The organism is Alteromonas macleodii (genome assembly GCF_903772925.1).
Taxonomy (GTDB): Bacteria; Pseudomonadota; Gammaproteobacteria; order Enterobacterales; family Alteromonadaceae; genus Alteromonas; species Alteromonas macleodii_A.
Genome location: NZ_LR812090.1, coordinates 3,468,627 through 3,526,297, shown reverse-complemented (window position 1 = coordinate 3,526,297; position 57,671 = coordinate 3,468,627). Strand labels below are relative to the sequence as shown.

Here is a 57,671-nt window from a genome sequence, read left to right as displayed (position 1 = left end):
ATATTAAACGGTAGTTTTGAAAATAACGATATTAGAAGTAATAGCTGGAAGGCCTTCAACGCTGGATCTGTAGACGGCTGGAGCGGCACAAACATGGAGTTATGGGATAACTTTCAACGTTTAAACGCTTTTGATGGTAGCCAATACGCTGAACTAAATGCTAATGGAAACGGTGGTCGATATTCGATTTTTCAGACTTTTTCTACTGAAGCCGGAAACACTTACGATGTGTCATTTGCCTATGCTGCACGACGCAGTGGAGAGAGTTTTCAATTAGATATACTTAGTGATGCTAGTAGCGTTTTATTCAGTCAGGTGTTTGACGATCATGCGATTAAAAGCTGGTCTGAATTCTACGGTGACTTTGTTGCACAGACTGCCCTGACTACTATTCGTTTCTCTACGATTAATACAGGAACCTATGGCAACTTTGTTGACGATATCGTGGTAACTGCAGCGCCTAGCTTTGCCGCAAGCGTTTCCAGTGTTTCTGTTTCTGAACCGGCAAGCTTAGCAATATTGCTACCTCTATCGGCTTTGGCGCTGATAAGACGCAAGAGGGTCAAGTAGATTTACATATATAGTAATTACGAAAAGGCCCGCAATTTTGCGGGCCTTTGTTTTGTATGCGAAAATATCTGCGCTTTGGTTTTAATGCTTATTTATCCATATGCACAACAGAGCGGATGCTTTCGCCTTTATGCATTAAATCAAACGCGTTGTTGATGTCATTAAGACCCATGGTGTGAGTGATAAACTCTTGAAGGCCAAAATCACCGTTTAGGTATTGTTCAACAATTCCTGGTAGCTCTGAGCGACCTTTAACACCACCAAAAGCAGAACCGCGCCATACACGACCTGTTACCAACTGGAATGGACGCGTTGAAATCTCTTGCCCTGCACCAGCTACACCAATGATCACAGATTCTCCCCAACCCTTGTGACAACATTCAAGTGCAGAGCGCATAACGTTTACGTTACCGATACATTCAAACGAGTAGTCAACGCCGCCATCGGTCATTTCAACAATCACTTCCTGAATAGGCTTATCGAAATTCTGTGGGTTTACCACGTCAGTTGCGCCAAGCTGTTTTGCTAGGTCAAACTTACTTTCATTAATATCGATACCAATGATGCGACCTGCGCCTGCCATACGTGCACCAATGATGGCAGATAGACCGATTCCGCCTAGGCCAAAAATAGCAACCGTGTCGCCTTCCTGTACTTTTGCAGTTTTAAGTACAGCACCCATACCCGTAGTTACACCACAACCAAGCAGGCAAACTTCGTCTAGCGGCGCATTTTTGTTTACTTTCGCTAGCGATATTTCAGGTAGAACTGTGTACTCAGAAAACGTTGAGCAGCCCATATAGTGATAAATTGGCTCGCCATCTTTAGAAAAACGACTTGTACCATCTGGCATTAAGCCTTTACCTTGTGTTTCGCGCACCGCTTGGCAAAGGTTAGTTTTACCTGATTTACAGAACTTACATTCTCCGCACTCTGCTGTATAAAGAGGGATCACGTGATCACCCACTTCTACACTAGTAACACCTTCGCCCACCATTTCAACAATACCACCACCCTCGTGGCCTAGAATTGAAGGGAATACGCCTTCAGGATCATCACCGGACAGCGTAAATGCATCAGTGTGGCATACGCCAGTTGCAACGATGCGTACAAGTACCTCACCTTTCTTAGGAAGCTCTACGTCAACTTCTTCCATTTTTAACGGCTCACCCGGGCCCCAAGCCACCGCAGCTTTTGACTTGATGTGCGTTTGACCTTCTTGCAACGAATCTTTAAACGATGTCATGTGATGACTCCTTTATCATGAATATACGATGATGCTTTATAGGCCAAAGTATAGGAGACGGATTACTAATGATAAATACGTTTTTAGTAAATCACTATTTCATATTTGTAATAATGAATTTTGCCAAATAGAATGTAATAAGAAATAAGTACTGCGTTGAAGAACGTATCGATAGCGAGTGGCATTAATGAAATATCTTGAGGGAATAGCAGAATTTTGTGCTGTGGCCGACGTTGGCAATTTTACCGGAGCTGCGAACAAGCTCGATACGTCCGTGGCACAGATAAGTCGTAAAGTGGCATCGCTCGAAAAGCAGCTTGGCGTTAAATTATTACAGCGCACAACGCGAAGCGTGTCACTTACTGAGGCGGGTACCCAGTATTTTCAGCAAGTATTACCGGCATTAAAAGTGCTTGAAGATGCTCAGTTAGCAGTAAGCGCATTACAAGCATCGCCGCAAGGGCTCATTAAACTTACCGCTCCCGTAGCGTTTGGCGAAGCCTTCATCGCGCCTTTGCTCAATACCTTTATGCAAAAGTATTCCGGCATTAGCGTGCAGTGCACCTTTTCAAACGAAAAGCTTGATATTGTAGAGCAGGGGCTCGACCTGGCCATCCGCATTGGCAAATTAGAAGACTCGACGTTGGTTGCTAAAAAGCTCGCTACCCGACATTTATTTGTGTGCGGAAGTAGGGATTATTTTAAAGAGCAAGGTCAGCCTAAAAGCATCGAAGAGTTAAAAGAGCACTCGCTGCTGGTGGGGTCACAGCCATATTGGCGTTTACTTATCGATAATAAAATTCAATCAATTTCTGTACAGGGGAGAGTACGGTATAACAGCGGGAATGCCCTATGCAGCGCTGCGATTGCTGGTTTAGGTATTGCACAACTACCTGGGTTTTACGTGCGTAAAGCACTAGCCTCTGGTCAGCTAATTGAGCTATTCCCCGAGTACAAAGATAAGCAAGAAGCTATTTGGGCGGTATTTCCTTCAAACCGAAATGTTGCACCTAAAATTAGATTACTGGTGGATTTTTTAGCTCAACATCTCATATCAGACAGCTGACATGCTTGTTTAAAAATAGTGATCGAAATACAGCGCCTGTATCTAAATATTCTTTAATAAAGGTGATATGCAGGTGATGAAGTGCACAATGATGAGGGGAAAATTCACGTACGCGGCGCCCGTGTACACAACTTAAAAAATATCAGTATCGATATACCTCGAAATGAAGTGGTAGTGTTTACCGGTGTATCTGGCTCAGGAAAATCTTCTTTGGCTTTCGGTACGCTTTACGCAGAAGCTCAGCACCGTTATTTAGATTCAATATCACCTTATGCCAGACGGTTAATCGAGCAGGTGGAAAAACCTGATGTAGACGCAATAGAAGGCTTACCGCCCGCTGTGGGTCTGCATCAGCGCCGGGGCGCCCCTTCAGTACGTTCTTCCGTTGGCAGTATCACCACGCTTTCTAATAGTCTGCGAATGCTTTATTCCCGGGCAGGCGATTACCCCGAGGGCCACAGCATTGTATATGCAGACGGTTTTTCCCCTAACACGCCTGAAGGTGCATGTGAACACTGTGACGGTATTGGAAAAGTTTTTGACACACAAGCGCATCGCCTTGTTCCCGACGACAGCCTCACTATACGTGAGGGCGCTGTGGCAGCTTGGCCTGGCGCGTGGCAGGGCAAAAATCTTGTAAGGGTACTGTTATCGTTAGGTATTGATGTTGATATTCCATGGCGTGATCTACCTCAAAAAACCCGTGACTGGATTTTATTCACTGATGAAATGCCTCAGTTACCCGTCTATCGAAACTATAATTTAGCGCAAACCCGAAAAGCACAACAAGAAGGTGAACCTGCCAGCTACAATGGCAAGTTTATCAGCGCGCGGCGTCATGTGCTCGATACTTTCAAAACGTCTCAAAAAGAGAAAATGAAGCAGCGAATTACTCCCTTCATATCTGTTGAAGCATGTCCGGTTTGCAGTGGAAAAAAGCTCAAGCAAAATGCGCTAGCAGTGAAAGTTGACGGTTTAGATATTATTGATTTTTCAAGGCTGCCACTACAGCAAGTTCACGAAAAGCTTCAGGCGTTAAGAAATTCAGTTGACGGCGATACGTCAGAGCGTGGTCAGGTAATACGCAATATTACGGGCGACATTATTGAAAGGGTGAAACCCATAATAGCGCTTGGGCTTCATTACCTTTCATTAGATAGAAGCACAACAAGTATCTCAGTGGGAGAACTACAGCGATTACGTTTGGCAACTCAGCTTAAGTCTAACTTATTTGGCGTTGTTTTTGTGATGGATGAACCTTCATCAGGTCTTCACCCTCGCGACGTAGAAGGGCTTATTCGTGCGCTTCACACTATTACCGAAACGGGAAATTCACTGCTTGTTGTTGAGCACAATCCTTACGTTATCAAAGGTGCTAACTGGCTTGTAGACGTAGGGCCGAGAGCTGGAGTGAACGGCGGTGAGCTTGTTTACAGTGGGCCGGTTAAGAAGCTGGCAAGCATAAAAAACTCCCCAACGGCAGACTATGTTTTTAACAACAAAGCCCTAAGCCAGCGTATCAAACGTAATTCGTCAGGGGTATTACGGTTAAAAGACGTGTCTAGAAATAATGTCAGCCATGTTGATATTGATATTCCTCTTGGTGTGATGACCTGCGTCACAGGCGTTTCGGGCTCTGGAAAGTCGAGTTTGATTAGCCAAGCATTGGTTGAGTTGGTCAAAGATGGTTTAAGTACAGCCGAGAAAGAAGGGAAGCGAGCGAAAGAAACGAGAGAACTGCTTACTGACGCTAATTCGCTTCTTGCTCAAGACGCTTTTTCGCATGAAAGTGAGCTGCAGCAAGGGCGAATTGAAAGCGGGCTTGAAGAGTTAAGCCGTATAGTTGTGGTAGATCAGTCTCCCATAGGCAGGACACCTCGTTCAACATTGGCAACCTATACCGGTATATTTGATCAAATCAGAAGTTTATTTGCTTCAACCGAAGCAGCAAAATCCCGTGGGTACGATGCGGGTCATTTTTCGTTTAACGTCGCAAAAGGGCGATGCCCACATTGTGAAGGTTTGGGTGTGGTATCGGTAGAACTACTGTTTATGCCGAGTGTTTATTCCCCCTGTACCGTTTGTAACGGTAAGCGTTTTAACGAAAACGTACTGGAAGTCGGTTACAACGAACACTCTATTGCTGATGTACTATCGCTTACGGTTGAAGAAGCGCTATCTGTATTTAATAGTAATCAAGTCATTACGCGGGGGCTCCAAACACTAATGAATGTAGGGCTTGGCTATTTAACCCTGGGGCAAAGCGCTACTGAATTATCAGGCGGCGAGGCGCAGCGCATTAAATTAGCGTCAGAACTTAAACGTGCTCAAAATGCTAATACCCTTTATGTGCTCGATGAACCTACAACAGGTTTACACCTTTCAGACACCTCGCTACTTATGCAGCATTTAACCACACTAGTTGAAGCGGGGAATACGGTGGTGATGATTGAGCACAATATGCAGGTAGCTGGGGCTTGCGATCACATTATAGATATGGGGCCAGGCGCAGGTGATGAGGGAGGAGAAATCGTTGCAGAAGGTAGCCCAGAGGAGGTTGCTGAGGTCCAACAAAGTGCAACAGCCCCATTTTTGAAGGCGAGTTTGTCCTAAAGAAAGGTTTTCACTGGATGAGTTTTGTTTGAATGATCTTAGAAATAAGCAGGTTTTAAAGCTATCAGAGTACTAGTAAGACGACTAATAACAGCTTGAACTCGTATTTGTACCTTAAAAAGAAATATTAATTGAAGAGTGTTTCATATTTTGCAATACAGTGTAGTGAAAACTGCGGTTGACTTATAGACGTCTATACGGCAAATTGCTTGTATGAAAAAGATTCTACTTACTCGCAGCACCATTATGTTAATTACCACCTTAAAAAGGGCGGTCGCTGACTAGTGCAAGTAAGCAAAAGACAACGAAAGCCCGCCTAACACAGAGCGGGCTTTTTTTTACACACGTTTTAGCATGCGTAACCTTAAGGAGCAGCATATGAAAGTCTTAAAGTTTGGGGGTTCTTCTCTAGCCGATGCACCGCGATACATGCGCGTTATGGAAATTAGCACGGCAACCCACCAAACCGACGGTGCTGCGGTTGTACTTTCTGCCCCCAAAGGGGTAACGAACGCGCTTTCACTACTTTGTGAACAAGCAGCCGCGGGTGAAGATTTCCAGCCATTATTCGATAAGTTGAACGACACGGTTACAGGCATTGCCAATGACCTAAACGATGAGTTCGACGGGTTTGAGCACGCAAGCGTGGTGGAATTTATCAATAGTCACTTATCAGTATTAAAACAGCATCTTGAAGGCATCAAGCTGCTCGGCGTCGCGCCAGATAATGTTGCTGCTGGTATTCTTAGCATTGGCGAATACATCTCGGTGACGCTTTTTAGCGCTATGCTATCGGCTAAAGGCATCGCAAATCGCGTTATCGACCCAGTTAAATATGTACTTGCCGAGGGCGATTACCTAGACAGTATTGCCGACGTATCGCTAAGTAAAGCACGTTTTACAGATGTACCTACCGATGGTAGCGAGTTTTTGATTATGCCAGGTTTCGTTGCCGTTAACGAAGCAGGCGAAAAAGTAACCCTAGGACGTAACGGCTCTGACTATTCAGCAGCTATCTTGGCGGCCTGTATCGACGCAAGCTGCTGTGAAATTTGGACTGACGTAGACGGTGTCTACAACGCTGATCCAAATCAAGTTGAAGGCGCGGTACTGCTTGATAAGCTTACTTATCAAGAAGCGATGGAGTTGTCTTACTTCGGCGCAAAAGTGCTTCACCCCAAAACTATCGGTCCTATTGCTCAGCACCACATTCCTTGCTTAATCAGAAATACGTTAAACCCGGCAGCGCCTGGTACGCTAATCAGTAATGAAAAAAGCGAAGTGTGGACGTCGGTCAAAGGTATTTCACAGCTTGATAATGTCACTATGTTCAACGTGGCCGGCCCAGGCCTTAAAGGCATGGTGGGTATGGCGAGTCGTGTGTTTGAGGTGATGTCTAACGCTAATATTTCAATTAGCCTTATTACTCAGTCATCTTCGGAATATTCAATTAGTTTCTGCATTCAAAGCAAAGATGCCAGCCGTGCATTAACGTTACTTGAAGATGCTTTTGCGCTAGAACTACAAAACCAGCTGCTGGACCCTATTGAAGTGCGTCACGACTTGGCCATTGTTACTTTGGTTGGTGACGGTATGCGTCAAACTAAAGGCTTGGCAGCGCGCTTCTTTAACTCGCTTGCTCAAGCGCGAGTAAACAATGTTGCTATTGCACAGGGCTCTTCAGAGCGTTCTATTTCCACAGTAATCGAAAGCAAGCGTGCTAAGAAAGCAGTAAAGGTTATTCACCAGAATTTTTTCTCTGATCGCCATACCATAGACGTATTTCTAGTAGGGTGTGGCAATGTAGGAACCGAACTGCTTGGACAAATTCAAAAGCAGCAGCCGGCACTTTTAAAACGCAATATTCAGCTGCGCGTTTATGGTATAGCCAATAGCCGTAAATTGCTGTTGAACAGCCAAGGTATTGATTTAAGCAGCGATTGGAATGCGGCACTTGACTCTGCAAGTGAAGGCTTGAGTGTAGAGCGCCTGCATCAGTTTGCGAACGATAACAGTTTGGTCAACCCAGTCATTGTTGACTGTACTAGCCATGAAGCCATCGCTAATCAGTACGTCGATATGATGGAAAACGGCTTTCACGTAGTAACGCCTAACAAAAAGGCGAACACTTCCGCTATGGCTTATTACCGTAAGCTGCGTAAAACGGCACTTACTACAAATCGTCAGTACCTTTATGAGACGACAGTGGGCGCGGGTCTTCCTGTTATCGACAACCTACAAAAACTGTTCAGCGCAGGTGATGTGCTGCATCGTTTTGAAGGTATTCTTTCAGGCAGTCTATCTTACGTATTCGGTAAGCTTGAAGAAGGCATGAGTTTGTCTCAAGCTACACAAACTGCCAAAGATAACGGTTTTACCGAGCCAGATCCTCGCGACGATTTAAGCGGTATGGACGTAGCGCGTAAGTTACTTATTATGGCCCGTGAAGCCGATTTAGAGCTTGAGCTTTCTGATATAGAAATTGAGTCGGTACTGCCTGCGGGATTTGCAGAAGACTGTTCTATCGACGAATTTATGCAGCAGCTACCTGAGTTAGATGCTGCAATGAATGAAAAAGTTGAGGCGGCTAAAGCGGAAGGGAAAGTGCTTCGCTATATTGGCAGCATTGAAGATGGAAAGTGCAAAGTTAGTGTACAGGCCGTACCTGCTAGCAATCCGCTTTCTCAGGTTAAAGACGGCGAGAATGCGCTGGCGATTAATAGTGACTACTACAGCCCAATTCCTTACGTAATCAGAGGATACGGTGCAGGTGGTACGGTTACCGCGGCAGGGGTATTTGCTGACATTTTACGTACTATGCCTTGGAAACAGATGGCTCATTAATGGCTAATTTAATTAGCTATGTCGCAAGCGAAGTAAGAGAAATTATATGAAAGCATTCAAGGCCTTTGCGCCGGCATCAATTGGAAATGTAAGCTTAGGCTTCGACGTACTTGGCGCGGCGCTTGCGCCGGTTGACGGCACCAAGCTAGGTGACGAGGTAGAAATAAAAGCGGCTGAATCATTTTCATTGGAAACAGTGGGCCGCTTTGCCCACAAACTTCCGGGTGATGCAGATAGCAATATTGTCACTAAGTGCTATCACTATTTTTGTGAGCAGATGGAAAAAGCGGGAAAGCTAACGTCTCCTGTTGCACTAACGCTACATAAAAACCTACCTATTGGTAGTGGTCTAGGTTCAAGCGCAAGTTCTATTGTGGCAGCGTTTGCGGCACTCAATGCTTACTTCGATACGCCATTTGATGAAGATACGCTACTTATTATGATGGGTGAGCTAGAAGGTCAAATAAGCGGTAGTATTCACTACGATAACGTTGCGCCATGTTACTTAGGTGGCATGACTTTGATGACAGGTAGCGACGCGCCGGTCACACTGTCTTTACCTCTTAACGATGACTGGTACTATGCAGTGTGCTATTCGGGCATTAGCGTATCGACGGCGGCAGCGCGTGACATCTTGCCTAAGCAGGTGGATATGGCGACGGCGCTTACCTTTGGCCGACAACTTGGTGTATTTGTTCATGCCTTACACGCGGGTAACTTTGACTTGGCGGCGTCGGTAATGAAAGATGTTATTGCCGAGCCTTACAGAAAATCGCTATTGCCAGGTTTTGATGAAGCTCGCGCGTTTAGCGAGCAAGCCGGAGCTCTAGCTTTTGGTATTTCGGGCTCGGGGCCTACGGTGTTTGCTGTATGTCCAAGCAAGGCGCAAGCGGAAGAAGTCGCAGCATATTTAACCGCGAACTACATTCAAAACGAAGATGGCTTTAGCCATGTGTGCCAAATACCAAGCCAAGGTACTATTATTTCTTAAAAGTCATGATTTCTTAAAGGCATATGATTTCGCAAAGATACATGACTTCTCAAAAGCACATGATTTCTTAAAGTCATAGTAATTTATAAAAGTACTGTGATTTTTCAAAAGATTAAAAGGGCAGCCTATCTGCCCAACTATAAAGGTAACAGCAAGTGGAATTGGTAAATTTAAAAGATTCATCGGACACAGCAAATTTTGCCGAAGCCGTTAAGCGGGGCTTAGGTAAAAACCAAGGGCTTTATTTTCCAGAGCATATTCCCACTCTAGATAATATTGACGAACTGCTAGAAAAACCATTCGTTGAGCGTAGCATTGAAGTACTTCGCGCGCTTATTGGCGATGAGCTGAATAACGGCGAGCTAGAAGAGATTGTTCAAACCGCGTTTGCGTTTGGTGCGCCGGTTGAGCAGGTTAATGATAATGTCTACAGCCTAGAGCTGTTCCACGGTCCAACGCTGGCATTTAAAGATTTCGGCGGCCGTTTCATGGCGCAAACCCTTTCACGCATCAGCGAAGGCAAGCCAGTAACTATTTTAACCGCAACATCAGGTGATACAGGTGCCGCGGTTGCTCACGCGTTTCATGGTATCGATAACATCAACGTGGTTATCTTGTTCCCGAAAGGAAAGATTAGCGCGCTGCAAGAAAAGTTATTCACCACGCTAGGCGGCAATATTCACACTGTTGCAGTAGAGTCTGACTTTGATGCATGCCAATCATTGGTTAAAACTGCATTTGACGATCCTGATGTACGCGAGGGTCTTCACTTAAACTCAGCAAACTCCATTAATATCAGCCGTTTGTTGGCGCAAGTGTGTTACTACTTTGAAGCGGTAAGTCAGCTGCCTAAAGAGAAGCGCGATCAGCTTGTTATTTCAGTACCTAGCGGTAACTTTGGTAACCTGACGGCTGGCATGATTGCTAAATCCTTAGGTCTTCCTATCAAGCGTTTTATCGCGGCAACTAACCTAAACGACACTGTGCCTCGCTACCTTAAAACAGGCGAGTGGGACCCTAAAGCGACCGTTGCAACCATGTCTAACGCGATGGATGTTAGTCAGCCAAATAACTGGCCTCGTATTGAGGCGCTTATAGAGCGTGGTTACATCGACAAGTCGTGTCTTAAAGGTGAGATGGTAGACGAAGAGTATACCCAGCTTGCAATGCGTCAATTAGCCCAACAAGGCTATACCAGCGAGCCTCATGCCGCTATTGCCTATCGCGCGGTAAGCCATGACTTAGAAGACGGTGAAATAGGTTTGTTTTTAGGAACGGCACACCCAGCTAAGTTCAGAGAGACAGTAGAAAACGTATTAGGTAATCCTATTAGTTTACCTAAAGCGTTGGCCGACGTAGCGGGAGAAGACAGCTTAGCGGTTGACTTACCAGCGTCCTACGATGCACTTAAACAGCACATGATGGACTTACTTAAGTAATGTCATCATCGGAGTTGACTTGGCAAAGCACGCTAGGTGATGAAAAGCAAAAAGACTATTTTGTTGAATTGATTGAGCGGGTGAAAAACGCTCGTGGAGCGGGTAGTGTTATTTACCCGCCTCAGTCTGACGTATTTAATGCACTTAAATACACCCCGCTTGATAAGGTTAAAGTCGTGATCTTAGGGCAAGATCCCTATCACGGACCTAATCAGGCACACGGGCTATGTTTTTCAGTAAAAGCGGGCGTTAAGACACCTCCATCTCTGAAAAACATGTACAAAGAATTGTCAGCCGATATAGACGGTTTTAGCGAGCCTAATCACGGTACGCTTACGTCTTGGGCAGAACAAGGCGTACTCTTACTTAACACCGTGTTAACGGTGGAGCAAGGGAAAGCGCATAGTCATGCTAAATGGGGATGGGAAACCTTCACCGATAAGGTTATCGATGTGGTCAATACGCACTGCCACAACGTTGTATTTCTTTTGTGGGGAAGTCACGCGCAAAAGAAAGGTAAGCACATAGACCGTGAAAAACACCACGTCTTACATGCACCTCATCCATCTCCGCTTTCAGCGCACAGAGGCTTTTTAGGTTGTAAACACTTCAGCCAAACCAACCAATATCTAGTCGACAAAGGTAAAACGCCGATCATTTGGCAGGTATAGCGTTAGCTTTTACGCTAAGCATTTACACCATGCTAGAAAGTAAAAAGGCCGCCTGTGTCACAGGCGGCCTTTAATTTATCTTTCCAGTGTTTCTAGCTCGTACTCGAAACCACAGTCGAGTTCGGCCAGTTCTTTTTCTAAAGCGTACCTATCGCGTAGCGCTTCGATTTCTCTCCACTTACGTTTTTTACTTTTGGTTTTTGCTGGGCTTGCTTCGATGTCTAACATGGCAAATAGATCTGATTTATCCACTGGGATCTCCTTTTTATACCACTACAACTAATACAGAGTTTTTTATTTATAATTCCCTCTGTACAATTTTGTATCACAGCCGCCACTAAAATAAAATAGTTTAATTTACCTTTTATTAACAAATTGTGACGATATGATGACAAGGGCAAGGAAAGTTCAGTGTGTTCAAAGCGTAAACAAAAACTGTATCTAATTGAATCTATTTGTTTTATTAGTAAACAATAATACAGCGCTACGGATATCAAAAATGTCTGTCGTATGCTTGATAAACACCGCAACAAAAAACGGCTAGCTTCCAAGAAAGCTAGCCGATCAGTTTGTTATTTGCACCAGGTGGGTGATTTTAAATCACCTCGAGTTCCTTATTTTGGTGCATTCGCTGCTCTGAATTTAGCAATCAATTGTTGTGTTGAAGCGTCGAAATTATCTTTGTCTGCTTCGCCTTGAATGCCAGCAAGTACTTGGTTTCCTAGTACTTTACCTAACTCTACGCCCCATTGGTCGAATGAATTAAGGTTCCAGATAACACCCTGAACGAATACCTTATGCTCATACATTGCAACCAGCGCGCCAAGTGTTTTAGGTGTAAGGCTATCGAATAAGAAAGTGTTGCTAGGCTTATTACCAGGCATGGTCTTATGGGCAGCTAAACGCTTGCGTTCTGCGTCGTCTAGGCCTTTACCGTCAAGATCTGCATAACATTCTTCAAAAGTTTTACCCTGCATTAGTGCTTGTGTTTGACCAAAGCAGTTAGACGCGAGCATAGCGTGATGCGTGTCGTCTTGGTTAGGAACGTTAAGTGGCAGCATGAAGTCTGCTGGTATCACGCCAGAGCCTTGGTGAATAAGCTGGTGGAAGCTGTGCTGACCGTTTGTTCCTTCGCTACCCCAAATAATAGGGCCAGTAGGATAGTCTACATTTTCACCTTCTTGCGTGACTTCCTTACCATTACTTTCCATATCTAACTGCTGTACATAAGCAGGTAAACCGCGAAGATAGTGGTAATAAGGCAGTAGTACATGGGATTGTGCATCGAAGAAGTTTCTGTACCATACGCCTAACAACGCAAGCAATACTGGCATGTTTTCTTCAAGCGGTGCCGTTGTGAAATGTGTATCCATTTCAAATGCACCTTCAAGCAAGCCTTTAAAGTTTTCAAAGCCAAGAGCAAGTGAAATAGGCAGGCCGATAGCTGACCATAGCGAGTAACGACCGCCAACCCAATCCCACATAGGGAAAATGTTGTCGGCGCTGATACCAAATTCGGTCGCTGCCTTAACGTTTGAAGATACTGCTACAAAGTGCTTAGCGATATCTTCTTGTGTACCGCCAGACTTTAAGAACCAGTCTTTAGCCGTTAGCGTGTTCTGCAACGTCTCTTGGGTAGAGAAAGACTTTGATGACATTACCACCAAGGTCTCTTCAAAATCTACGCTAGATAGCACATCGTGAATGTGGCAACCATCAACGTTTGCAACGAAGTGAACCTTAACCGCTTCAACCGTGTGCGGTTTTAACGCCTCGGTCATGATTTTAGGGCCAAGGAACGAACCACCAATACCAATCGCTACAATGTGCTTGATAGGTTTGCCTGTATAGCCTTTGTGTTCACCATTGTGGATTGAGGCAGTAAAGGCCTCAATTTTTTCAAGAGTGGCGTGTACTTCAGGCATGACGTCTTCGCCGTCTACCATTACTTTGCGGTCAGAGAAGTTACGAAGTGCGGTGTGAAGCACAGCACGACCTTCTGTTGAGTTAATCTGCTCACCAGAAAACATTGCGTCGCGCAGGGGCTCTAATTTACAAGCACGAGCTAGGTCAAAAAGCCCTTTAAGCGCATCGTCATTTACACGGTTTTTTGAGTAATCAAGAAAAATACCGCAGGCTTCAAGCTGCATCTTTTCTGCGCGATTTGCATCTTGTGTAAACCAGTCGCGCATATGGGCATCTTTCACCGCTGATGCAAGTTCAGACAGCTTTTTCCATTCGGGAAGAGAAGTTAAAACACTCATTGTCTCGTCGGTTCCTTATGCACTTAGTTTTTCGCGAAGCATGGTTTCAAGCTTCTCTTGGTCAGCTGCGAAGTTGCGAATGCCTTCTGATAGCTTTTCCGTTGCCATCGCATCTTCGTTCATTGCCCAGCGGAACTCACTTTCTGTTAGACGGTCGCCTGGCGTTTTTGTCGCGCCATTGTCTTTAAGCTTAACTTCTAGTTCACCTGGCTCGTTGGCTAGTTCTTCAAGTAGTGCAGGGCTGATAGTTAGACGGTCACAGCCAGCTAGTGCCTGAATTTCACCAATGTTGCGGAAGCTTGCGCCCATTACAACCGTGTTGTAGCCGTGCTCTTTGTAGTAGTTATAAATTTTGGTCACTGACACTACGCCTGGATCTTCATCTGCAGCGTAAGACTCAGTGCCAGTCGCTTTTTTGTACCAGTCTAGAATACGGCCTACAAATGGAGAGATAAGGTAAACGCCTGCTTCTGCACATGCTTGCGCTTGGGCGAAGCTGAACAGCAGGGTTAGGTTGCACTGAATACCTTTTTTCTCTAGTGCTTCAGCAGCTTGAATACCTTCCCACGTAGACGCAATTTTAATAAGAATGCGGGACTTATCGATACCTGCATCTTCGTATAACTGTACCAAACGCTCTGCTTTTTCAATCGTTGCGGCAGTATCAAACGATAGGCGGGCGTCAACTTCTGTTGAAATACGGCCTGGGATTGTTGCAGAAATTTCTTTACCAATGGCTACTGCTAACTTGTCAGAGGCATCAGTTAACTGCTGGTCAGCATCGTTTGACTGAAGTTTTGCCCACGCTACAGCGTCATCGATTAGGCTTGCATACTGAGGAAGACCTGCTGCTTTTAGCAGTAGCGACGGGTTGGTAGTAGCGTCAACCGGCTGATATTTTTTGATGGCATCGATGTCGCCGGTATCGGCAACTACGGTAGTGATATCACGTAATGAAGCTAACTGATTGCTCATAATTCTCTCTGTACTTTATCAATAATAAACTTGGACAACTCGCTAGAATAGCCAGTTGAATAAAACGATACGCTTGCGCGTTTTTGTAGGATATTGCGCTTGCGTTTTCTCTTTGTTTACTTAGCTTGTAAAAAACAAACTAAGCTAAGTCGAAAATAGCGCTTTGGTTTACAAGAAGCACTAATAAGCAGTGCATCAAGGTTATTGTTTGAATATTTTTTGTAATGCTATTTATATCAAACCCGTGTGACAATTCATACATTGAATAATGACAAATTCGCTAATCGGATTTCTCTGTTAAGCCAATTTGTGTCTTTCTTATGCCATTTTGCTTTTTAATAGGTATCAGGTGGTACAATAGTGACGTAAAAATTTAAGGAGTCGAAATGTTAGTTGTAGTATCCCCAGCAAAAAACCTAGATTTTGAAAGTGAAGTCCCAGTAAGTCAGTTTACTCAGCCCGAGATGCTTGAAGATACTGAACGTTTGATGGAAGTGTGCCGCACTTTATCTCCGGCAGACTTATCATCGCTAATGAAAATAAGCGATAAACTGGCAACCTTAAATGCTAACCGTTTTGCTGAGTTTTCTACACCGTTCACACCAGAGAATGCGCGTCAGGCAATGTATGCATTTAACGGTGATGTCTATACTGGGCTTGATGCTTATTCGCTAGACAGCGACACCGTAGAATACGCACAAAAACATCTTCGTATTTTGTCTGGTCTATATGGATTGCTAAGACCACTAGATTTAATGCAGGCCTATCGTCTAGAAATGGGGACTAAACTGGCTAACCCTGAGGGTAAAGACTTGTACGCGTTTTGGGATGATCGCATTACCTACGTCTTAAATAAGGCGTTGGAAGCGCAGGGGGATAACGTATTAATTAACCTTGCGTCTAATGAATACTTTAAAGCAGTAAAGAAAAGGTCGTTAGACGGCATGATCATTACCCCAACTTTCAAAGATTGCAAAAATGGTCAGTATAAAATTATCAGCTTTTTCGCAAAGAAAGCCCGCGGCTTAATGGCGCGTTACATTCTTGAAAATCGTGTTGAAGATGTAGAAGGCTTGAAAAACTTCGATGTAGACGGCTATCAATTTAGTGAAGAGCAAAGCTCATCAACAGAATTGGTATTTCTGCGTAACCAAGAAAATTAACAGCTTTTTTCGGTAATAATTACTGATAGTTGAAAGGGGCTCAGCAGCTTCACTCTGGATCAGCTAAAGAATCTTCGCCTTCGATACATGGCCATCGTATTTGCGCGATGGCTATTCTATATCTGGGTTTAATCACACGCTTACAATAGCTGAAGTCAAATTTTTCACTTCTTTGTAAGAAAAACGAATCGCTGTAACACGGCAAGATTAGCTATCATACTACCTACTGCATGCTACACTATAAACAGTACTTTTAAGCCACAAAGTAAGGCAAAAACTTGAGCATATTAGTTCGTAATTTACCCAAATCATTCACCCAAGAAAATCTTGAAGATTTGTTTTTTGAGTTTGGCACTATAGCGTCATGCGACTTAGTGATGGATGATAACTCGGGTTTATCTAAAGGCTTCGGCTTCGTTGAAATGAGTTCCCAAGATGAAACCGATAAAGCGATTGAAACGCTTAACGCCAAAGTTATCGAAGGTAAAAAGATACGTGTTAAATGGTCAAATCAAGAGAAGAAGCAAGCAGCAATAGATGATGCTCCCGCGCCTAAAAGATACATCCCCGAAGATGTATGGGGAATTGGTTCTCGTAATAATTCTGAACTCGAAAACGATACCGAGCAATAGCTAGGGAAACGTAATTGACTAGCGCCGACCATGAAGGTTGTCAGCGCTAGACATTCATTTAACCAGATACGGTTGCCGTCTTTACTTGGGTATTGCGTGTAGTCATAACAATAGCTAGCCATACCAACACACCACCTCCGGCTAACGCCAAACCTACCCAGCCCGTGGATGTATAACCAAATCCTGCTGAAAGAGCCATACCTGCTAACCACGGGCCTAGCGCATTAGCGGTATTGAATGCTGCATGATTCATAGCTCCCGCTAAGGTTTGTGCTTCGCCAGCTACATCCATTAAACGTGTTTGAAGTGGTACTACCATACCGCCGCCTATACCAATGAAAAACAGTGAGGCCGCCATCAGGTACGGATGGCCCATAGACGCGGCGTAAGCCGCTGCAGATAAACCTAGTAGAACTTGAAAGACGATAGCTGAGGTTAGAAGCCTGCCTTCAGAATAGCGCCCAGCAATAATGTTGCCCAGGGTTACGCCGATGCCGTAAATAAGCAGGGTTGCTGAGATTCCCCATTCAGGTGCTGAAGTCGTGTTTAAGTATGAGGCGCTGAAATAAGAGTACACAGAGAACATTCCACCAAAGCCTATAGCGCCCATAAGTAGAACTAGCAGCACATCTTTGTTTTTTAGCGCTTTAAGCTCAGTTAACGGTTTGGCATCCGGGTTTGGCCCGCGATACGGTGCTGTTTTCCACACCATTAATGCGGTGACTAAGGCAAAGGCTGAAATGATAAAGAAGCCTGTTCTCCATCCGAACATTTGACCTATACCACTAATGGAAGGCACACCAATAATATTGGCAATAGCTAAGCCTAAAATAACATTACTGACAGCTTGCGCCCGTTTATTCTTACCGGCAATGTCAGCTGCAAAAAGCATGGCAATACCGAAGTAAGCACCATGTGGAAGCCCTGCAATAAAACGGGCTATATTCATTGTCCATTCTGACCATGCTAGTGCTGTTAGCAAATTCCCCCCAGCATAAAATACCATCATTGAGATAAGCATGGTGCGCCTGGCAAGGCGAGAAAAGAAAATAGTGATGAGCGGCGCGCCTACTACAACGCCAATGGCATAGGCACTAATAGCATGGCCCGCAACGTTTTCAGTTATACCAAAATCTTCAGCGAAGTAGGGTAGTAAGCCCATAGCAGCAAATTCGCTGCAACCTATTACAAAAGTACCGAAAGCTAGCCAGAATGTAATAGTCGCTAGTGAATATTCTCCCGCCGCTGATTGTTTTTGCGAACGGGCTCCCTTATACACTGCCTGAGTAGAAGTGATATCGTCAGTTTGATTCGCCATAAACTATCTTTTTTCCTTCATATCGTACCATTCAGTCGCTTGCTGCTTGAGCACGGCGCACTTGCACAAGGTTAAAATACAAAAACCGGCAACTGGTATGTTTGCCGGCTTTCTATTTTTAAAAGCTATTACTTTGGCTATTCAAAAAAGGCCAAAAGCCTCAAGCTTGTGCTACGTTCATTCATTAATAAGCTAAGATCTTAGCAGCGAATGACCCTTTAGTAACGGTAGCTGATAAGATTTCTTAATCTTTTCAGCGCTTTAAATGTAGTGTGTTTGTTAATGATTTGGTTCACGTCATTTTCTCAGTAATGCACATGAGTGCTAACTCAATACTAAAGTGTTTGTTTTCTGAGCGTAAAAGCTCGCAACATCTGTCGTTTTTACTCAGGCAACTATTAACATTTTATGCAGGGCTAGCAGGCATAGTCGGTTTTATCTTTTAACGATTATTCGTGTCAAAAAACAAATTTCTTGACTTTACTTCGTTCTATATATAGAACGTTCTTTAAATGGAACAAAGTGGTTTGGCGGCGAGTGAATCAATCTACCCTCAATATTTTAGGTAGGCATCTGCAGAAACTTAGGCAGGATAAAGGTGTTTCTCTATCTCAATTAGCCGCAGGTGCAGGGATTGCAAAATCTAACCTCTCTAGGCTAGAGCAGGGCAATGGCAACCCGACGTTAGATACTATTTGGCGATTGGCCAAACAACTAGACGTGCCCTTTGGTCAGCTTGTTCAGCCCCTTAGCACAAGTGTAGGAGAGAATGGGGTGGAAGTGCGACTCATTGAACAAGGACAGGGTATACCTAATGTTGATGCTTATTGGATGTCGGTCGCACCTAATACATTGCGAGAAGCCGAGTCACACGCGGCTGGAACAAAGGAAACCATTACAGTAATAAGCGGTTCGTTAGAAGCTGGAAATATTGGCAGTACTCAACTATTGCTGCCCGGCCAAACTACCGACTTTAAGGCTGATTTACCTCATGTCTACAAAACTCAAGATGACTGGGCAACCTGCCTTATCACTATCGTTTATCACAAAGAGGCAATGGAATGAGCCAAATTTCTTCAAAAAGTGGGCTTAAGCAGGGGATCATAGATGGATTACCTTTGTTAGGCGGGTATATTCCAGTTGCTATTTCATTCGGCGTTATCGCTATTCAAGCTGGCTTTTCTACGTTGGAAGCAACACTCATTTCTGTGTTCATTTACGCTGGAGCGTCACAATTTCTTTTAGTTGCCATGGTGGCTTCAGGTGCTCCCCTATGGTTAGCGGTGTGTATGACATTATTAGTCAACATACGCCATGTGGTTTACGCGCCTAACTTAGTCCCTTATTTACCACAAAGTAGGGCGTGGCCCTACTTAATGCATGGTCTTACCGATCAAATTTTTGCGCTAGCCCATACACGTTTACCCTCTATGGAAGACGCAAAGAAAGTTGATTGGTTTAAAGGGGTTTCCATGGTGGCGTGGTTTAGTTGGATTCTGGGGACTGCACTGGGCGGGTTAGCTGGAGGTTCGCTTACACAGAAATGGCCTGTCTTAGATAGTGTAATGCCGTTTGCCTTACCAGCTTTGTTTCTCGTTCTTTTAGCGCCAAAGTTCACCAGTAAACAATGGGTGGTTACCTTATTGGTCACTATCTCTATCGCCCTTTTCATTGCACTTAGTAGCTTTAAAAATGCGGCTATTCCTTTAGCTGCACTGTTTGGGGCGCTTACATTTTATGTTCTTACTTCCCATGTCGGAAGGAAACCGTCTCATGCAAACTGATATATGGGTGGCAATTATTGTAGCTGCTATAGGCACCTATGCATTACGGGTTGCACCATTGTTATGGACACAGCGTCATTTCAATAAACACAAAGCCAACAATTCCGAAGCGCGCTTGCCTACCTGGTTGAGTGTGTTGGGACCATTAATGATAGCGGCGATGTTGGGAGCTTCTCTTGTTCCTAAAGTGCCATCACCGTCTAGTTGGATAGCCACTGGTGTTGCAACAGCCATAACAATACTCGTTTGGCGTAAAACCAGAACATTGGGCCTACCCGTCTTTTTGGGCGTCGCCGTTTTTGGCGTAATATATTGGTGCGCTTTACATCTTCTATAGATATAACTCAGGTTAAGTGAAAAAGTTAAATGATAGTTAGCCTTTTACGCTTTTCGTACCCTCTAACAAGGCTTCTGAGCAGTGCTCGCCATGTAGCACCGAGATGTCGCCTGTCGTTTCCAGGACTACAGCCCTAACTTCATGCAGATTCAATACGTTAGCTTCCCGTAGCTTGGCTAACAGATCACTGCGTGCCACTCGGGTTTCTTCAAGGGCACCATCAATAATTTCGCCATTTCTCATTAGAACAACCGGCGTGTTTTGCATTATCGCTTCAATTTTATCGGATTTTCTACGAAGCTTGGCGGTGATCGACTGCACGATAAACAAGGCTGCCATAGCTATCATGGCTTGAATGAAAGCAATCCAGTTAGTTGTTTGTGATGCACTGGCGAGCAATGAACCCACTGCTACCGTCATAACAAAGTCGAAGTTTGTCATCTTCGAAAAAGAACGTAAGCCGTTAATACGAACCAGTAATACTACCCATACCATTGCCATCGAGGTAAGAAAAAGGCCTCTACATATCAAGTCAAGCGTTGGGCTAGCGCTAAACATACACACCTCCTCATATTGCTATGGCATCAATATCCATTTGTTTACATAGAATATTAACAATACGCAGAGCTGAAGCGTTGAGATTTGTGCTTAGCCAAACTCGCTATATACTATTTTATTTTCCCATGGCTTTGTCGCCCCAAATTTCTTTTAAGCGCTGGTCGCGACCACAGTTCCAACGGTAGAATTTGTAGCGAACAGGACTCTTCTTATAGAAATCTTGGTGACCTATTTCGTCACCTTTAATTGGATAAAAAGTAGAGGCGTCAAGTATTGGCGTCACCACGTCTTTATTCGGAAACTGGGAGATTACGTCAGCTTTTGTTTTTTCGGCGATAGCGCGTTCTTTATCGTTCGCAACAAAAATAGCGCTAAGGTAGCTGGGGCCTTTATCGCAAAACTGCCCTCTGTCGTCAAAAGGATCAATGTTTACCCAAAAATGATCGAGGATATCTTCATAAGAAAGCACCTCGCCGTCATAAGTAATTTTGACCGCTTCATAATGCCCTTTGTGATTGCCGTTGTAGGTAGGGTTTGGTGCGCTTCCACCAGTAAACCCAGAAACTACGTCGGTTACACCTTCTAACTTTTCAAAGTCAGATTCCATACACCAAAAGCAGCCTCCCGCTAAAATAGCTTCATCGGCTTTTGTAGATGGTATAAATACCGCGGCACTCAAAGTTGCGCCGAACAATACTGCGGTGATTGTAGATTTCATTTTGTACCTTTTACGTTTTGACAGAGCCATATAGCTATGCGCTATGGCCCAGTTTTCCTTCTAAGCTTTTCGACTTATAAAGTAAGGCTATGTTAGTGAACATATACGAGTATTAGATAAAGAACGGTTTAGGCTGCAATTTATTTCACCGTAGTTTGAAGCATCACTTTTTCCTCGCTTATAAAAGAAAGAGCTTAGCTAGCGATTAATAGCATCGCACTAGAATCAAGAACAATTAATACCAAAAGAGGGTAAGTAAAATTTTCATCAGACTCTGTAGCCTGCGTTCATCGGTAGCAAAGTGAACGTCATATTATTTCGCGCCACTGCTCTGTAGCCCTTCCATGACAGGGGGTGAAGTAAGAGACTTTTGATCGGCAGAGCACTTGCATCTCAACCATTATGTGTGAGTCAAAATACGCGACAACTTGTGATTTCACTTAGTGAGGTAGTTCAGCTTTGCTTAACGCTAATCAAACACTGCTTCACTTCGTACAGCCGGTTGTCGTTTGTTTACAACTCTAAAAAGAGCTTGGCTCAGGTTTTATTAAGTAGAAGGTAAGGAAGATAATATGTCTATAGTCAAATCAGGTAGTGCAGCATACAAGCCGTTAGGTAAAAAAGGGAAAGGCAGCATTTCTACGGAAACAGGCGCTTTGTCTAATCAGCCTTATGGGTTTAACACGCGGTTTGAAGATGAAAAAGGGACAAACCCTGAAGAGTTAATTGGAGCAGCTCATGCGAGCTGCTTCACTATGGCACTTTCTTTTGCATTATCCGATGCAGGGTATGAAGACGGCGAATTAAATACAACGGCCAAAATTAGCCTAGACAAAAGCGATGACGGGTTTGAAATTACTCAGTCGGCATTGACGTTAGATGCTGAAGTTGACGGTATCACTGAAGACGAATTTGAAAAAATAGCCCAAGAAGCGAAGGAGAATTGCCCCGTTTCTCAACTGCTGAATGCCAACATTACGTTGGAATACCGGTTAAATAAGGGCTAAATATTTAGCCAATAAAGCAGAACAAAAAAGAGCGGCTTAATAAAGCCGCTCTTTTGTATTAACTGTGGTTTATTTGCTAATTACACCACACGCCACACGTTTTCCACCGCCGCCGAGCTTTTTAGGTGAATCAGAATAGTTGTCACCACCGGCGTGAATCATCAGTGCACGACCTTCAATATCTTCCAGTTCAAGTTCTGGCGCGAAAATTGGCTGAGTAGCCTCACCTTCTTCATTTACATAAAGCACAGGAAGATCGCCTTCGTGACCGCGCTCAGACCATGGAGCTCTATGTTTATCGGTATTTTCTGGGTCAAAGTGACCGCCAGCTGCGCCACCTAGTACCTTTTTGCCATCCTTCATTGCTGAGGAGCAATCTCCATTTTGATGAACGTGGAAACCATGGACACCAGGTGTTAAGCCTGACAGCTTAGGTGTGAATACCACGCCGTCATCATCGTGACTACTCACCATAACTGTACCAATAGCATTGCCAGTTTCTAAGTTTTTCATCATCACTTCTTTTCCTTCTTCATGATGACCGGCAAAACTCCCAGCACTTAGCACTAAAGAAATTGAGCCTGCTAAAGTAGTAAGTAAACGTTTCTTCATAGTATTCTCCTTCACTAAATTAATGATTCGTTTTCGAGCAACTACAAAGTTAACCAGCATAAAACAAACCAGTTCGAGCGAAGTAAAAGAAAAGGTGCTGAAGTCTTTATCAGTGTAAGCCTTAGGCCATACATAGCTCTCAGCTCTTTAAAAAGTCCCTTACGTTGGGTGCAAGACTTATAGCGTCCTATGAAAAAGTTACCGAATGCTTTTCTATGTTCTATGAAATGAAGGCGGGTAAGTTTGTAGTAGCGCGGTAAAACTCAGTAACAATATGGTAGTGGCACTTTTCTCCTATTCGACTTACAGTTAGCCCACTTTCAGTTTTTAAAGGATATTGTTATGTATACACTTTACGGTTATCCGAAAACCCGCTCGGTTCGCGTGGCATGGGCGTTGGAAGAGCTCGGCTTGCCTTTTGATTACAATTTGATTGACCTAAAACAAGGGCAGCACTTGTCAGAGGAATATAAAGCCATAAGCCCGGCTGCAAAAATTCCAGCGCTAGCGACACCCGAAGGCACCTTGACTGAGTCTGCTGCTATTGTCACCTTTTTAGCTGAAAGACACGGCATGCATGAATTTATCCCAGAGCCAGGCAGTTTCGAGCGTGCAAAATATGAAGAGATGATGCTGTTTCTTACCAGTGAGTTAGAGCAGCCCATTTGGAATTTGGCAAAACACACCTTTGCCCTGCCAAAAGAGCAGAGGCTTGAGCAGATGCGCGAAGTAGCGATGTGGGAATTTAATCGAGTGCTGCCTGTGTTCTCTTTTATGCTTGGCGATAAAGAGTTTGTTAGCGGCGGCATGTTTACCATGGCCGATGTGATAGCAGGCCATATTTTGGCGTGGGCGAAAGGCAGTAAACTTGATATTACGCTTGACGGTAAAACAGATAATGTAGGGGCTTACGCGAAACGTGTATTGGGCCGTGAAGCCTATGAAAGAGCATGGCGACAAGAGATGGCTCATTTACCTGAATAGTTTTTTACAGCGTTGAAACAGCCTTGGGCTGGTTTAACGTGGTGCAAATCACAAGCCTTGCTAAGTGTTCAATAGATAACAATTCATCACATGTGAATTTTATATTAGGGATCCAGTTCAGGTCTCAGTAATTAAAGCTGTTTGCTACGTCATTGTAGGGCAATAACATATAACGACAGTGCCGCTGGTTTAGAAGCTAATTTAAAAGCTGAAATTAAAGCTGATACTAAAGCTTACGTTAGATTAACGGCGAGATAATAAAACAAGAAGGTAATCACAAATGAAATCATTTAAAACACTACTCGTCAGTAGTGCAGTAACCATGGCACTGGGTCTTAGCTCAGCGGTAGCATATGCACACAATCACGCAGATATGCAGAGTTCATCAAAAAGTGAATCAGTATCAAAAGAAGTGTCTGAGCACGATAAGCTTTTTGCACTATTTTCGGCTGCCGACCAGCGTGATATCGAGCTTAATCCGATTATGGCCATTTTTCGCGGTGATATGCGTTATGCCGACAGAATGGGCGACTTCTTAACAGACTCCCATGCTATAGCGGGAAAAACGGCAACATTGCTTAACTTGTCAGAACTTAAACAAATTGATCGCAGTAAGTTAAGCGATACCGACAAGCTTGCTTACGATGTATTTAAGTACAATGAAGAGCGCTCGCTAAAAATGTCGAGCGATGAGATTGAAGCGCTCACAGAAGTACGCCCTATAAACCACTTTAGCGGGTTTCATACTTTTTACCCAACCTTTGCAAGCGGAAAAGGCGCAGCGCCATTTAAAACAGTAGAAGATTACGAAAACAACCTATCTCGCCACAAAGATTACATTGCTATTTCTGACCGTGCTATCGGCAAGTTCCACGAGGGCATGGAAAGTGGTGTACTTGAAACTAAGCTAACTATCGACCGTGTGATGAAGCAGTTTGATACTCAACTGGCCATCCCTATCAAAGAGTCACAATTTTGGGGGCCAATTACCATGTTCCCAGAAAGCTTCTCTGTCGAAGAAAAAGCCCGTTTGACCGCTGAATATGAGCAAGCGACGCAAGAAATTTACGATGCAACCGCGCGTATGCGCGACTTCCTGCGCGACGAGTATTTGCCTGTTGCTCGTGAAAGCATTGGCCTTAGCGATATGAAAGGTGGTGCAAAGCTTTATCAATTGATGGTGGAAGGTTCAACGACACTGCCAATGACCCCTGATGAGCTGCATAATCTTGGTTTAAAAGAAGTTAAGCGTATCAAAAATGATATGCTTGAAATTAAAGACGAAGTAAAGTTTGAAGGAACATTAAACGAGTTCTTCGACTATGTACGCACCGATCCAAAATTCAAGCCTGAGAGCCGTGAGGCACTAACCCAGAGCTATTATGATATTGGTCGTGAAGTGGATGAAAAAATTGACCAGTACTTTTCTCTACTGCCAAAATCTGAATTAGAAATAAAACCTTACGATCCTGCTATCGAGCAATTCAGTGCGGGGGGCTCCTATCAACCGGGCACGCCAGACGGCTCTCGCCCTGGTACTTTTTACTTTAATGCCTACGACTTGCCTAGTCGCTTAACTACGGGCAACGTTACCTTGTACCTTCATGAAGGTGCGCCGGGCCACCATTTCCAAGTAAGCCTTGCTCAAGAAAATGAAGCCCTGCCGTCTTTCATGCGCTTTAGTTTCTTACCTGCCTTCGGTGAAGGGTGGGCGCTATATTCAGAAACCTTGGGCTATGAAATGGGCTTTTTTGATGACCCATGGAACCGTTACGGTACGCTTCAGGATGAACAGCTGCGTGCTATGCGTTTGGTAGTAGATACGGGGATTCACGCTAAAGGTTGGAGCCGTGAACAAGCTATCGATTTTATGCTCGAAAACTCAGGCATGACTCGCACGGAAGTCGTGGCAGAAGTAGAGCGTTATATTGCTATACCATCGCAAGCGCTGTCTTACAAAGTTGGCGCGCTTAAAATTCAAGAGCTACGCGCTCGCGCGGAAAAAGCATTAGGTGACGATTTCGACATTCGAGAGTTCCACGCGCAAGTGTTGAATACGGGCGGAATTCCACTTGCTATTCTTGAACAGAAAATTGACCGCTGGATTGCTAGCCAACAAAGTTAGTGAATAGCGGCAAATTAAGTAGAACTTAAAACACTATAAAGCCAGTAAGTTTCAGACCTTACTGGCTTTTTTCGTTTTTGCGACCAATAGCAGTGATATTGACGAATAGCTTCACTAGAGTAGTAATTGTACAATTTTTATAAAGGTTTAAAGGAGCGCAAGGTGGAGTTAGGGTTATTTTCATTGAGTTTAGCGGTCAAGGATATTAATAAATCGAAAGCCTTCTACGAAGCGTTAGGTTTTGAAGCTATGCCTTCATGTGGCTCGGTAGAAGACAAATGGTTAATGATGAAAAACGGCAACACCATGATTGGATTGTTCGAAGGTATGTTTGAAGACAACATTATGACTTTTAACCCCAGCGATGTTAGAGCGCTTCAGGCTAGCTTAGTTGAACAAGACATTGCATTGGATGTACCTGTGAAAGGCGATAGCGGCCCTGGTCATTTTATTGTTAAAGACCCCGACGGCAACACTATTATGTTTGACCAATTTTAAGAAGAATTTCTTTTATTGCCATCGGAAGCTAACTACCCAAGTTTTTTGAGCTATAACTCTTAATCAAAAGGAAGTGAGGGAAGGCAGGTTGAAAACCAAATCGTTATTTTTAGCTATAGCGTTGATGACAACGGTAGCGTGTCAGAGTACCAAAAATACTTCCATCCAGAGCAATAGTGAATTAACACCATTCGATTGGCAGGTTGAGGAGTTCGCAAGGGTTGATGTGGAAGAGCCTGCGTCATTATTTGCGTTGTCTGACCAGCAAAAGCAACACTTTCTTTCTTACTATAACTCGCCGACTAAAGCACATATATCACCTAATTTTCGCCTCGCTTACTACTTAAACGATCTGGTCTCAAATTTTAGCTACGCTGGAGACACCCTAAAAGCACAAGATGTTTTAAACAAACGTTACGGGAACTGTATGTCGCTTGCGTTGCTAACTACAGCTCTTGCCAGACTCGTTAATCTAGATGTGGTTTATCAACAAGTACATACCCCACCACTGTACCGAAGGTTCGGAAAGACACTTACTACGTCTACACATGTTAGAAGTATAATTTTAGGGCCGGAACCTGAAAAAACAGGCGATAGCATTGTTTTTCGAGGTAGAGCCGTCATCGATTATTTTCCATCAAGCCGTGATGACCGGGGAGTTTATATCTCAGAGGCCGATTTTATCTCTATGTATTACCAAAACATGTCTGCTGAAGTGATGAGTGATGACCCTAATTTGGCTTACAGTTACTTGTATCGTGCTATGCAGTTAACTACAACAAATGCTTCAACACTAAATTCTCTCGCCGTACTATATCGCTCGAATGGCTACGAAAAAGAAGCTCGGAAGTTGTATGAGTTCGCTATCGAAAACCATATCCAGTCGGTACATACGTTATCAAATTTCGCCGTGTTGCTTAAAAAGGTAGGCGATGTAGAAACGCTATCGCGTATTGGGGATATGTATTTAAAAACAGACGACGACAACCCTTATCGTTGGATAGATTTAGGTAATGCATTTTTAGCGAAGGGCAAGCTTTCAAAGGCAGAAATGTTTTTCAACAAAGCCATCGCTACAGGCCCTTATTTAGGAGAAAGTTACTCGGCTATGGCTAAGACTTATTTTTTACAGGGTAAGGTGCTTAAAGCTGAAAATATGATGGAAAAAGCGCTCTCTCTTTCACTGCCTTCACAGAATAGAGCGCTTTACACCGCCAAGCTAAAGGCTATTCGAAATAGCCATTAATAACTTAGTTTCCATAGCTCGCTTAGCTCTTAAATTCGCGCTGCCAGTTCTGCTCCTTGGCGAATAGCACGCTTGGCATCGAGTTCTGCCGCGACGTCAGCACCTCCGATAATATGTACGGTAAAGCCTGCATCTTCTAGAGGTTTCTGCAGAGGCTTAAAGGGCTCTTGGCCTGCACACACAATAACATTATCGACAGGCAGCACCTTAGGCGTGTCGTTAATGAGTACGTGAAGGCCTTCATCATCCACTTTCTCGTAGGAAACGCCATTTATCATTTGAACGTTGTGGTGCTTCAACGACTGCCTGTGGATCCAACCTGTTGTTTTACCTAGACCTTTGCCCACCTTCGAGGTCTTGCGTTGTAATAAATACACCTCGCGTTCAGAAGGCTCTATCGCCTTTTCTTTAAGTGCCCCTGGTGCTGAGTAATTTTTGTCGATACCCCAGTGAGCTAGCCATTTTTCTTTATCTTTAGCTAAATGTTCGTGCTCAACTAAGAACTCTGCTACGTCAAAGCCAATACCGCCAGCACCAACAATTGCCACTTTTTTGCCCACCGGTTTGTGGTCGCGTAATACCTCTAAATAACTCATCACTTTAGGGTGGTCGTGACCTTCAATAGAAAGTTTACGTGGATTGATGCCTGTTGCTAACACCACTTCATCGAATCCCTCATTTGACAAGCTTTCTGCATTAACTTCGGTGTTAAGGTGAATGGATACGCCAACCCGCGCTAGCTGATTGTCAAAATAACGCAGGGTTTCATAAAACTCCTCTTTCCCGGGCACTTGTTTGGCATAATTGAACTGACCGCCAATTTCAGCGGCTTTATCAAATAAATGCACGTCGTGTCCTCGCTCAGCAGCATACATTGAAAATGCCAATCCAGCTGGACCGGCACCTACAACCGCTAGCTTTTTCTTGTTTTGCGTAGGTGTAAAGGTAAGTTCGGTTTCATAGCACGCTTGTGGATTTACCAAACAGCTTGCCCGCTTTTGCACAAAGGCATGGTCAAGGCAGGCCTGGTTGCAGGCAATACAGGTATTGATAAGTTTAGATTCATTGCGCATGGCCTTAGCCACAAAATGGGCGTCAGCCAGGAAAGGGCGGGCCATTGATACCATGTCAGCATGCCCTTGTGCCAATACCGATTCCGCCACCTCTGGAGTATTGATACGGTTAGTGGTGATAAGAGGAATATTCACCTCTTTTTTCATGCGTTCGGTTATCCAGGTAAACGCTGCACGTGGCACAGATGTAGAGATCGTGGGAACGCGGGCCTCGTGCCATCCGATACCGGTATTGATAAGCGTAGCACCTGCTTTTTCAATTTCTTTAGCCAAGTACACGACTTCATCCCACTTAGCGCCGCCTTCCACTAAGTCCAGCATAGACAGACGATAGATAATAATGAAGTTAGTACCTACTTTCTCGCGCACACCTTTAACTATCTCAATTGCTAAGCGGGCTCGGTTTTCTAAACTGCCGCCCCATTCATCGTTTCTGTGGTTAGTGCGTTCGCAAAAGAATTGATTAATGAGGTAACCTTCTGAACCCATTATTTCCACACCGTCGTAACCTGCTTGTTGGGCTAGGGCAGCACATTTAACATAGTCTTTAATGGTGCTTCTCACGCCGCGCGAGGAAAGTTCGCGAGGCTTAAACGGAGTAATGGGCGACTTCATAGGTGAAGCGGAAACAGCAAGCGGGTGATAACCATAGCGACCCGAATGCAGTATTTGCATGCAAATTTTACCCTCTTCTTTATGTACAGCATCGGTAATAACACGGTGCTTCTTAGCATGACGAGAGCGCGTCATTCTGCCGGCGAAGGGCGCAACCCAACCTGAAATGTTAGGACTAATGCCGCCAGTCACAATAAGCCCAGCACCGCCTTTTGCTCGCTCGGCATAGAAAGCTGCCAGTTTATCAAAGCCGCCTTTTTCCTCCTCTAAACCTAAATGCATCGAGCCCATCAGGGTACGGTTACGAAGTGTAGTAAAACCCAAATCTAATGGGGCTAATAGGTTAGGGTAAAAAGGTGACTGCTGTTCTGACGTATTTACAGAATGGGCAGCGGCGGTCTGAGGTGCAGACTGTGACGAGGGCGTATTCATATTTATTCTCTATTTTTTACTATGAAGGCATCTAGCATGTTGTTTAGTAATTAAAGTAAGTAGAATCTGATTTTAATCGCGCTTCAGCAGGCTTCAGTAACTAATGCTTAAATCTTTACGAGCCAACTTGCCCGACCAGTTGTCTTGATTATTTACTACTGCATCAAATTGGTAAAGGGGAGTTATCAATTTTTTAACACAATAAAAAAGCGAGATACCGATTATCGGCTATCTCGCTCTAAGAGTATTAAAATTGTGTTTGGTAAAAAGAAGTTACAGATTACTAAGGTTGGTAAGGTTTAACGCGTAAACAATATTGCCTTAAGAATGTAAGCTGCAGTTGCCTATTCATCCACATACATTTTTTGTTGGAATTTTAGCGTCTGTTTACTCGCACCCTTTTGTACGTCTATTTCAAACCTGAACGTTTCTTGATCGCGAAACGGTAGTACGGCGAGATAATAAATGGCATCGCCTTCTTCCACTTTCTTGAAGGTAAGTTTGCGAGCATTGCCTAAGAGGTTCTTTGCCGTACCTGTCACATCTGCACGCTGCGCTTCACCTGAAACTTTGTCGAGTACGGAAATGTTGACCAGCGCGTTAAACTTGCTTCTTACAATGCCGTAATTAGCTGCAACTTCAGGCGTTAAAAAAGGCGTACTTACTACCATATAGTGTACATCCCATTCACCAAGCGTTTTCTTCTGTTCGGCAAATGCAGAGAAGCTTAAGCAAGCTATAGCTATTGCAAGAAGAGCTGCGTACCCTTTCTTGATTTGTTTTATTTTACTCATGATAGACCTTACTTTGCCTTCATATTTTTCTTTTACAAAACAGCGGGCGTACCCGCTGCATAATACTGTATGACCTAAGGATTCACCTTTAATGCCTGTAGTAAACATTGTTTACATAGGGAAAGTGTCTTGGATCAGAAGCTGTAAAAACTGTAATGCGATGATGGCAATCAGTACCGACAAGTCAAGGCCACCTAGTGGAGGAATGACTTTGCGAATAGGCGCTAAAAAGGGTTCAGTTAGTTGATACAGCACATAGTCTACCGGAGATTGACCTTGCGATACCCAGCTTAAAATTGCACGTAACAGCAATACCCAAAACATTAGCGATAGGGTTTCTTTTACCACGCCAATTACCGATAAAATGGCTATGCCTACGGGGTTTAGCGTACCGCCAAACATAAGCCCAAGAGTAACGAGTTTAAGCGCGCATACCGCTATCGCCAATATAAAGGTAGCGGTGTCGAATCTGCCGATTGACGGGATAACACGGCGCAACGGCCCCACGATAGGGTGGGTTGCTTTTACTACAAATTGACTCATTGGGTTATAAAAGTCTGCTTGAACCATTTGTAACCAAAGGCGCAGAATAACCACCATCAAATAAAGGCTAAATAAGGTATCAACCAAAAATACCGTTGCATTCATGTTGTGTTTTTCCTAAAACGTTATAGCTGTTTTGCCATTTCTTCAGCACGCGCTACGGCTGCCCGCATCGACTTGCTGACAATATCTTTTAAGCCTTCATCAATGAAGGTATTTACGGCCTCGGCTGTGGTGCCGCCCTTTGACGTAACTTGGGCACGAAGCTCACTTAATTCAAGGTCTGGGTTGTTACAAACCATTTCAGCTGCACCCAACATAGCCTGCTGCACCATAAGGCGTGACTGGGCTTGATCAAATCCCATGTTCATGGCTTCTTCTTGCATGTTTTGTAGGAACAAGAAGAAATAGGCTGGACTGCTGCCCGCTGCGGCGATAACACCGTTAATACCCTCTTCTTTATCTACCCAAACGGTTTCGCCCACGCTGTTCATCACATCGTCTACGTACTGTCTGTCAGACTCAGACACTGTATCGTCGGCGTACATACCCGACATGCCTTTGCCTAACAAGCTTGGTGTATTTGGCATAATACGAACCACAGGGTATTCGCCGCCTAACATCTCTTGTAATCTGGCAACGGGTAGACCGGCTGCGATGCTCATAAACAACTTACCCGATAGGTCGTTATTTTTTTGCAGTTCGCCGCACATATCACCCATAATTTGTGGTTTTACCGCAAGCACAATGGCGTCAGCGAATTGGCAAGCTTCATCGTTAGATTGCGTGGTGTGAATACCAAACTCGGCTTTAAGGCCGTCTAACTTTGGAGTGGACGGGTTTGCCGCAAGAATATTTTCTTTCGCATACCCAGATTTGATAAGACCACTGATGATGCTGCGGCTCATGTTACCCGCGCCAATAAATGCTAATTTTTTCTGTTGCATGTAAATCCTATTTGTTGATTGCATTTAAGTCTGTGTAGCAAAGCTGCTCACTAAAAGCTAAGCACTATAGGTATGGCTAAGTACGTTTTCCGAAAATAGCGGTACCTATTCGAACCATGGTAGAGCCATGTTGAATTGCTTCTGCCATATCACTACTCATTCCTACGGATAGGGTATCAAAATTGCTCAGTGATGTATGGTAGTGGTCAAATAATTCTTTTAGCTTAGTTAGCGTAGCGCGCTGTTGTTCTTCACTGGGATTGGCCTTGGGAATAGCCATCAAACCGCGTAAGCAAAGGCGCTCCTGTGAAGCTATGAACTCAACTAAAGACGCTAATTCGTTGAGCGCTACGCCAGACTTACTGCCTTCATCATCAATGTTCACCTGAATACATACGTTTAATGGCGGCATTGAGGCTGGGCGTTGCTCATTAAGGCGGCGGGCTATTTTCTCTCTGTCTACTGACTGAACCCAGTCGAAATGTTCGGCTACTACTTTAGTTTTATTTGACTGAATAGGGCCAATCATATGCCACTCAATATCTTCGAGTCTTGAAAGTTCTTGAACCTTTTCAACACCTTCCTGCACGTAGTTTTCGCCAAACATTCGTTGTCCCGCTTCATACGCTTCAATGATATCTGATACGGGTTTTGTTTTGCTAACCGCTAGCAATTTAACGGTTTTTGGTGGACGATGTGCACTGGTAGCGGCTTGGTCTATTCCTTTTCGTGCGGAATCTAGTCTTTCTGCTATTGTTTGCATTATTCACCTTGTTTTGGAGAAGTGGTTGTGGATATTACCGAACTTTTGGCTTTCAGTGTTAAGAATAACGCCTCAGATTTACACTTATCAGCGGGCCTACCACCAATTATTCGTGTAGATGGCGAGATGCGTAAACTTAACGTGCCTGCCCTCGATCACAAGCAAGTTCATGGTCTTGTTTACGAGATTATGAATGACATGCAGCGCAAAGAGTACGAAGAAAACTTAGAAACCGATTTTTCATTCGAAGTAAATGGTTTGTCCCGTTTTCGTGTTAATGCCTTTGTTCAAAATCGCGGTGCCGCGGCGGTGCTACGTACCATTCCTAGCAAGGTGTTAACCTTAGACGACCTTGGCGCGCCCGAAATTTTTAAAGACATCATTAATCAGCCTACCGGAATAGTGCTAGTCACCGGCGCTACAGGTTCGGGTAAAAGTACCACCCTAGCAGCCATGGTTGACCATATTAATACGCATAAACGCGAACATATTCTTACTATAGAAGACCCGATCGAATTTGTTCACGACAATAAACTTAGTTTGGTAAACCAGCGTGAAGTACACCGCGATACGCACTCGTTTAATAACGCTCTGCGCTCAGCGCTTCGTGAAGACCCTGATGTTATTCTGGTTGGTGAGCTTCGTGACTTAGAAACCATTCGCCTTGCTATTTCAGCTGCAGAAACAGGCCACCTGGTGTTTGGTACGCTACACACCAACTCAGCACCTAAAACCATTGACCGTATTATTGATGTGTTCCCAGCAGAGGAAAAAGCCATGGTGCGTTCAATGTTATCGGAATCGCTACGCGCGGTTATATCGCAAACTCTGCTTAAGAAAGTAGGTGGGGGTCGTGTGGCTGCTCACGAAATTATGGTGGGCATCCCAGCTATTAGAAACCTTATTCGTGAAGATAAAGTGCCGCAGATGTACTCGGTTATTCAAACCGGGCAAGCACATGGTATGCAAACCATGGATCAATGCTTACAGCGACTGGTAGCTATGGGGGTCATAAGCAAAGAAGATGCGGCGGCAAAGTCAGTGGATAAACAGTCTATGAACAACTTCTAGAGGCCATTATGCTAGATTCACTATTACAAAAAATGGTCGATACCAATGCGTCGGATTTATTTATAACGGCTGAGTTTCCGGTAAGCGCCAAAATTAACGGCAAACTAACGCCAGTGACGGAAAGTGCTACGTCGGTAGAAGAGTCGCTCGCGCTGGTTCACGAAGCGATGACCGAAAAGCAGCGAGACGAATTTCATACGTCGAAGGAATGTAATTTCGCCATCGTACGTGACGGTATTGGCCGTTTCCGTTGTTCAGCATTCTGGCAGCGCGACCAAGCGGGTATGGTTATCCGTCGAATCGTGACACAAATTCCTAAAGCTGATGATTTGGGTCTGCCGCGAGTACTAAAAGAAATTATTATGTCTAAACGCGGTCTTGTTCTCTTTGTAGGCGGAACAGGCACGGGTAAATCCACGTCATTGGCTGCGCTCATTGGGCACAGAAATGAAAACACTCATGGGCATATATTAACCATTGAAGATCCTATCGAATTTGTTCACGAGCATAAAAACTGTGTTATCACGCAGCGCGAGGTGGGCATTGATACTCAGTCCTTCGACGACGCACTCAAAAGCTCGCTTCGTCAGGCTCCTGATGTGATTCTTATTGGTGAAATTCGCTCAATGGAAACCATGGAATATGCCATGTCGTTTGCCGATACAGGGCATTTATGTGTAGCCACGCTACACGCCAATAACGCGAACCAAGCTATAGAGCGCATTATGCACTTGGCGCCTAAAGATCAGCACGATAAGCTGCGCTTCGATTTAAGCCTGAACATACGCGCTATTGTTGCTCAACAACTTGTGCCAACACCAGACGGTAAGGGCAGGGTAGCGGCTATAGAAATACTGCTTAACTCGCCGTTAGTGCGCGATCTTATTCAGCGTAACGAAATAGGCGCATTAAAAGAAGCCATGAAAAAGGGTAAAGAGCAGGGCATGCAAAGCTTTGATATGGCCCTATATGATTTGTATAAAGCAGGTAAGATAGACATGGACCAAGCGCTTCACCATGCTGACTCGCCTAACGATCTGCGCTTAATGATCAAGCTTGATACTAGCGACGGTTCTAGCTTAGGCACCTTGTCTAATGTGTCTATTGATATGGATGACTAGGCACTGCTTCTTCAGTACAGCAGTTACACTTTGAAAAAGCGGTACCTGGATAATTACTCAAAAAGCAGCCCAAGGGCTGCTTTTTCGTATAAGCTCTACGCGGTATGCATTATTTTATTGCAATAGGATAGTCATTGAAAAAACTTTTCTCCTCACAAGACGCTTTTGAAATGCAAGCGGTTCGCAGCGAACTTGATGCGCTGTCTATTCCCTATATGGTAAAAAATGAATTTGCTGGTGGTGCTATAGGAGAGCTGCCTTGGCAGGATTCTCAGCAGGAGGTGTGGCTCATCGACGATAGCTGGTATGCACGGGCGTCGAAAGTTATCGAGGCCATCGTTCACAAATCACGTAATACGAATAACAGCAGTGAAGACTGGCGATGTAACGCGTGTGGTGAGGAAAACGGCAGCGCATTCGATGTATGCTGGCAGTGCGGCGCGGAAAAGTAAAAGTACAGGAACTGAAAATTAACAACAAAGAGTAGCGCAAAGGTGGCTACTCGTACTGGCTTTCGCTCCAGCTGGTAAAGATCACGCAAGCTGATACGCTATCAACTTTATCCTTAGTAAGCTTTTTATAGCCACCTAACTCAAACAGCATAGCTTTAGCGTCGGTAGTAGTAAGACGCTCGTCACAGGTTTCCACTGCAACACGAAAACGTCCATGGAGTCGATTGGCGAACTTGCGAGCTCGTTGGGTCATTTCCTGCTCTGTACCATCCATATTTAGCGGTAAACCAACAACGACAACATGGGGTTGCCATTCTTCATAAAGCTTTTCTATCAATGCCCAATCTGGAATGCCGTCTCGTGCTTTAAGCGCTGCAAGCGGTGAAGCAGTGCCAGTAATTTCTTGGCCTACCGCTACGCCAATACTCTTAGTACCAAAGTCAAACGCAAGTACAGTACGGTTTCCTATATCAGGCATGCCCGGCTCCCGGAGCTAGCTGCCATACATCAACACCGAGTTTATTTACCGTTGCTTGCCATTTTTTATGCATAGGAGTGTTAAACAGAATTTCTTCGTCCGCTTCTATGGTTAGCCACGCATTTTCCTGCATTTCCTTTTCAAGTTGCCCAGGTGTCCACCCAGCGTAACCTAAAGCAATAAGCACGTCCTCTGGGCCCTCATCGTTAGCGATAGCCGTCAAAATGTCCTTTGATGTGGTAACCATGATCCCCGGCGCGAGCTTAAGACTAGACGCCCAGGATTTCTGCGACGAATGCAACACAAACCCACGTTCTTGGTTGACGGGTCCGCCCGCGAGTACGATTTGTTCTGCCTTGTCTTCAGAAACTGTCAACTCTTTATCAGTTTGTTCAAGAAGTTGTTTTACGTTCATAGTAGAGGGCTGATTCACCACAATGCCCATAGCGCCTTCAGCATTGTGCTCACAAACATAAATGAGTGAACGTGAAAAGTAGGGATCGTCTAAGCTAGGCATTGCGACCAAAAAGTGATTTTGTAGGCTTTTTAATTCCGTCATAGTTTGCTTTTTACTACTATATTTTACTAACGTCTTTTACTTTAGGGGGCCATTTAACATTAAGTATAAAAGGCCCTGTATTCACCCATGCTGAGCTTTATCTGAGCTACTCGCGCCGGTGACTAGTGCAAAGTACGTTTATCTGTTGGCTAAGCGCTTTTCAATTGCGTCAAACAGTGCGCCCATAATGTCTACGTCGTACGCGGCTTCTATTTCTCTTACGCACGTTGGGCTGGTAATGTTTATTTCTGTAATTTTATTGCCAATTACATCAAGCCCTACAAACAAAATATTATTTTCTTTAAGCGTAGGAGCTATGGCTTCAGCCAATGCGCGGTCTGAATCAGAAATTGGCTGAGGGCGGCCAGTGCCACCGGCGGCCAAGTTCCCTCTTGTTTCCCCTTTGGTTGGCAGTCGCGCTAAGCAGTATGGCATTACTTCACCATCTACAATCAATACACGCTTGTCACCGTCTTTAATCTCTGGAAGGTACTCCTGTACCATCATATAGCGCGTGCCCAAATGAGTCAGAGTTTCAATAATTACGCCTAAATTATTACCGTCAGGCTTTACTCTGAATATAGAGGCGCCACCCATACCGTCTAAGGGCTTACAGATAATATCTTGATGCTTGGCATGAAACTCACGAATAATCGTTTGGTTGTTTGATACGAGAGTATTCGGGATATGCTCTGGGAAATACGATGTAAACAATTTTTCGTTGTAGTCACGTAGGGCCTGAGGATTATTTACAACCAGTGCTCCAGCGTCTTGCGCTAGCGACAATATCTGGGTGGCGTACAGAAATTCGCTGTCAAAAGGCGGATCTTTACGCATAAGTAAAACATCAATATCCCCTAAATACAGGGTTGCTTCGTCTTCAATCGCGTAGAAATCTGTCGCTTGGTCTTTAACCGACACGGTTTTGCCCAAACCCATAGGCTTACCATTGTCTAAATACAGGTCTTTTAGTTCGAAATAAACAACCTTTGCACCGCGGCGCTGAGCTTCAAGCATCATCGCAAAGCTTGTGTCTTTATGTGGCTTAACGCTTGCGATGGGGTCCATAATTACGCCAACGGTATATTGCATAATGTTCTCACCTTGAATGTTTATAAAATGTCGGCTCATATAGCCCTGCCGATAATCTTTGTATATTGGGTCACACCCTAATACTTCAAGTTATTGGTCTAGCATAGGCCTGTAAAAAAAAAGGGTTTAAAATATATCCTCAAAAGTCGCCGTGTTGTGCCTGGAGAATACTTAAACTCGTAATTGCCGCCGTTTCGGTACGTAAAATACGTGGGCCTAAACTTACCGATTGATAACCGTTTTCGTTAGCTTGATGGATTTCTGTGTCTGATAACCCGCCTTCTGGGCCTATAAGTAGTCGAAAGCCTTGAGTATTATAAGGTTGCCTCGCTAAGCTTTGTTCTGCGCCGGGTGCTAAAACCAACCGCGTAGTATTGGTTGATGAGGACAGCCACTGACTTAAATTTACCGGGGCATTGAGCACAGGAATAATGTTGCGACCACTTTGTTCACAGGCGCCAATGATAATTTTCTGCCATTGCTGAATTTTCTTTTCCCAGCGTGACTCGTCAAGTTTTACTGTGCATCGTTCGGTAATAACAGGCGTTATCTCTGTTACGCCAAGCTCTACGCTTTTTTGTAGCACAATGTCCATTCTATCGCCCTTAGAAACACCCTGACCTAAGTGAAGGTGGAGGGGGGACTCTTTTGCTAAAGAAAGACATGCGTCGGCTTCAACCGTTACTTTTTTTCTTTGAACACTTATGACTTGTGCACTGTATTCGTTGCCATCGCCGTTAAATAGCACAATAGGGCGATTGGGCTTTATGCGCAGCACAGTAGCGATGTGATGACCCGCATCTTCGGTTAATTCAAATTCTTGTTCTAAAGGAATGGGGTTGGGGTAATAAACTCTTGGTATACGCATAAGGAATCAGGTGTTTGGTTTTAATGCGTATGATACGTGTCTGTATATGCAGGTTGCAATGCTGTCGACGGCATCATGTAAATAATTGGAGAAAAACTTACACAAACGGCAACACGCGACCTATCTTTAATAATCACCTGACTCGTAGGTTTACTCTATGCCGCAGAGGGCGAAGAGTTGCTCGAAGAGTTTTCCAACACTGTGGAAGAAGGCTTCGATTTTTGTGCTGGGCGGTATTCCGCTCTTGCATACTTAGTGTGTTTTCCTTTATCGGTGCGAAGTGAATATAAAAATAAACACAAAACAACCGAAAATAGGGTTATGAGAAGCAACATGCGTTAATCCTTTAAGTGACATAGTTTGCTAAAGCTCGTTCATAAAAATTAGCGGAAAAGGACCGAAACCCATTTTCTGCGTCAATCTTATGAGACTTTAGTCTAAAACTTTAAGGCTGAAAAATCATCAAAAAAAAAGTCTTAAAACTCGGTAACTTCCGAAAAAGTTAAAAAGACCACAAAGCGCATTCAAGCTTCGATGTAAAATAGTGCCTTTGTTGAGTGACATGTGTGTGACAATTATTCAAAAAAATACTTAAACTTTGGTATACGTTGTAACTAAGAGTAGCGTTATGTATCGCTACTTTTGGATAATGCTAACACTATCAAGGGCCTATAAGGCTTAGACTTTAGGGCGAATTTACGCTGTTTGGACCTATTGTGTATTGGTGATAATACGAATAGCTGCTACCGTATGTATGCTAATTACAACTAACCATGACAAGGACCATATTATGGAAGAAAAACTCTCACTTTTTTCAGCAAGTGATGTTGAAAGGTACATAAACGACTACGCCATTCCATGGGGCATCAATATCCTAATGGCGATTGCGATTTATGTAGTCGGTAAAATCGTAGTTGGATTTATTCTGTCTGTATTTAGACGCTTAATGGCTAAATCTAAATACGATGACATGTTGGTGGATTTTCTAGAAGCGATACTTAGTGCTATCTTGATGCTATTTGTTATCGTCGCGTCACTAGATCAACTAGGTGTGGATACTACTTCACTTGTAGCCATATTAGGTGCGGCTGGTTTAGCCATTGGTCTGTCATTACAAGATTCACTTAAAAACTTTGCAGCAGGCGTAATGCTACTAGTATTTAAGCCGTTCAAAGCGGGTGATTTTGTTGAAGCTGCGGGTACTGCAGGTTCAATCAAAAAGATTGGTATTTTCACAACTACAATGAATACGCCTGATAACAAAGAAATTATCGTTCCAAACGGCAATATCTATAGCGGTAACATCACTAACTACTCTGCGAAAGATACTCGTCGTGTAGATATGGTTGTTGGTATTGGTTATGACGCTGACTTACTTAAAGCTAAGCAAGTGTTGCAAGAAATGATTGAAGCGGATGATCGAATTCTAGCTGAACCTGCTCCGACTGTAGCGGTTTCTGAACTTGCTGATAGCAGTGTTAACTTCGTAGTACGCCCTTGGGTAAATGCTGCAGATTTCTGGGCAGTTAAGTTCGACTTTACAGAGCAAGTTAAACTTCGCTTTGACAAAGAAGGTATTTCAATTCCATTCCCGCAAATGGATGTGCACCTACACAAACAAGACGGCGAGTAACCGTTATCTTGGAAACAAAAAACGCTGCTAAATGCAGCGTTTTTTTTGCTTTAAAAGCAAGCGAATTAATTAGGCGCCAAACAGAGTATACCTCTATAAGACTGTACTTTTATTTACAGTTAGGTCGATAGGCCGTGGCCTGATAGTCAGCATAGGCGGCGGGCATATTAGCTTGCAAGTTATCGATTCTTGTCTGTGGTGCAGGGTGGGTAGATAGCAGCTCCATAGGACGTTCACCACCACTCGCTGCATCCATATTTTGCCACAAGTTTACAGACTGTCTTGGGTCAAACCCAGATTTTGCCATTAGCTGAAGACCAATAACGTCGGCTTCTGATTCGTGAGTTCTGCTAAAAGGAAGCTGAACGCCTACTTGAACACCTAAACCAATCGCTGCCATGATCGGACCTGATTGAGGCACTTCGTTCGCGGCCAACACTTGACCTACCGCTTGACTGCCTACATTAATTAACGTTGACTGAGACATACGCTCGTTACCATGTTCTGCGATAACGTGACCTACCTCGTGACCAATAACAGCCGCTAGCTGGTGTTGGTTTTCCGCTACGTTAAGTAACCCGGTATATACGCCTATTTTCCCGCCAGGTAAGGCGAAAGCATTAACCTGTTCATCGTCAAACACTACCACCTCCCATTGCCCACTAAAAACGCTTTCGGGAACTTGAGCAGTGATAGCGTCTGCAACGCATTCCACATAGGTGTTTTGTACTGCTTTACGCGATATTTTTAGCTCTTCTTTCATACCTGAAAAAGCTTGATCGCCCATTTGTGCTAGCTGGGCTTCTGAATAAAGTAATACTTGATTTCTGCCGGTAGGAGATGTTGCACATGCGGTTAGTGTGAGCGCAGCAGCAATAACCGCTGAGGCAGTGAATTTCAATTTCATAGTTAATCCTTTTGATTGCTGAGTACACCCATTTTCGTGACCCAGCCACAAAAAATGATATGCCATTCAGTTTATACGTCTTTTAGGCAGTATTAGTATCAGATACAACGGACAAATAAAACTAGACCTTCGCGCTAAAGATACTGCTTTGTGCTTACGATCGTTTCTATTGAAATTAATAACTAATAAAAGACGTTGAAATATGCACTTACAATTGACGTAAAGTAAGCTAGGTGCGTACTTTTTATAGAAAAATGACACGCCTTTGCCTTCTTAATATTTGTGTCATAAACTGATTTTAATTTATACATAGAAGTTGAATAAATTTTCTGGTGTACTAAGAGTAGGAATCCCAGATTTCTCGGACCTCGCAACGTACGACAAAAAACAATTAAAAAGGAAATCAAATGGCAGTGCGTAACAAGTTTAAATATGGATTAATTGCATTTTTAGTTTCAGCTGCGCTCACAGGATGCGGCCTTGATGGTGACGATGGTGCTCAGGGTGAAACAGGGGCACAAGGACCACAGGGCGAACAGGGTGATCCAGGTACTGATGGCAGCGACGGCACCGATGCTTCTATTGGTATCGCGATGGATGTGGTTGGTCGTGCTTTCTTAGGCAATCAAACCGCAGCTGAAATCGTTCAATATCATTCTGATACCAGCACTATTTACGCCACTAACGGCGAAACAAATACAATTGCAGTTATTGATGCCTCAGGCGTTAGTACGGCAACAATGTCTGATCCAATTAATACGACCACGCTAACACCGACCACAATCGCATTACCTGCTGACATTAACGGTGTGGCGCTAGGCAGTTTAACGAGCATTGCCATAAGCGGTGACCTTATGGCCGTTGCAGTACCAGCGGATGTTAAAACTGATAATGGTTACGTGTTGTTTTACAACGGACTTGATAGCTCTGCTCCCGCATTTTTAGACTCGGTAGAGGTAGGCGCACTACCTGATATGGTCACTTTCACTCCTGATGGCGGTAAAGTGTTAGTAGCCAACGAAGGCGAACCGTCTGATGACTATACTGTTGACCCTGAAGGTTCAATTACGGTTATCAATATTCTTGCCAGTGGCGAGCCTGAAGAAACAGGTACTACTGTAGGCTTCAGTGCGCTTAACGGCAGTGAAGCTGAGCTTATGGCACAAGGCATGATGTTCCCAAACCCAGCAGGGCGTACAATTAACGGAACCGCTATCACCTCGACTGTAGCGAAGGACCTAGAGCCTGAATATATTACAGCGACTAACGATGTTGCCTATGTAAGCCTTCAGGAAAACAATGGCCTAGCAATTTTAGATTTGGAAGAGTTAACCGTGGACGTTGTTGGCTTAGGAGCCAAGTCTTGGGCTGGACTTAACATTGATATTCAAGAGAATGAAGCGGTCAGCTTTGGTCAATATAGTGGCCTATATGGGGTTTATCAGCCAGATACCATTGCTAACTTTACGTGGAAAAACGCAACTTTCATCGTGACTGCGAATGAAGGTGACGCTCGTGAGTACTTCTTTGAGGCTGCTGATGAAGCTGCTTGTACTGCTGCTGGTGGTGTTGATTTTGACGAAGACGATGGTTGCCTTGCGTATACCGACGAAGTGAAAGTAGAAGACCTAACGGCTGCGGCAAACTCTGAATTGGCGTTGCTACAGGCAACAGGTGAAGCTGACGGTTTACGCGTAACTTCAGCCATGGGTGATGCTGATGGAGACGGTGAATATGACGCTGCATATGCCTACGGTGCGCGTTCATTTACCATTTGGGATCAAAATGGTTTAGTGGTTTATGACTCTGGCGACGATTTTGAGCGCATTACCGCTTCAGTTCACGGTGCACAGTTCAACAACGGTGACGATGAAAACGCTAGCGATTCACGCTCTGAGAACAAAGGACCAGAACCAGAGGCATTAACCGTGGGGCTAGTGGGTGACCGCACTTACGCCTTTATCGGCACGGAGCGCATGGGTGGTATTTTCGTTTACGATGTAACGAACCCTTACGATGTTCAATTCGCCGAGTATGTCATCAACCGCGATCTTACCGAAGGTTTAACCAGCGATGACGTGATTGGTGACCTTGCGCCAGAAAGTTTGGTATTTGTTAGCGCTGAAGACAGCCCAAGCGGTGTTCCTCTGCTTGTAGTAGGTAACGAAGTAAGTGGTACAGTATCGGTATGGCAAATCAACCAGCTGTAATTTAACACTCAATAGTGAGTCAAAAACCCGCTTAACTAAGCGGGTTTTTTTATTAGAAAATAAAAAAGCCCTAGCTTGAAATAGGGCCTTTGAGAGTCGCGTAATGCCTTGCTGTTGCTAAGGCATTACGAGTGGCGATTGGAAGTCCTTAGTACTTGACCGTTACACCTGCAAACAGGCGAGGACCATAGTCATTAACTTCGCCAAGGTTGCCTTGAACGTAGTAGTCTTGAGATTTAGGTGCACTGAATAGGTTAATTGCTTCAACCTTAACGCGTACGTGGTCATTAACCTTGTACGATGCGCGTGCTTCCCAAACACCTACTTCGTCTACGTAACGCAAGCGCGTACCGTTACTGGTGTATGGTTGGAAATATTCGCTTCTGTACTTATAGATAAGTGCTGTATCTAGGTCGCCAATCTGGTAATAAACCTGACCGCTAAATACATGCTCAGAGAAGCCAGGTACTGAACCTGGAGGAATGATACCTTGGGTTAACTGAGTAGTATTACCGTCAAGGTCGGTAATAAAGGTATCACCGTAATTACTGTCCTCGAATTCATAATCAGTGTCAGCATAGTTATAACCAAACTTAACACCAATACCACTATCCCAACGATAAGCGATTGAGGTTTCGATACCGATGATGCTGCTGCTTTCGTCTGTCGTTACAGAGTTAGTAATAGGCAAGTCATAATCGTCACCTTCAATCTCAAAGGTTTCTAGCACCGTTTGCTGTTGAAAGCCACCGTTGAACTGCTTGTAGTAAACACCGAAAGCAAAAATTGAGTCTTCATTCGGGTACCACTCAATGGCAACGTCATAGTTCCAAGACATAAGAGGCTTAGTACTTGGGTTACCAGACCCGTTTACACCAACAATTAGGTCTGAAATCGTCGTAGGAGCAACTTCATCATCAGTTTGGAACGTACGGCTAAAGCCTAGGTCTGATGGGTCTGCGCGAGACATACCGCGATAGATACCTGCACGTAGCAAAATGTCGTCGCTATAATCCATTACAAAGTTAGCGCTAGGCAGTACTTCAGTGTAGCTACCACCACCTTCGATACGCTCAACCACTGAATCATCTTCAACAAGTGTTAGTGTACCCAGTTCACCTTCAATAACTTCAAATGAATTTCTGAAGCCAATTGAAGTAACTTCAGTGTTTACAACACGAACACCAAAGTTACCGCGAATGAATTTACCCCACATTTCTGTGTCGTAGTTTGCCATCAAATAACCGGCATAAGTGCGCTCAGTGACATCTATTGTTCCCGAGTTTTCATATTCCAGCTCAGGGTAAGCGAAATCATCGCCGTTAGATGCAGCTACGGCACGGGCGAAGCAGTTGTTGTCATACGTTGCCCACGAAGAACCAGTACCGCTATCTACAATATTACCGTCTCCATCAACATGAGTGATGATGTCACCGTCTGACACAGAAGATAAGAAGTCACTTTCTGGGAAGTCAATTTGACAGCCTTGCATAAGTGCAATTGCCTGAGCGATTTCTTCTTCGTCAGATGAGCCTTCAGTAGGAGAGAACGTCCATTCAGTTCTAGAACCATTGCCTTGAGACCCGCCTAGTTGAACGAATGTCATTTCAGACGCACGTAAGCCACCTTCGATGCTTACGAAAACGTCATGGTCAAGAATGTAGCTGAAATCTACTTTAGCCGACTTAACTTCGTTTTCGCGCGTATTTTCTCTATCAGCACGTGTACGTAAGCTATCGTAAAAGTTTGTGATATCAGTCACATCAAAGTTCTGTACCGTGAAATGAGGAATGTCATCACCCATATCCCACGAGAAGAATTGTCTGTCTTCGGTGCGGGCACGGTTTGAAATTTGTAGTTCTTCACGCTCGGTTTTTGAGTAGGCAAGGTCGAAGCTTAACGTTAATGCATCAGTGGCAAAGTGTTCAACATTGATACCAAAACCGTGGTAAGTCTCGTCACGCGAGAACTGTTCACCAGAGCTTTCAATACGATCTTGGCCTTCCCAGTGTAGAATGCCGCCCACATCATTGGTTACCAACGTAGGACCGGTCAAACCAGGTATCGCACGCTTTTGTAGAAAGATTAAGTCGTGTCTTGCTTCTTGCTGCAAGCGATTTGAGTACTGGAAGTCAGTGTTAATATCCCAGGCGTCATTAGGCTGAAACTGTAGCGCTAAGAAGAATGCATCACGCTCATCAGATGTTTCGTTTTGACGATAGCTACGAGAGCTACCTGTCCACGCATAGGGTGAACCTGCACTAATTGCCTCACCAGTTTCTGGGTCGATTTCTGTGTTGTAGCCTTGGTTAGAGCTACCGCTAACCTGGTCTTCACAGTCGCCAGCGCTGCTGCGGAAAAAGCCTTCATTAGTGTTGGTAGGATCGTTCAAACACGCCCATAGTGAAGAGCCCGTTGGGCTAGAGCTTCTGTACTCGGCTTCAGGTTGAGTTATATCCTGGCGCTGAGCACCGATAGAGATACCTAACGCAGAGCCGTTATTGAACTCGAACTGGTCAACATAGCTTATCGTTCCACGATAGCCTAAGTCACTGTGAAGTGAGTTATCTACATTGCCTTCGTCAGGGTTATAGTTGCCTTTAACTTCACCCTGAATACGCTGTTTGCCGTAATCAAGAGGGGCTACAGTTTCAAGGGCGATAACACCAGCCACACCACCTTCAATCATAGAGGCGTCTTGGGTTTTATAAATAGCAATTTTCTTAACCAGTTCGCTTGGGAACTGTGAGAAGTTAACCGAACGGTCACCGCTACCATTAGTCGCTTCACGGCCGTTAATATGCGTCGCACTTAAGAACGGACCTAGACCACGAATAGTGATTTCTGTAGCACCACCATTTTCACGGTGTGATGCTGCGCCCGTAATGGATTCTAGTGCTTCACCAATAGAAAGCGCTGGCAGATCACCAATGTCTTCGGCCGATAAGCCGTCAACAACAGTAGTCGATTCGCGCTTGATTGAAATTTGGTCCTGTATTGTACGACGTGAGCCAACAACGTCGATAACTTCTACGTCCTCCGCCGCGGTCTGCTCTTGCGTTTCTTGCGCTTGTACTGAAAAAGCGGCAGTGCTGGCTACACCAGCGATGAATGCGGCTCTTACCCAACGCGCAGTTGGGTTTAGGGTAAAGGGTGTGCTTCTTTTCAACGACATTACAATTTCTCCGTTGTGTTATCGATGCACTAACGCCCCGAAGGGCGCAGTGACTTAATGTGTAGGGTATTCGTGTTTTATGTATTAATTATCTGCTGTCCATGTAGAGCCAGCACCTACATCAGTAGACTGAATGTAGTAAAGCCCTTTAGCTCCAGCGACTGCTTGTGCACCGTTCGGGTCGGTTTCAATTAGACCGTTGGTAGCGGTAACAAACTCTGGCACTTCCTTGCCATTGTCTGCGGGGTTTTGGTCAATAGCGCCGTCGGTATCAAATTCGCCGTTGCCGTTAAGGTTGCGAATGTCTACCCAAGACTCATCTTCAACATCGCCCGATGCATAGCTATCGGTAAAGCCGAAGTTGTTAGAAAGAAGTGATTCTTCGTGATTGATAAGGTCACAGTCATACTCGAAAGCGTGGTCACTACTAATCGCTTCAGAATCAAATGCGAGCCCAAGCGTGCTCTCTTTATCTGCTTCGTTAAAGCCATTTGCAATTGCATTAGCATCGAAGTCGATTACAAAGAAGTTTTTGGTTAAGCCATAAAGAATTGGCGCGTTATCCGCTGTTAACTCATCGCAATCACCCACTGGTGCTCTACTGCCAATTTCTGTGCTGAACACGATGGGTTGAAGTGAGTTAAGTACTGTATTGTTAGTAACGGTTAGCGTTAGGTCACCGCTGCCGTCTAGCACAGCTTGGTTACCTGCGTTAGGTACACCGCCGTCTGCTTGCGAAAATGGGTTAGCAGTAAATACTAAGCCGCCAGCTTCTTTATTGCCTGAACGAATACCTGCAATGTAGTTATTGGTTACCGTATGTCCGAGCGGTGTCATCAATACACCACTTGGGCGGTCGTCTGAACCAGAAATATCGGTGGTTCTAATAATGATGTTGTCAGCAACCGTGTTAAACCCACCGTCTTCTAAGGAAATACCGCCATTAGCATCAATGATAGTATTGCCCTGAATGGTTGCGCCTGAAGTTTGAACGCGCATTAGGCGACGGCCTGAAGTGAAGTTATCAATACGGTTGTACTGAACAACGAAGTTTGCGTCTTCTGCCGCATCTGCCCCCGTAGTGCTTCCAACGTTAAGAAGCAGCAGACTTGATTGGTTGAAGTTCGGGTTAACCGCATTTTCGAATAAATTGTACTGGATAGTATGGTTTAGACCCGAAGAAGAGAGCTTGATTACTGAACCTTTAACCGCGTTGTTTCTATTGCGGAAGGTATTACGCTCAATCATTGCGCCTTCACCATTAACAACAAGCCAATGATGAGTTTCTTCATTCAATGTGGCCTGGTCACCATCCATTGTGTTTTCAGCAAAGGTGAAGTTATCGCCTTCTGAATAAATAACTGCGGCTGCTTCGCTTTCACAGTAAGAGTCTAATGCTGTATCAATGCTTTCAAAACGCATGCCTTTTATCGCAGCACCATCTACCGTGCTCGCAATATTCACACATGCTTCACCAGAAATGACCGGGGTTTCGCCTTCCACGGCAGTCATGGTTACAGCACTGGTTAACAAAATTGGTGCTAAGTCAGCATAAACGTTGGTGTTTAGACCTAAGACATCGCCGTTGGCAAGGCCGCTATTGAGGGCACTTTCAAGACCGGCTTTATCGTTAACTACGGTAGTGTAAACAATGGTATCTACCGCATCTGATGCTGAACCTTCAAAACCATCGTTGTCCGTATACGAGGCTTCTACAGAAATGATTGCGCCAGCGTTAGCACTTGGTGTGAAAGTGCTGCTGTTGCTATCAGCAATGGCTACGCCATCAGCAAACCATGTATATTCAACGTTCGCTTCGTCAAACCCATTGTTGTCTGTCAGTGTTGCCGTTAAAACACCGTCTACCAAATAAGGGACGGTACCTGTTATCTCAATTGAGCCAGCCTCATCTACGGCTTGCTCGTTAACCGGTATAGTAGGTTCAGAAGTGATAACTTCTTCAAAACCGTTATCATCGGTATAAGATGCTTCGACAGTGATCACTTGACCAACAAGACTTGCGTCAACGACGTAACTGCTTTGAGTAGCTCCTGAGATCGCAGCGTCATCGCCATACCATTGGTATGCCACTTCGCCGGTAGCGCCATCTTCATCGCTAATTTCTGTAGAAAGAGTGTTGCCAACAGTAGGCGTGCCTACAATAGCGATTGCACCTTCTGAATTTACGCGACCTACAGGGTCTGTTGGTTCAGACATAGGCGCTTCATCAAAGCCGCGGTTATCAGTAAAAGCCGCTGATACGGTAATAACCTTACCAAACTCATTTTCTGTAAGCGTAATTGTAGATGTAACTTCATTTTCAATAGCAACATCATCTGCATACCACGTGTAGACAATGCTCTCTGCTTCTACACCGTTTTCATCTGAAACAGTGGCAGTAAGCATGCCGCCTACTACAACATCGCCAGAGATGGCGATACTCGACTCAAACGCTATTGCCATTACATCACTTGTTGGTTCACTTACGTGAGATTCGTTAATACCACCATCGTCAGTGTAAGAGCCTTGCACCGTTATAGCCGAACCAATTTGATCGTCAGTAAGAGTAAAACTTGCACCGCTTGCGTCAGCAATAAGTTGATTATCAGCGTACCAAAAGTAGTTTACGTCTGATGAAATACCATCTGGGTCGCTGACTGAGGCAGTTAGCGTTTCGCCAGAAGTTGGCGTACCAGATAGCGTGATACTACCTAGGGTATTAGGGTTGTTATCAGAATCTACATCACATCCCGTAATGGCTGCGGCTATGGCGCAAAGTGCAAATGCTTTAATCTTCATGATGGCATCGTGCTCCAAGTTTAATTATAGGGTGGTAAAGTTTTTTATTGTGTTTTGGTGTTACCAATATGTGTATTTGTTTTTACCAAATTGGTAATAAGGCTAATAAAAACACAATTTATTAACATTTGCTAGCAAATTTACTAAATTTCTTAAAAATTAAGACGTTTAGAATAAGCTCGATAAAAGGGATTAGCGGAATTGGTCAGATAGGTCTGGGGTCAGTGTACTTTTTAGGCCCGAAGTCAGTGCACTTTTCACTGTGACAACCAGATGAGTTTTAGGTTAGGGGGCTGGTTACAGGCACTAGTTAGTTACGTTTAAGTTATGGGTACAAAATGCGCTACCAGACACCTAATAATTCTGATAGCGCATCAATTTACTAACGCTTAGGCTTAAGCATTTCTATTTTGGGGATAAGAAGCCAAATGGCTGCAATTGCAATGATAGCTAACGACGCTCCGATGACGAAAGCAGGCGTATAATTACCATCTGCAGTAAGCCATGGAACTAACGATGTTAAGCCCACCGCACCCAACTTCGCCGCCATACCTGAAAAACCAGATAGCGTACCCACGGCTTTTTTACCAAACAAATCACTCGGAAGGGTTTGAACGTTACCTATTGCTGTTTGGAAACCGAACAGGATAACCGCCATAATAAGCACCGCTACCGTTGGCGCGCCAGGGTCTGACATTGCGATAAGAGCAGGAAGCATTATTAGACAACCCAAGGTGATAACTAGCTTCCTTGTCTTATTCGGCGTCCAGCCAGCCGCTATACGATTTTGCGCCAACAAACCGCCGAACCATGCGCCAAGCATTGCGCCCACATAGGGCACCCAGCCGTATATACCTATCTCGGTAACGTTCATGCCATACACTTCGTTAAGGTAGATAGGGATCCAGAATACAAATAACCACCAAATAGGGTCGATTGCCGCCGAAGCGATAATTACGCCCCAACTTTCTTTACGAGAAAGCAGTTCACCTGTTGAAGGGCTGTATTCCTCCATTTCCTTGGCATTGCCATTTTCATCTTTATCTTCGCTCATAGTGCGCTGACCAGAAAGAATATAGTGCTTTTCTTCCTCGGTAATCCATGCGTGCATCGCTGGTGGAGCTTTAACTATAATAACCCAAGGCAATAGCCATAAAAGACCGATGGCACCTACGATAATAAATACCGCCTGCCAGCTAAAATGCAGAGTTAAAAAGCCAATAATTGGAAAGGCTATGATGCCACCAATAGCAGCGCCAGAGTTAAAGATGCCTTGGGCTAGCGCACGCTCTTTCGTAGGAAACCATTCGGCGTTACCTTTGGTTGCACCAGGCCAGTTTCCAGCTTCAGCAATACCTAAAATCGATCTAAAGATGCTGAAGCTCAACATGCCTTGCGCAAATGCATGGGCAATAGTGGCGAGTGACCAAACACCGATAGAAAGAACGAAGCCAATTCGCGTTCCAATCCAGTCGAAAATCTTACCGAAAATCGCCTGACCAAACGCGTAAGAGAAAACAAACACGATGGAGATATTAGCGTAAATCTGTTTCCTTTCTAACGCTGATTCATCGGGAAACAAGTCTTCTACAATAGCAGGCCATAATACGCTTAAAGCTTGTCTATCGATATAATTTATAATTGTTGCGAGAGCAATAAGTGTAATTACCCACCAACGTAGACCTTGAATTTTCACGGCATCACTTCTCTTTTAGGTTGTGTATAGTTTCGCCAGAGCGTTCGTTTACTACTTATCTAATTTGACAAAATAGTCGTAGATTTCAGGTACGTTGCCGTTACCCAAGCCGGCGTCAAAGGCTGCTTGTAAATTAGCTGATGAACCTTCAGCAATTTTCGACTCAGTACCTAAGTCTTCTACCATCTTCAAGAAATAGCCTAAATCCTTGTTGGCGTTAGCGATAGAAAAGCCTAAGTCACTATTATTATCCACTGCATAGTTTTTGCAGAACTGCATAAATGGTGAGTTAGATGGACCTGCAGACATAATGTCGAAAAGCTGTTGGCGGTCAACGCCAGCGCGCTCTGCTACAGCAAAAGCTTGTGACATGGCACATACGGTGGTCATACCCATGAAGTTATTAATCAGTTTGGTAGTGTGACCTGCACCAAGTTGACCAAGGTAAAAGACATTTTCACCTTGTTCATCAAGAACAGGTTTCACTTTTTCAAAAGTTTCTTTGTCGCCGGATGCCATAATATTGAGCAAGCCATCTTTCGCATGTGCAGGTGTTCGGCCTAGTGGTGCATCTACCATGCCTACGCCTTTGGCTGCTAAGTCTGCGCCAATTTTTCGTGTTGAAGAAGGAATAGAGGTTCCAAAATCAATAACCACGGCACCTTCTTTTAGCCCTGCCATAATGCCGTCTTCAGCGTACATTACCGATTCGACAATATTCGATGTCGTTAAGCAAAGCATAACGATATCCGCGCTTTCAGCTAATTCCTTACCTGTTTTTGCAACCTTTGCGCCGCGTTCTGTGCACTTAGCCACTGCATCAGGGTTTAAATCCATAACTGTGGTTGGAAAGCCTTTGTTTAAAAGGTTTTCAACCATGTTGCCGCCCATTAGACCAAGTCCGATGAAACCAATTGATGGTTTAGACATTATCTTTTCCTCATAAGTAAAAATTCGAAGGTTAGATACAACCTCGTCACCTTTGGTATCACCTAGTCATAAACAGATTATTGCCGAAAAGACGGCACTTACTGATTGAGAGACTATTGTTATTACCAATTTAATGTTTAAACCCTATTTCTATCTTGCCAATTTGTCAACCAATATCGAGTTCGAGGTCATTATTTTGTAAAAAAATTGTAGGTGTGAAAGCGCGTCTGTTTGCTAGTTACGTTGATTTATAATTTTTTTATACCTCTAACTTATTAATACAATTAGATTTTAATTCTCCTGACTAAGCTTTAGATGCGAAAAGGAAAGGCGTTTATTTTGTTTCTTTTGTAAACAATTCTTTTTAGTGTGGCTCAATGCGTGTTGTTTTATTGGTCAAGTCAATTCCCTTTCAGCTGCAATTTAGGCGGTTAAGAGGGAACGGTGGTCTCCACCATAGTTACAGTGACCGCGGATTAAGGTAAGCTATAGCTCATAAAACGCAGTCGTATTGCTAATAAAAGGTACGATTAGGCTTAATTGCACTGGCATTATTGCGTGAAGGACACGAAGTAACGCGACGTTTTAAAAGCCAGAAGTGTTAACAGATAATAGAGAATGCTTATGTCTCAACAGATAGTGATTAGCGGTGTGGGTGTTTGGCACCCAAAAGATAGTATTACCAATGAAGAGCTAGTAGAAAGCTATAACGCATACGCCGACGCGTTTAACGCTGAAAACAAAACTAAAATTGAAGCAGGTGAGCTAGCCGCTGTGCCTTACTCAAGTGCAGAGTTTATTGAAAAGGCGTCGGGAATTAAAAGTCGCTATATTTATCAAAAAGAGGGCGCGCTAGATATCACTCGCATGAAGCCAAAAATTGCGCCGCGAGCGGATGATGAACTTTCTCATCAGGCAGAAATTGCCGTTGAAGCAGCTAAGCTAGCTATGGCTTCTGCGAACGTGAGTGCTGACGAAATTGATGCCGTTATTGTATCGTGTGCTTACACACAACGCGCTTATCCCGCTATCGCTATTGAAGTGCAAGAAGCACTGAATATCGAGGGCTTTGGCTTTGATATGTTAGTCGCCTGCTCAGCAGCAACTTTCGGCATGCATCGCGCTTATGAGATGCTAAGCGCTAGAAATGCTACTCGCGTACTCGTTATCAACCCTGAGTTAGTTTCTCCTCAAATTAACTACGCAGACCGAGACAGCCACTTCATCTTTGGTGATGTAGCAACAGCGACTGTGTTAGAACTTGCTGAAACGGCTAAAAGCGAACACGTTTATGACGTGCTTAGCACTAAGGCAGTGACGAAGTATTCAAATAATATTCGTTCGAATTTTGGTTATATGACCCGTGCAGAAGATGTCGACCCTTACGGCCCTGACAAACTTTTCCACCAAGCTGGGCGCAAAGTATTTAAAGAGGTATGCCCAATGGCTGCGGCTCATATAGAAGCGCACTTAGCAAGTCATGACATCTCACCAGAAGGCGTGAAGCGTTGGTGGCTACATCAGGCTAATATTAATATGAATACTTTGATTTGTAAGCGCTTATTGGGGCGCGATGCGGACAGAACAGAAGCGCCTATCGTACTCGATGAATACGCAAACACTGCTTCTGCAGGTTCTGTCATTGCTTTTGGTTTGAATCATGAAGACTTAGTCTCTGGCGATATCGGTGTGCTTTGCTCTTTCGGAGCGGGCTATTCAATAGGTTCCTTGGTAATTCAAAAACGATAAAGGTTTAAGCGGTAAAAACTCAAAGCGCAGGCTTGGCCTGCGCATCATAAAGGGCGTAAGTTAAATATTTATTTTGTGAGCCCGTTTTACCAACTCGTTGCTTTATCTAATGCGGCAATAGGACCAAGTTAACAGCATAAATGCGGCTCTTGCTCCTATGTAGCAGTAATACAAAAAACGAGATGGAATTTTGCAGCATCTAACATGGTCGATATATATCGAGTATTATCAATGTAATGATCTGCTAGTATGCAGATTTATGCCTTCTAATAATGATAATAAAGGTGAGATAAAAGGATGATTTCAGATGTAGGCTACGGGCTAAATAGTCTCGCGCACCTAGCCCTTTTATTGTTGTTGCTAACAGTAAGAAAGCCAGGAGTTGCCAAGCACCTGCTTGTCGTTGCGACCGCTGCCACTTTTTTATGGTCAACAAGTTTAATTACCTCGCTGTTCGGCCCCATCTCCCTAAGCTGGCTGTTAAGCGTTGACGTTGTAAAGCAATTGGCTTGGCTTCTGTTTTTGTCCGCTTGTATTCAAACTAACTTCAGTAATATTGCAGCTGTATTAAAGCGTCCTATTACGCTGATTATCGTCGCTCCCGCGCTAATCGCGCTTCTTGCACCTTATTTGTTGGCAATTAATCCTGCGTGGAGTTTTCTTGTTTTAATCGTACTTTCTTTAGAAGTCCTTGTACTTTTAGAGGTTGTCTATCGGCAAGCAGGAAGAGAGCAGTGGGCCTTCAAACCGCTTATTATCTATCTTGGCGCAACAAATTTGTTCGAATTTGTAACCTACGCTAACGCGACTATGGTTAACCAAGTGGAAATTGGTTATATCGCTGCAAGGGGGTATATTTACTTTCTGCTTATGCCTTTACTCGTGATATCAATTCGCCGTATCCATCACTGGGGAATAGATATATTTATATCCCGCGATGTAGTTTTACATAGTTCATTATTGCTTGTAGCGGGCGGTTACTTATTTGTAATGGCTGTGGTCGGCTATGCCATCAACTATGTCGGGGGTAACTGGGGCGCTACCGTACAAATTATCCTCGTAGTGATGTCATTCGCGTTGTTAGCCACCGTATTTTTATCGAATGCTTTTCGTACTAAGATAAAAGTTTTTATTACGAAGCATTTCTTCGCCAATCAGTTCGACTATCGCGTTGAATGGGTGAAATTAACCCAGTGGCTAACTAGGGCCGGGGACTCGTCATCAGATGTTTATCACGCTGGACTAACGGGCATGCTAAACGCTATTCAGTATGAATCGGGCCTGCTCTTTAAGGTGAACGCAAATGGTTATGAACGTGTGGCTGAGGCATCCCCTATTACAGATATATCAAGCGAAGCGAAAGGCAGTGCCACCTACGCCACATTAGAAACTTTAGCGCAATACAGTGATAAAAATGGTTGGATTATTGATACGGATGCCTATCTAGTTAAGCCCTTTGATTACGAAGGGTTAAAGCTGGACCGCAATGCTTTAAAAGAGTGGGGATACCAGCTCTTTGTACCTTTCTTGAAAGACGGAGGGCTATGGGGGTTTGCCTTAGTTGCGCCCGGGGACAAGGAAAAAATTAGTCTCAATTGGGAAGTTAAAGACTATCTTACTGCGGTTTCTGAGCAAGTGGGCACTTATATGCAGCACCATGAGGCGGCACAAGTAGTGGCTGAAAACGCCCAGTTTGCTGCGTTTAACAGAATGTCTGCCTTTGTACTACATGATCTAAAAAATGTGCTTGCCCAAGTGGACCTTATTTTGGCAAACGCGCAACAACATAAGCACAACCCCGAGTTTATCGACGATACATTCGAAACTTTAGAACATACAAAAGCTAGAATGGAGAAAATGCTAAAGCAACTCACAGACAAAAAGGCGGTACAAGAAGGGGTTGACGCTGAGCTTTTACTCTCGGAAGTTGCTAAGGATGTGGTAAGTAGTCGTTGTTCAGGTTTAAGCCCTATACCGAAAGTGCATGTGCTTAAAGAAACGGCTGTTATGATTGATAAAGAAAAAGTAGCCAATGTCTTTTACCATTTAATCAGTAACGCGCAACAAGCAACAGGCGATGACGGTGAGGTTGATGTGGTGATAACTGCAAATTCCGACAGCGATACCCAGCTTGTCATGATAGAAGATACCGGCGTGGGGATGGAAAAAAGCTTTATTGAAGAACGTTTATTTAAACCCTTTGATACCACAAAAGGGAATGCAGGTATGGGGATAGGTGCTTACGATGCAAAAACCTATATCGAGTCTATCGGTGGTAAACTAACGGTCCAAAGTGAACCGGGACGCGGTAGCTGTTTTACACTGCATTTTCCGATAGGATAGAACAAATAACTAGAAAGTGGATCCGTACGCGACAAAAATCCACATTCCTTGGATGGATGAAGTAGATTAATAGGATGATGAAATGACCGATACCATTTTGGTAGTAGATGATGATTTAGGCATTCAAAAGCAGCTTAAATGGAGCCTTACGGATTACAATGTTGTTTTTGCTGACGATCATACTTCTGCCATTGCGCAGCTGCGTCGTTTTGAACCTAAAGTTGTTACGCTAGATTTAGGGCTTCCACCAGACCCTGCCAATGCTTCTGAGGGCTTACGAATTCTTCACGACATCATTAAGCTGGCGCCAAGAACAAAAGTCATCGTGGTCACGGGTAACAGTGATAAGCAAAACGCGCTTAAAGCAATTGACTTCGGGGCGTACGATTTTTATCAAAAGCCTATCGACTCAGACACTATTAAATTATTGGTCAATCGCGCGTTAAACCTGTCGAAATTAGAACACGAGAACAGTATTTTAGCGCGTACTCGTTCAGGTATGTCGAGGATAGTTGGCAATAGTGAAGCTATTCAAAAAGTGGTTCGTCGCGCCGAAAAAATTGCTAATACCGATATCAGCACGCTTTTGCTTGGTGAAAGTGGTACTGGTAAAGAAGTGTTTGCACGCAGCATTCATGAACATAGCCCTAGAAAAGATAAACCCTTTGTGGCGATTAACTGTGCATCGATACCCGAAAACTTACTAGAAAGTGAGTTGTTTGGGTATGAAAAAGGAGCATTTACAGGCGCTAATAAAACCACAGTAGGTAAGATTGAAACGGCACAGGGCGGTACGCTATTTTTAGATGAAATTGGCGATATGCCTATTGGTTTGCAAGCTAAGATGCTGCGTTTCTTGCAAGAAAGAGTGATTGAGCGGGTTGGTGGACGCAATGAAATTCCGGTAGATATACGCGTAATCTGTGCGACTCACCGAGATTTACAAGCCATGGTCGCGCAAGAAACCTTTAGAGAAGATCTATATTATCGAGTGGGCGAAATGCCCATTATGATCCCGCCGCTGCGGGAGAGGGATCAAGATATTATTCTGCTCGCTCGTACCTTTTTAAATATTTATCGTGAAGAGTTTAAAGCCAAAGCCAAGAGTTTTTCAGAAACGGCAGTCAATGCCATGTTAGCTCACAAATGGCCGGGCAACATTCGTGAGATGCAAAACAAGCTTAAGTCTGCGGTGATCATGGCTGAAGGGACGGTAATACAGCCTGATGATCTGGGGTTAATGCCAGTAGATGCCCATGATGAGCCTGAAACATTAAACTTGCGTGAAGTACGAGAAATAGCAGAAAGTCGCGCCATACGACGAGCATATCAAAAAGCGGACAAAAACATGTCGAAAACTGCCGAACTGCTTGGTGTTACCCGACCAACACTTTATTCGTTAATTGATAAGTACCACATGGAAGATATTAAAAACAGTGACTAAAACGTTGTCATCATAGCTTTAGGTACTAACGCGAAAAGGGTGAGATGCTTCTCACCTTTTTTAATGGCGTCATTGAACAAGGGATAGGCTTTGCTATATCGCTTGTTTTTATTTAACTGAGTTCAACTAAACACGACCGCTCTATAAGATAAATTGGCGGTGAGGCTCAGCTAAAGCGTCGTGACCGCTAAACGCAACATCAAGTAGCACTTTATTTGGGCTCACCTCTATACATATTACGCTTCCACACACGTTACATACATGGTGCGTTTCACCGTTTGCTTGATGTAACTCGGCTAACGCGGAAGGCGCGCAG

The 57,671-nt window shown here is 44.2% G+C and carries 48 protein-coding genes (2 of these 48 cut by a window edge); 25 read left to right on the top strand and 23 right to left on the bottom strand.

Going from position 1 to position 57,671, the window contains the following annotated elements; genetic code table 11:
- A protein-coding gene (locus tag PCAR9_RS15160) for a DUF642 domain-containing protein (protein WP_179984330.1) crosses the window boundary here: on the top strand, nucleotides 1-570 show its 3' portion. The gene continues 66 nt to the left of window position 1, outside the view; only the last 570 of its 636 coding nucleotides appear in the window; its start codon lies beyond the left edge, outside the window; its stop codon occupies nucleotides 568-570.
- An 88-nt stretch (nucleotides 571-658) separates the two neighbouring features.
- Here the strand turns inward: PCAR9_RS15160 and PCAR9_RS15155 are convergent, their stop codons facing one another.
- Nucleotides 659-1,816, bottom strand: coding sequence for an S-(hydroxymethyl)glutathione dehydrogenase/class III alcohol dehydrogenase (locus tag PCAR9_RS15155; protein ID WP_179984329.1), 1,158 nt, complete (start codon nucleotides 1,814-1,816; stop codon nucleotides 659-661).
- Nucleotides 1,817-2,003: 187 nt separating this feature from the next.
- Between PCAR9_RS15155 and PCAR9_RS15150 the strand changes: the two genes are divergently transcribed.
- From PCAR9_RS15150 to ung, 6 genes are all read left to right on the top strand, one after another.
- A complete protein-coding gene (locus tag PCAR9_RS15150) occupies nucleotides 2,004-2,882 on the top strand; it encodes a LysR substrate-binding domain-containing protein (RefSeq protein WP_179984328.1) in 879 nt (292 codons plus the stop codon).
- Between the two features lie 81 nt (nucleotides 2,883-2,963).
- Entirely contained in the window at nucleotides 2,964-5,495 is a 2,532-nt protein-coding gene (locus PCAR9_RS15145; RefSeq protein WP_179984327.1) for an excinuclease ABC subunit UvrA, read from the top strand.
- 378 nt (nucleotides 5,496-5,873) lie between these two features.
- Nucleotides 5,874-8,339: a bifunctional aspartate kinase/homoserine dehydrogenase I gene (gene thrA, locus PCAR9_RS15140; protein ID WP_179984326.1), complete on the top strand. Its 2,466-nt coding sequence runs from the start codon at nucleotides 5,874-5,876 to the stop codon at nucleotides 8,337-8,339.
- Nucleotides 8,340-8,385: 46 nt separating this feature from the next.
- A complete protein-coding gene (gene thrB / locus PCAR9_RS15135; RefSeq protein WP_179984325.1) occupies nucleotides 8,386-9,330 on the top strand; it encodes a homoserine kinase in 945 nt (314 codons plus the stop codon).
- A 155-nt stretch (nucleotides 9,331-9,485) separates the two neighbouring features.
- Nucleotides 9,486-10,769 (top strand): threonine synthase, encoded by a 1,284-nt coding sequence (gene thrC, locus PCAR9_RS15130; RefSeq protein WP_179984324.1) that lies wholly within the window; start codon nucleotides 9,486-9,488, stop codon nucleotides 10,767-10,769.
- Nucleotides 10,769-11,440 (top strand): uracil-DNA glycosylase, encoded by a 672-nt coding sequence (gene ung / locus PCAR9_RS15125; RefSeq protein ID WP_179984323.1) that lies wholly within the window; start codon nucleotides 10,769-10,771, stop codon nucleotides 11,438-11,440. The genes thrC and ung overlap by 1 nt, the downstream gene beginning before the upstream one ends.
- Before the next feature lie 75 nt (nucleotides 11,441-11,515).
- Here ung and PCAR9_RS15120 read toward each other — a convergent pair whose 3' ends face one another.
- From PCAR9_RS15120 to tal, 3 genes are all read right to left on the bottom strand, one after another.
- Nucleotides 11,516-11,692, bottom strand: coding sequence for a DUF3545 family protein (locus PCAR9_RS15120; RefSeq protein ID WP_081765847.1), 177 nt, complete (start codon nucleotides 11,690-11,692; stop codon nucleotides 11,516-11,518).
- Nucleotides 11,693-12,054: 362 nt separating this feature from the next.
- Nucleotides 12,055-13,704 carry a glucose-6-phosphate isomerase gene (gene pgi / locus PCAR9_RS15115; RefSeq protein ID WP_179984322.1) on the bottom strand — a complete coding sequence of 550 codons (1,650 nt, stop codon included), beginning with the start codon at nucleotides 13,702-13,704 and terminating at the stop codon, nucleotides 12,055-12,057.
- Nucleotides 13,705-13,719: 15 nt separating this feature from the next.
- Complete coding sequence (gene tal / locus PCAR9_RS15110; protein WP_179984321.1) at nucleotides 13,720-14,679, bottom strand: transaldolase; 960 nt, start codon at nucleotides 14,677-14,679, stop codon at nucleotides 13,720-13,722.
- 386 nt (nucleotides 14,680-15,065) lie between these two features.
- Here tal and yaaA point away from each other — a divergent pair, with 386 nt between their 5' ends.
- Both yaaA and PCAR9_RS15100 read left to right on the top strand, forming a co-directional pair.
- A complete protein-coding gene (gene yaaA, locus PCAR9_RS15105; protein WP_179984320.1) occupies nucleotides 15,066-15,842 on the top strand; it encodes a peroxide stress protein YaaA in 777 nt (258 codons plus the stop codon).
- A 278-nt stretch (nucleotides 15,843-16,120) separates the two neighbouring features.
- On the top strand, nucleotides 16,121-16,474 hold the full coding sequence (locus tag PCAR9_RS15100) for an RNA recognition motif domain-containing protein (RefSeq protein WP_179984319.1): 354 nt from the start codon (nucleotides 16,121-16,123) through the stop codon (nucleotides 16,472-16,474).
- A gap of 58 nt (nucleotides 16,475-16,532) precedes the next feature.
- On the opposite strand, the gene PCAR9_RS15095 is transcribed toward PCAR9_RS15100, so the two are convergent.
- Nucleotides 16,533-17,792 carry an MFS transporter gene (locus PCAR9_RS15095; protein WP_179984318.1) on the bottom strand — a complete coding sequence of 420 codons (1,260 nt, stop codon included), beginning with the start codon at nucleotides 17,790-17,792 and terminating at the stop codon, nucleotides 16,533-16,535.
- Nucleotides 17,793-18,329: 537 nt separating this feature from the next.
- Between PCAR9_RS15095 and PCAR9_RS15090 the strand changes: the two genes are divergently transcribed.
- From PCAR9_RS15090 to PCAR9_RS15080, 3 genes are read left to right on the top strand one after another with little or no spacing between them, the layout of a single operon-like run.
- Complete coding sequence (locus tag PCAR9_RS15090) at nucleotides 18,330-18,857, top strand: helix-turn-helix transcriptional regulator (RefSeq protein WP_179984317.1); 528 nt, start codon at nucleotides 18,330-18,332, stop codon at nucleotides 18,855-18,857.
- Nucleotides 18,854-19,576, top strand: a complete 723-nt coding sequence (locus PCAR9_RS15085; RefSeq protein WP_179984316.1) for an AzlC family ABC transporter permease — start codon at nucleotides 18,854-18,856, stop codon at nucleotides 19,574-19,576. The genes PCAR9_RS15090 and PCAR9_RS15085 overlap by 4 nt, the downstream gene beginning before the upstream one ends.
- On the top strand, nucleotides 19,566-19,913 hold the full coding sequence (locus tag PCAR9_RS15080) for an AzlD domain-containing protein (protein ID WP_179984315.1): 348 nt from the start codon (nucleotides 19,566-19,568) through the stop codon (nucleotides 19,911-19,913). The genes PCAR9_RS15085 and PCAR9_RS15080 overlap by 11 nt, the downstream gene beginning before the upstream one ends.
- Nucleotides 19,914-19,949: 36 nt before the next feature.
- Here PCAR9_RS15080 and PCAR9_RS15075 read toward each other — a convergent pair whose 3' ends face one another.
- Both PCAR9_RS15075 and msrA read right to left on the bottom strand, forming a co-directional pair.
- Nucleotides 19,950-20,471 (bottom strand): DUF421 domain-containing protein, encoded by a 522-nt coding sequence (locus PCAR9_RS15075; RefSeq protein ID WP_179984314.1) that lies wholly within the window; start codon nucleotides 20,469-20,471, stop codon nucleotides 19,950-19,952.
- A 115-nt stretch (nucleotides 20,472-20,586) separates the two neighbouring features.
- Nucleotides 20,587-21,189: a peptide-methionine (S)-S-oxide reductase MsrA gene (msrA, locus tag PCAR9_RS15070; RefSeq protein ID WP_179984313.1), complete on the bottom strand. Its 603-nt coding sequence runs from the start codon at nucleotides 21,187-21,189 to the stop codon at nucleotides 20,587-20,589.
- A 572-nt stretch (nucleotides 21,190-21,761) separates the two neighbouring features.
- Here msrA and PCAR9_RS15065 point away from each other — a divergent pair.
- On the top strand, nucleotides 21,762-22,196 hold the full coding sequence (locus tag PCAR9_RS15065) for an OsmC family protein (RefSeq protein ID WP_118492719.1): 435 nt from the start codon (nucleotides 21,762-21,764) through the stop codon (nucleotides 22,194-22,196).
- A 69-nt stretch (nucleotides 22,197-22,265) separates the two neighbouring features.
- Here PCAR9_RS15065 and sodC read toward each other — a convergent pair whose 3' ends face one another.
- Nucleotides 22,266-22,808 carry a superoxide dismutase family protein gene (sodC, locus tag PCAR9_RS15060; protein WP_179984312.1) on the bottom strand — a complete coding sequence of 181 codons (543 nt, stop codon included), beginning with the start codon at nucleotides 22,806-22,808 and terminating at the stop codon, nucleotides 22,266-22,268.
- A gap of 342 nt (nucleotides 22,809-23,150) precedes the next feature.
- Between sodC and PCAR9_RS15055 the strand changes: the two genes are divergently transcribed.
- The 4 genes from PCAR9_RS15055 (at nucleotide 23,151) to PCAR9_RS15040 (ending at nucleotide 27,661) form a co-directional block, all read left to right on the top strand.
- On the top strand, nucleotides 23,151-23,792 hold the full coding sequence (locus PCAR9_RS15055) for a glutathione S-transferase family protein (protein WP_179984311.1): 642 nt from the start codon (nucleotides 23,151-23,153) through the stop codon (nucleotides 23,790-23,792).
- 280 nt (nucleotides 23,793-24,072) lie between these two features.
- Nucleotides 24,073-25,917, top strand: a complete 1,845-nt coding sequence (locus tag PCAR9_RS15050) for a DUF885 domain-containing protein (RefSeq protein ID WP_179984310.1) — start codon at nucleotides 24,073-24,075, stop codon at nucleotides 25,915-25,917.
- A 162-nt stretch (nucleotides 25,918-26,079) separates the two neighbouring features.
- Nucleotides 26,080-26,415: a VOC family protein gene (locus PCAR9_RS15045; protein ID WP_179984309.1), complete on the top strand. Its 336-nt coding sequence runs from the start codon at nucleotides 26,080-26,082 to the stop codon at nucleotides 26,413-26,415.
- 88 nt (nucleotides 26,416-26,503) lie between these two features.
- Complete coding sequence (locus PCAR9_RS15040; RefSeq protein WP_232091222.1) at nucleotides 26,504-27,661, top strand: tetratricopeptide repeat protein; 1,158 nt, start codon at nucleotides 26,504-26,506, stop codon at nucleotides 27,659-27,661.
- A gap of 29 nt (nucleotides 27,662-27,690) precedes the next feature.
- Here PCAR9_RS15040 and PCAR9_RS15035 read toward each other — a convergent pair whose 3' ends face one another.
- From PCAR9_RS15035 to PCAR9_RS15015, 5 genes are all read right to left on the bottom strand, one after another.
- Complete coding sequence (locus tag PCAR9_RS15035; RefSeq protein WP_179984308.1) at nucleotides 27,691-29,781, bottom strand: NADPH-dependent 2,4-dienoyl-CoA reductase; 2,091 nt, start codon at nucleotides 29,779-29,781, stop codon at nucleotides 27,691-27,693.
- Nucleotides 29,782-30,125: 344 nt separating this feature from the next.
- Nucleotides 30,126-30,575, bottom strand: a complete 450-nt coding sequence (locus PCAR9_RS15030) for a DUF4426 domain-containing protein (RefSeq protein WP_179984307.1) — start codon at nucleotides 30,573-30,575, stop codon at nucleotides 30,126-30,128.
- 111 nt (nucleotides 30,576-30,686) lie between these two features.
- Complete coding sequence (locus PCAR9_RS15025; protein WP_179984306.1) at nucleotides 30,687-31,223, bottom strand: YggT family protein; 537 nt, start codon at nucleotides 31,221-31,223, stop codon at nucleotides 30,687-30,689.
- A gap of 20 nt (nucleotides 31,224-31,243) precedes the next feature.
- The gene (proC, locus tag PCAR9_RS15020) at nucleotides 31,244-32,065 is read right to left on the bottom strand and encodes a pyrroline-5-carboxylate reductase (protein WP_179984305.1); all 822 of its coding nucleotides are present in this window, start codon (nucleotides 32,063-32,065) and stop codon (nucleotides 31,244-31,246) included.
- Between the two features lie 76 nt (nucleotides 32,066-32,141).
- Nucleotides 32,142-32,828, bottom strand: a complete 687-nt coding sequence (locus PCAR9_RS15015; RefSeq protein ID WP_179984304.1) for a YggS family pyridoxal phosphate-dependent enzyme — start codon at nucleotides 32,826-32,828, stop codon at nucleotides 32,142-32,144.
- 27 nt (nucleotides 32,829-32,855) lie between these two features.
- Here PCAR9_RS15015 and PCAR9_RS15010 point away from each other — a divergent pair, with 27 nt between their 5' ends.
- From PCAR9_RS15010 to PCAR9_RS15000, 3 genes are all read left to right on the top strand, one after another.
- The gene (locus tag PCAR9_RS15010) at nucleotides 32,856-33,899 is read left to right on the top strand and encodes a type IV pilus twitching motility protein PilT (protein WP_179984303.1); all 1,044 of its coding nucleotides are present in this window, start codon (nucleotides 32,856-32,858) and stop codon (nucleotides 33,897-33,899) included.
- Nucleotides 33,900-33,907: 8 nt separating this feature from the next.
- Nucleotides 33,908-35,020: a PilT/PilU family type 4a pilus ATPase gene (locus PCAR9_RS15005; RefSeq protein ID WP_179984302.1), complete on the top strand. Its 1,113-nt coding sequence runs from the start codon at nucleotides 33,908-33,910 to the stop codon at nucleotides 35,018-35,020.
- Between the two features lie 134 nt (nucleotides 35,021-35,154).
- Complete coding sequence (locus PCAR9_RS15000; RefSeq protein ID WP_179984301.1) at nucleotides 35,155-35,472, top strand: putative signal transducing protein; 318 nt, start codon at nucleotides 35,155-35,157, stop codon at nucleotides 35,470-35,472.
- 46 nt (nucleotides 35,473-35,518) lie between these two features.
- Here PCAR9_RS15000 and ruvX read toward each other — a convergent pair whose 3' ends face one another.
- The 4 genes from ruvX to PCAR9_RS14980 form a co-directional block, all read right to left on the bottom strand.
- Nucleotides 35,519-35,950, bottom strand: coding sequence for a Holliday junction resolvase RuvX (gene ruvX / locus PCAR9_RS14995; RefSeq protein ID WP_179984300.1), 432 nt, complete (start codon nucleotides 35,948-35,950; stop codon nucleotides 35,519-35,521).
- Nucleotides 35,943-36,509 (bottom strand): YqgE/AlgH family protein, encoded by a 567-nt coding sequence (locus tag PCAR9_RS14990; protein WP_179984299.1) that lies wholly within the window; start codon nucleotides 36,507-36,509, stop codon nucleotides 35,943-35,945. Before PCAR9_RS14990 ends, ruvX begins: the two co-directional genes overlap by 8 nt.
- Nucleotides 36,510-36,647: 138 nt before the next feature.
- Nucleotides 36,648-37,601, bottom strand: coding sequence for a glutathione synthase (gene gshB, locus PCAR9_RS14985; RefSeq protein ID WP_179985249.1), 954 nt, complete (start codon nucleotides 37,599-37,601; stop codon nucleotides 36,648-36,650).
- A gap of 139 nt (nucleotides 37,602-37,740) precedes the next feature.
- The gene (locus tag PCAR9_RS14980) at nucleotides 37,741-38,469 is read right to left on the bottom strand and encodes a 16S rRNA (uracil(1498)-N(3))-methyltransferase (RefSeq protein ID WP_179984298.1); all 729 of its coding nucleotides are present in this window, start codon (nucleotides 38,467-38,469) and stop codon (nucleotides 37,741-37,743) included.
- 790 nt (nucleotides 38,470-39,259) lie between these two features.
- Between PCAR9_RS14980 and PCAR9_RS14975 the strand changes: the two genes are divergently transcribed.
- Complete coding sequence (locus tag PCAR9_RS14975) at nucleotides 39,260-40,102, top strand: mechanosensitive ion channel family protein (protein WP_118492753.1); 843 nt, start codon at nucleotides 39,260-39,262, stop codon at nucleotides 40,100-40,102.
- A 109-nt stretch (nucleotides 40,103-40,211) separates the two neighbouring features.
- Here the strand turns inward: PCAR9_RS14975 and PCAR9_RS14970 are convergent, their stop codons facing one another.
- Complete coding sequence (locus tag PCAR9_RS14970) at nucleotides 40,212-41,009, bottom strand: M48 family metallopeptidase (protein ID WP_179984297.1); 798 nt, start codon at nucleotides 41,007-41,009, stop codon at nucleotides 40,212-40,214.
- Nucleotides 41,010-41,416: 407 nt separating this feature from the next.
- Here PCAR9_RS14970 and PCAR9_RS14965 point away from each other — a divergent pair, with 407 nt between their 5' ends.
- Nucleotides 41,417-43,219, top strand: coding sequence for a choice-of-anchor I family protein (locus tag PCAR9_RS14965; RefSeq protein WP_179984296.1), 1,803 nt, complete (start codon nucleotides 41,417-41,419; stop codon nucleotides 43,217-43,219).
- 148 nt (nucleotides 43,220-43,367) lie between these two features.
- Here PCAR9_RS14965 and PCAR9_RS14960 read toward each other — a convergent pair whose 3' ends face one another.
- From PCAR9_RS14960 to PCAR9_RS14945, 4 genes are all read right to left on the bottom strand, one after another.
- Nucleotides 43,368-46,394, bottom strand: coding sequence for a TonB-dependent receptor (locus PCAR9_RS14960; protein WP_179984295.1), 3,027 nt, complete (start codon nucleotides 46,392-46,394; stop codon nucleotides 43,368-43,370).
- Between the two features lie 84 nt (nucleotides 46,395-46,478).
- A complete protein-coding gene (locus PCAR9_RS14955; protein WP_179984294.1) occupies nucleotides 46,479-49,193 on the bottom strand; it encodes a poly(beta-D-mannuronate) lyase in 2,715 nt (904 codons plus the stop codon).
- 382 nt (nucleotides 49,194-49,575) lie between these two features.
- Nucleotides 49,576-50,889 (bottom strand): MFS transporter, encoded by a 1,314-nt coding sequence (locus tag PCAR9_RS14950; protein WP_179984293.1) that lies wholly within the window; start codon nucleotides 50,887-50,889, stop codon nucleotides 49,576-49,578.
- Nucleotides 50,890-50,940: 51 nt separating this feature from the next.
- A complete protein-coding gene (locus PCAR9_RS14945) occupies nucleotides 50,941-51,819 on the bottom strand; it encodes an NAD(P)-dependent oxidoreductase (protein ID WP_179984292.1) in 879 nt (292 codons plus the stop codon).
- Nucleotides 51,820-52,443: 624 nt separating this feature from the next.
- On the opposite strand from PCAR9_RS14945, the gene PCAR9_RS14940 reads away from it, so the two are divergent.
- From PCAR9_RS14940 to prsR, 3 genes are all read left to right on the top strand, one after another.
- Nucleotides 52,444-53,568: a beta-ketoacyl-ACP synthase III gene (locus tag PCAR9_RS14940; protein ID WP_179984291.1), complete on the top strand. Its 1,125-nt coding sequence runs from the start codon at nucleotides 52,444-52,446 to the stop codon at nucleotides 53,566-53,568.
- 297 nt (nucleotides 53,569-53,865) lie between these two features.
- Complete coding sequence (prsK, locus tag PCAR9_RS14935) at nucleotides 53,866-55,911, top strand: XrtA/PEP-CTERM system histidine kinase PrsK (RefSeq protein ID WP_179984290.1); 2,046 nt, start codon at nucleotides 53,866-53,868, stop codon at nucleotides 55,909-55,911.
- A gap of 82 nt (nucleotides 55,912-55,993) precedes the next feature.
- Nucleotides 55,994-57,355: a PEP-CTERM-box response regulator transcription factor gene (prsR, locus tag PCAR9_RS14930; protein WP_179984289.1), complete on the top strand. Its 1,362-nt coding sequence runs from the start codon at nucleotides 55,994-55,996 to the stop codon at nucleotides 57,353-57,355.
- 141 nt (nucleotides 57,356-57,496) lie between these two features.
- Here the strand turns inward: prsR and PCAR9_RS14925 are convergent, their stop codons facing one another.
- Nucleotides 57,497-57,671 carry the 3' portion of a GFA family protein gene (locus tag PCAR9_RS14925; RefSeq protein ID WP_179984288.1) on the bottom strand. Its footprint extends 143 nt past the window's final position, so only the last 175 of its 318 coding nucleotides appear in the window; its start codon lies off the right edge, out of view; the stop codon is at nucleotides 57,497-57,499.

Bases quoted from the DNA above. Each gene is read 5' to 3' on its own strand.
- PCAR9_RS15155 (WP_179984329.1), bottom strand. From the start codon at position 1,816: ATGACATCGTTTAAAGATTCGTTGCAAGAAGGTCAAACGCACATCAAG.
- PCAR9_RS15150 (WP_179984328.1), top strand. From the start codon at position 2,004: ATGAAATATCTTGAGGGAATAGCAGAATTTTGTGCTGTGGCCGACGTT.
- thrA (WP_179984326.1), top strand. From the start codon at position 5,874: ATGAAAGTCTTAAAGTTTGGGGGTTCTTCTCTAGCCGATGCACCGCGA.
- thrB (WP_179984325.1), top strand. From the start codon at position 8,386: ATGAAAGCATTCAAGGCCTTTGCGCCGGCATCAATTGGAAATGTAAGC.
- ung (WP_179984323.1), top strand. From the start codon at position 10,769: ATGTCATCATCGGAGTTGACTTGGCAAAGCACGCTAGGTGATGAAAAG.
- pgi (WP_179984322.1), bottom strand. From the start codon at position 13,704: ATGAGTGTTTTAACTTCTCTTCCCGAATGGAAAAAGCTGTCTGAACTT.
- tal (WP_179984321.1), bottom strand. From the start codon at position 14,679: ATGAGCAATCAGTTAGCTTCATTACGTGATATCACTACCGTAGTTGCC.
- yaaA (WP_179984320.1), top strand. From the start codon at position 15,066: ATGTTAGTTGTAGTATCCCCAGCAAAAAACCTAGATTTTGAAAGTGAA.
- PCAR9_RS15095 (WP_179984318.1), bottom strand. From the start codon at position 17,792: ATGGCGAATCAAACTGACGATATCACTTCTACTCAGGCAGTGTATAAG.
- PCAR9_RS15085 (WP_179984316.1), top strand. From the start codon at position 18,854: ATGAGCCAAATTTCTTCAAAAAGTGGGCTTAAGCAGGGGATCATAGAT.
- PCAR9_RS15080 (WP_179984315.1), top strand. From the start codon at position 19,566: ATGCAAACTGATATATGGGTGGCAATTATTGTAGCTGCTATAGGCACC.
- PCAR9_RS15075 (WP_179984314.1), bottom strand. From the start codon at position 20,471: ATGTTTAGCGCTAGCCCAACGCTTGACTTGATATGTAGAGGCCTTTTT.
- msrA (WP_179984313.1), bottom strand. From the start codon at position 21,189: ATGAAATCTACAATCACCGCAGTATTGTTCGGCGCAACTTTGAGTGCC.
- PCAR9_RS15065 (WP_118492719.1), top strand. From the start codon at position 21,762: ATGTCTATAGTCAAATCAGGTAGTGCAGCATACAAGCCGTTAGGTAAA.
- sodC (WP_179984312.1), bottom strand. From the start codon at position 22,808: ATGAAGAAACGTTTACTTACTACTTTAGCAGGCTCAATTTCTTTAGTG.
- PCAR9_RS15055 (WP_179984311.1), top strand. From the start codon at position 23,151: ATGTATACACTTTACGGTTATCCGAAAACCCGCTCGGTTCGCGTGGCA.
- PCAR9_RS15050 (WP_179984310.1), top strand. From the start codon at position 24,073: ATGAAATCATTTAAAACACTACTCGTCAGTAGTGCAGTAACCATGGCA.
- PCAR9_RS15035 (WP_179984308.1), bottom strand. From the start codon at position 29,781: ATGAATACGCCCTCGTCACAGTCTGCACCTCAGACCGCCGCTGCCCAT.
- PCAR9_RS15030 (WP_179984307.1), bottom strand. From the start codon at position 30,575: ATGAGTAAAATAAAACAAATCAAGAAAGGGTACGCAGCTCTTCTTGCA.
- PCAR9_RS15025 (WP_179984306.1), bottom strand. From the start codon at position 31,223: ATGAATGCAACGGTATTTTTGGTTGATACCTTATTTAGCCTTTATTTG.
- proC (WP_179984305.1), bottom strand. From the start codon at position 32,065: ATGCAACAGAAAAAATTAGCATTTATTGGCGCGGGTAACATGAGCCGC.
- PCAR9_RS15015 (WP_179984304.1), bottom strand. From the start codon at position 32,828: ATGCAAACAATAGCAGAAAGACTAGATTCCGCACGAAAAGGAATAGAC.
- PCAR9_RS15005 (WP_179984302.1), top strand. From the start codon at position 33,908: ATGCTAGATTCACTATTACAAAAAATGGTCGATACCAATGCGTCGGAT.
- ruvX (WP_179984300.1), bottom strand. From the start codon at position 35,950: ATGCCTGATATAGGAAACCGTACTGTACTTGCGTTTGACTTTGGTACT.
- PCAR9_RS14990 (WP_179984299.1), bottom strand. From the start codon at position 36,509: ATGACGGAATTAAAAAGCCTACAAAATCACTTTTTGGTCGCAATGCCT.
- gshB (WP_179985249.1), bottom strand. From the start codon at position 37,601: ATGCAATATACCGTTGGCGTAATTATGGACCCCATCGCAAGCGTTAAG.
- PCAR9_RS14980 (WP_179984298.1), bottom strand. From the start codon at position 38,469: ATGCGTATACCAAGAGTTTATTACCCCAACCCCATTCCTTTAGAACAA.
- PCAR9_RS14975 (WP_118492753.1), top strand. From the start codon at position 39,260: ATGGAAGAAAAACTCTCACTTTTTTCAGCAAGTGATGTTGAAAGGTAC.
- PCAR9_RS14970 (WP_179984297.1), bottom strand. From the start codon at position 41,009: ATGAAATTGAAATTCACTGCCTCAGCGGTTATTGCTGCTGCGCTCACA.
- PCAR9_RS14965 (WP_179984296.1), top strand. From the start codon at position 41,417: ATGGCAGTGCGTAACAAGTTTAAATATGGATTAATTGCATTTTTAGTT.
- PCAR9_RS14960 (WP_179984295.1), bottom strand. From the start codon at position 46,394: ATGTCGTTGAAAAGAAGCACACCCTTTACCCTAAACCCAACTGCGCGT.
- PCAR9_RS14955 (WP_179984294.1), bottom strand. From the start codon at position 49,193: ATGAAGATTAAAGCATTTGCACTTTGCGCCATAGCCGCAGCCATTACG.
- PCAR9_RS14945 (WP_179984292.1), bottom strand. From the start codon at position 51,819: ATGTCTAAACCATCAATTGGTTTCATCGGACTTGGTCTAATGGGCGGC.
- PCAR9_RS14940 (WP_179984291.1), top strand. From the start codon at position 52,444: ATGTCTCAACAGATAGTGATTAGCGGTGTGGGTGTTTGGCACCCAAAA.
- prsK (WP_179984290.1), top strand. From the start codon at position 53,866: ATGATTTCAGATGTAGGCTACGGGCTAAATAGTCTCGCGCACCTAGCC.
- prsR (WP_179984289.1), top strand. From the start codon at position 55,994: ATGACCGATACCATTTTGGTAGTAGATGATGATTTAGGCATTCAAAAG.